46 protein-coding genes, 1 tRNA gene and 2 pseudogenes (2 of these 49 only partly in view) are annotated in these 57671 nt (G+C 68.7%); 25 read left to right on the top strand and 24 right to left on the bottom strand.

The window, feature by feature from the left end:
• The 3 genes in view from menD to AC5Y5B_RS01900 are tightly spaced (at most 51 nt apart) and all read left to right on the top strand, a layout consistent with a single transcriptional unit that may run on beyond the window.
• A protein-coding gene (gene menD / locus AC5Y5B_RS01910) for a 2-succinyl-5-enolpyruvyl-6-hydroxy-3-cyclohexene-1-carboxylic-acid synthase (RefSeq protein WP_112632267.1) crosses the window boundary here: on the top strand, window positions 1–1252 show its 3' portion. It extends 395 nt beyond the left edge of the window; 1252 of the gene's 1647 nt are visible here — the last part of the coding sequence; the start codon falls outside the window, past its left edge; the stop codon is at window positions 1250–1252.
• On the top strand, window positions 1253–1810 hold the full coding sequence (locus AC5Y5B_RS01905) for a DUF3592 domain-containing protein (RefSeq protein WP_240631687.1): 558 nt from the start codon (window positions 1253–1255) through the stop codon (window positions 1808–1810). It abuts the gene before it with no gap.
• A 51-nt stretch (window positions 1811–1861) separates the two neighbouring features.
• Window positions 1862–3016 (top strand): glycosyltransferase family 4 protein, encoded by a 1155-nt coding sequence (locus AC5Y5B_RS01900; RefSeq protein ID WP_500003068.1) that lies wholly within the window; start codon window positions 1862–1864, stop codon window positions 3014–3016.
• Between the two features lie 7 nt (window positions 3017–3023).
• Here AC5Y5B_RS01900 and AC5Y5B_RS01895 read toward each other — a convergent pair whose 3' ends face one another.
• Window positions 3024–3848 carry an SDR family oxidoreductase gene (locus AC5Y5B_RS01895; protein WP_112632347.1) on the bottom strand — a complete coding sequence of 275 codons (825 nt, stop codon included), beginning with the start codon at window positions 3846–3848 and terminating at the stop codon, window positions 3024–3026.
• 58 nt (window positions 3849–3906) lie between these two features.
• Here AC5Y5B_RS01895 and AC5Y5B_RS01890 point away from each other — a divergent pair, with 58 nt between their 5' ends.
• Complete coding sequence (locus AC5Y5B_RS01890) at window positions 3907–4599, top strand: demethylmenaquinone methyltransferase (protein ID WP_500003061.1); 693 nt, start codon at window positions 3907–3909, stop codon at window positions 4597–4599.
• 6 nt (window positions 4600–4605) lie between these two features.
• On the opposite strand, the gene AC5Y5B_RS01885 is transcribed toward AC5Y5B_RS01890, so the two are convergent.
• Complete coding sequence (locus tag AC5Y5B_RS01885) at window positions 4606–5022, bottom strand: DUF732 domain-containing protein (protein ID WP_112632270.1); 417 nt, start codon at window positions 5020–5022, stop codon at window positions 4606–4608.
• Between the two features lie 111 nt (window positions 5023–5133).
• Complete coding sequence (gene menJ / locus AC5Y5B_RS01880; protein WP_500003054.1) at window positions 5134–6381, bottom strand: menaquinone reductase MenJ; 1248 nt, start codon at window positions 6379–6381, stop codon at window positions 5134–5136.
• 22 nt (window positions 6382–6403) lie between these two features.
• On the opposite strand from menJ, the gene grcC1 reads away from it, so the two are divergent.
• The 3 genes from grcC1 (at window position 6404) to AC5Y5B_RS01865 (ending at window position 8686) form a co-directional block, all read left to right on the top strand.
• The gene (grcC1, locus tag AC5Y5B_RS01875) at window positions 6404–7411 is read left to right on the top strand and encodes a nonaprenyl/(2E,6E)-farnesyl/geranylgeranyl diphosphat synthase (protein ID WP_112632272.1); all 1008 of its coding nucleotides are present in this window, start codon (window positions 6404–6406) and stop codon (window positions 7409–7411) included.
• A gap of 127 nt (window positions 7412–7538) precedes the next feature.
• The gene (gene htpX / locus AC5Y5B_RS01870) at window positions 7539–8402 is read left to right on the top strand and encodes a zinc metalloprotease HtpX (RefSeq protein WP_112632273.1); all 864 of its coding nucleotides are present in this window, start codon (window positions 7539–7541) and stop codon (window positions 8400–8402) included.
• 41 nt (window positions 8403–8443) lie between these two features.
• Window positions 8444–8686 (top strand): helix-turn-helix domain-containing protein, encoded by a 243-nt coding sequence (locus AC5Y5B_RS01865; RefSeq protein WP_112632274.1) that lies wholly within the window; start codon window positions 8444–8446, stop codon window positions 8684–8686.
• 20 nt (window positions 8687–8706) lie between these two features.
• Here the strand turns inward: AC5Y5B_RS01865 and AC5Y5B_RS01860 are convergent, their stop codons facing one another.
• The 4 genes from AC5Y5B_RS01860 to AC5Y5B_RS01845 form a co-directional block, all read right to left on the bottom strand.
• Window positions 8707–10212 carry a SulP family inorganic anion transporter gene (locus AC5Y5B_RS01860; protein ID WP_205869059.1) on the bottom strand — a complete coding sequence of 502 codons (1506 nt, stop codon included), beginning with the start codon at window positions 10210–10212 and terminating at the stop codon, window positions 8707–8709.
• 288 nt (window positions 10213–10500) lie between these two features.
• Window positions 10501–11526 (bottom strand): NAD(P)H-dependent glycerol-3-phosphate dehydrogenase, encoded by a 1026-nt coding sequence (locus AC5Y5B_RS01855; protein WP_112632276.1) that lies wholly within the window; start codon window positions 11524–11526, stop codon window positions 10501–10503.
• 70 nt (window positions 11527–11596) lie between these two features.
• Window positions 11597–13108: a flavin-containing monooxygenase gene (locus AC5Y5B_RS01850; protein ID WP_112632277.1), complete on the bottom strand. Its 1512-nt coding sequence runs from the start codon at window positions 13106–13108 to the stop codon at window positions 11597–11599.
• 106 nt (window positions 13109–13214) lie between these two features.
• Window positions 13215–13706 carry a YajQ family cyclic di-GMP-binding protein gene (locus AC5Y5B_RS01845; RefSeq protein ID WP_066866403.1) on the bottom strand — a complete coding sequence of 164 codons (492 nt, stop codon included), beginning with the start codon at window positions 13704–13706 and terminating at the stop codon, window positions 13215–13217.
• A gap of 69 nt (window positions 13707–13775) precedes the next feature.
• Between AC5Y5B_RS01845 and AC5Y5B_RS01840 the strand changes: the two genes are divergently transcribed.
• The 4 genes from AC5Y5B_RS01840 to AC5Y5B_RS01825 all read left to right on the top strand — a co-directional run bounded on the left by AC5Y5B_RS01840 (window position 13776) and on the right by AC5Y5B_RS01825 (window position 16942).
• Window positions 13776–13859: transfer RNA gene (locus tag AC5Y5B_RS01840), tRNA-Tyr, on the top strand.
• 163 nt (window positions 13860–14022) lie between these two features.
• The gene (locus tag AC5Y5B_RS01835) at window positions 14023–14229 is read left to right on the top strand and encodes a hypothetical protein (protein WP_112632296.1); all 207 of its coding nucleotides are present in this window, start codon (window positions 14023–14025) and stop codon (window positions 14227–14229) included.
• A gap of 317 nt (window positions 14230–14546) precedes the next feature.
• Window positions 14547–16388, top strand: a complete 1842-nt coding sequence (locus tag AC5Y5B_RS01830) for a putative alpha/beta hydrolase (RefSeq protein WP_500003035.1) — start codon at window positions 14547–14549, stop codon at window positions 16386–16388.
• 8 nt (window positions 16389–16396) lie between these two features.
• On the top strand, window positions 16397–16942 hold the full coding sequence (locus AC5Y5B_RS01825; RefSeq protein WP_500003033.1) for a lipoprotein LppJ family protein: 546 nt from the start codon (window positions 16397–16399) through the stop codon (window positions 16940–16942).
• On the opposite strand, the gene AC5Y5B_RS01820 is transcribed toward AC5Y5B_RS01825, so the two are convergent.
• Entirely contained in the window at window positions 16930–17895 is a 966-nt protein-coding gene (locus tag AC5Y5B_RS01820; protein ID WP_112632298.1) for a DMT family transporter, read from the bottom strand. The two genes, AC5Y5B_RS01825 and AC5Y5B_RS01820, sit on opposite strands and share 13 nt — an antisense overlap.
• Window positions 17896–18013: 118 nt before the next feature.
• Here AC5Y5B_RS01820 and AC5Y5B_RS01815 point away from each other — a divergent pair, with 118 nt between their 5' ends.
• Both AC5Y5B_RS01815 and AC5Y5B_RS01810 read left to right on the top strand, forming a co-directional pair.
• A complete protein-coding gene (locus AC5Y5B_RS01815; RefSeq protein ID WP_240631690.1) occupies window positions 18014–18514 on the top strand; it encodes a hypothetical protein in 501 nt (166 codons plus the stop codon).
• Window positions 18495–19076, top strand: coding sequence for a hypothetical protein (locus AC5Y5B_RS01810; RefSeq protein WP_165821767.1), 582 nt, complete (start codon window positions 18495–18497; stop codon window positions 19074–19076). The genes AC5Y5B_RS01815 and AC5Y5B_RS01810 overlap by 20 nt, the downstream gene beginning before the upstream one ends.
• A 23-nt stretch (window positions 19077–19099) precedes the next feature.
• On the opposite strand, the gene AC5Y5B_RS01805 is transcribed toward AC5Y5B_RS01810, so the two are convergent.
• Complete coding sequence (locus tag AC5Y5B_RS01805; protein ID WP_500003028.1) at window positions 19100–20122, bottom strand: Lrp/AsnC family transcriptional regulator; 1023 nt, start codon at window positions 20120–20122, stop codon at window positions 19100–19102.
• 95 nt (window positions 20123–20217) lie between these two features.
• Between AC5Y5B_RS01805 and AC5Y5B_RS01800 the strand changes: the two genes are divergently transcribed.
• The gene (locus AC5Y5B_RS01800; protein ID WP_500003802.1) at window positions 20218–21075 is read left to right on the top strand and encodes an LLM class flavin-dependent oxidoreductase; all 858 of its coding nucleotides are present in this window, start codon (window positions 20218–20220) and stop codon (window positions 21073–21075) included.
• Between the two features lie 80 nt (window positions 21076–21155).
• On the opposite strand, the gene AC5Y5B_RS01795 is transcribed toward AC5Y5B_RS01800, so the two are convergent.
• The 5 genes from AC5Y5B_RS01795 to AC5Y5B_RS01775 all read right to left on the bottom strand — a co-directional run bounded on the left by AC5Y5B_RS01795 (window position 21156) and on the right by AC5Y5B_RS01775 (window position 28695).
• Entirely contained in the window at window positions 21156–22535 is a 1380-nt protein-coding gene (locus tag AC5Y5B_RS01795) for a sensor domain-containing phosphodiesterase (RefSeq protein ID WP_500003023.1), read from the bottom strand.
• Between the two features lie 244 nt (window positions 22536–22779).
• Window positions 22780–24765, bottom strand: a complete 1986-nt coding sequence (locus tag AC5Y5B_RS01790; RefSeq protein ID WP_500003021.1) for a molybdopterin-containing oxidoreductase family protein — start codon at window positions 24763–24765, stop codon at window positions 22780–22782.
• 175 nt (window positions 24766–24940) lie between these two features.
• Window positions 24941–26302, bottom strand: a complete 1362-nt coding sequence (locus AC5Y5B_RS01785) for a hypothetical protein (RefSeq protein ID WP_500003019.1) — start codon at window positions 26300–26302, stop codon at window positions 24941–24943.
• A 117-nt stretch (window positions 26303–26419) separates the two neighbouring features.
• Window positions 26420–27649, bottom strand: a complete 1230-nt coding sequence (locus AC5Y5B_RS01780) for a cytochrome P450 (RefSeq protein ID WP_500003016.1) — start codon at window positions 27647–27649, stop codon at window positions 26420–26422.
• 140 nt (window positions 27650–27789) lie between these two features.
• Complete coding sequence (locus AC5Y5B_RS01775; RefSeq protein ID WP_112632304.1) at window positions 27790–28695, bottom strand: NYN domain-containing protein; 906 nt, start codon at window positions 28693–28695, stop codon at window positions 27790–27792.
• A 35-nt stretch (window positions 28696–28730) separates the two neighbouring features.
• On the opposite strand from AC5Y5B_RS01775, the gene AC5Y5B_RS01770 reads away from it, so the two are divergent.
• Window positions 28731–29609: an alpha/beta fold hydrolase gene (locus tag AC5Y5B_RS01770; protein WP_500003012.1), complete on the top strand. Its 879-nt coding sequence runs from the start codon at window positions 28731–28733 to the stop codon at window positions 29607–29609.
• A gap of 14 nt (window positions 29610–29623) precedes the next feature.
• Here the strand turns inward: AC5Y5B_RS01770 and AC5Y5B_RS01765 are convergent, their stop codons facing one another.
• Window positions 29624–31837 carry an FUSC family protein gene (locus AC5Y5B_RS01765; protein ID WP_500003008.1) on the bottom strand — a complete coding sequence of 738 codons (2214 nt, stop codon included), beginning with the start codon at window positions 31835–31837 and terminating at the stop codon, window positions 29624–29626.
• Window positions 31838–31948: 111 nt separating this feature from the next.
• Between AC5Y5B_RS01765 and galT the strand changes: the two genes are divergently transcribed.
• From galT to AC5Y5B_RS01745, 4 genes and pseudogenes are all read left to right on the top strand, one after another.
• Window positions 31949–33046, top strand: a complete 1098-nt coding sequence (gene galT / locus AC5Y5B_RS01760) for a galactose-1-phosphate uridylyltransferase (protein WP_500003006.1) — start codon at window positions 31949–31951, stop codon at window positions 33044–33046.
• The gene (locus AC5Y5B_RS01755) at window positions 33043–34137 is read left to right on the top strand and encodes a galactokinase (RefSeq protein WP_500003004.1); all 1095 of its coding nucleotides are present in this window, start codon (window positions 33043–33045) and stop codon (window positions 34135–34137) included. Before galT ends, AC5Y5B_RS01755 begins: the two co-directional genes overlap by 4 nt.
• Window positions 34134–34274 (top strand): annotated as a pseudogene (locus tag AC5Y5B_RS01750) (ubiquitin family protein); the annotation flags it as partial. The gene AC5Y5B_RS01755 and the pseudogene AC5Y5B_RS01750, both read left to right, overlap by 4 nt.
• A gap of 293 nt (window positions 34275–34567) precedes the next feature.
• Window positions 34568–35254, top strand: coding sequence for a PAS and ANTAR domain-containing protein (locus AC5Y5B_RS01745; RefSeq protein WP_112632310.1), 687 nt, complete (start codon window positions 34568–34570; stop codon window positions 35252–35254).
• Window positions 35255–35266: 12 nt separating this feature from the next.
• Here the strand turns inward: AC5Y5B_RS01745 and AC5Y5B_RS01740 are convergent, their stop codons facing one another.
• Window positions 35267–35752, bottom strand: coding sequence for a hypothetical protein (locus tag AC5Y5B_RS01740; protein WP_112632311.1), 486 nt, complete (start codon window positions 35750–35752; stop codon window positions 35267–35269).
• A gap of 40 nt (window positions 35753–35792) precedes the next feature.
• Window positions 35793–36470 carry an envelope biogenesis lipoprotein LpqN gene (gene lpqN, locus AC5Y5B_RS01735; RefSeq protein WP_500003000.1) on the bottom strand — a complete coding sequence of 226 codons (678 nt, stop codon included), beginning with the start codon at window positions 36468–36470 and terminating at the stop codon, window positions 35793–35795.
• Between the two features lie 202 nt (window positions 36471–36672).
• On the opposite strand from lpqN, the gene AC5Y5B_RS01730 reads away from it, so the two are divergent.
• On the top strand, window positions 36673–39306 hold the full coding sequence (locus AC5Y5B_RS01730; protein WP_500002995.1) for a GH92 family glycosyl hydrolase: 2634 nt from the start codon (window positions 36673–36675) through the stop codon (window positions 39304–39306).
• Window positions 39307–39312: 6 nt separating this feature from the next.
• On the opposite strand, the gene AC5Y5B_RS01725 is transcribed toward AC5Y5B_RS01730, so the two are convergent.
• Window positions 39313–41688, bottom strand: coding sequence for a lysylphosphatidylglycerol synthase transmembrane domain-containing protein (locus AC5Y5B_RS01725; protein ID WP_112632314.1), 2376 nt, complete (start codon window positions 41686–41688; stop codon window positions 39313–39315).
• A gap of 167 nt (window positions 41689–41855) precedes the next feature.
• Between AC5Y5B_RS01725 and AC5Y5B_RS01720 the strand changes: the two are divergent.
• Together AC5Y5B_RS01720 and AC5Y5B_RS01715 are read left to right on the top strand one after the other, a co-directional pair.
• A pseudogene (locus AC5Y5B_RS01720) lies at window positions 41856–42805 on the top strand (class I SAM-dependent methyltransferase).
• Between the two features lie 2 nt (window positions 42806–42807).
• Window positions 42808–43755, top strand: coding sequence for a class I SAM-dependent methyltransferase (locus AC5Y5B_RS01715; protein WP_112632316.1), 948 nt, complete (start codon window positions 42808–42810; stop codon window positions 43753–43755).
• Between the two features lie 110 nt (window positions 43756–43865).
• Here the strand turns inward: AC5Y5B_RS01715 and AC5Y5B_RS01710 are convergent, their stop codons facing one another.
• Together AC5Y5B_RS01710 and AC5Y5B_RS01705 are read right to left on the bottom strand one after the other, a co-directional pair.
• Complete coding sequence (locus tag AC5Y5B_RS01710) at window positions 43866–45116, bottom strand: HNH endonuclease signature motif containing protein (protein ID WP_500002987.1); 1251 nt, start codon at window positions 45114–45116, stop codon at window positions 43866–43868.
• Between the two features lie 56 nt (window positions 45117–45172).
• Window positions 45173–45913: a TVP38/TMEM64 family protein gene (locus AC5Y5B_RS01705; protein ID WP_500002985.1), complete on the bottom strand. Its 741-nt coding sequence runs from the start codon at window positions 45911–45913 to the stop codon at window positions 45173–45175.
• Between the two features lie 125 nt (window positions 45914–46038).
• On the opposite strand from AC5Y5B_RS01705, the gene AC5Y5B_RS01700 reads away from it, so the two are divergent.
• Window positions 46039–47157 carry a T6SS phospholipase effector Tle1-like catalytic domain-containing protein gene (locus AC5Y5B_RS01700; RefSeq protein WP_500002983.1) on the top strand — a complete coding sequence of 373 codons (1119 nt, stop codon included), beginning with the start codon at window positions 46039–46041 and terminating at the stop codon, window positions 47155–47157.
• A 13-nt stretch (window positions 47158–47170) separates the two neighbouring features.
• On the top strand, window positions 47171–47737 hold the full coding sequence (locus AC5Y5B_RS01695; protein WP_500002981.1) for a phospholipase D-like domain-containing protein: 567 nt from the start codon (window positions 47171–47173) through the stop codon (window positions 47735–47737).
• Here AC5Y5B_RS01695 and recD read toward each other — a convergent pair.
• Genes recD through AC5Y5B_RS01675 form a run of 4 tightly spaced genes read right to left on the bottom strand, consistent with a single transcriptional unit; the run spans window position 47730 to window position 56942 of the window.
• The gene (recD, locus tag AC5Y5B_RS01690; protein WP_500003798.1) at window positions 47730–49427 is read right to left on the bottom strand and encodes an exodeoxyribonuclease V subunit alpha; all 1698 of its coding nucleotides are present in this window, start codon (window positions 49425–49427) and stop codon (window positions 47730–47732) included. The two genes, AC5Y5B_RS01695 and recD, sit on opposite strands and share 8 nt — an antisense overlap.
• 11 nt (window positions 49428–49438) lie before the next feature.
• The gene (gene recB, locus AC5Y5B_RS01685) at window positions 49439–52741 is read right to left on the bottom strand and encodes an exodeoxyribonuclease V subunit beta (protein WP_500002979.1); all 3303 of its coding nucleotides are present in this window, start codon (window positions 52739–52741) and stop codon (window positions 49439–49441) included.
• A complete protein-coding gene (gene recC / locus AC5Y5B_RS01680) occupies window positions 52741–56037 on the bottom strand; it encodes an exodeoxyribonuclease V subunit gamma (protein WP_500002978.1) in 3297 nt (1098 codons plus the stop codon). Before recC ends, recB begins: the two co-directional genes overlap by 1 nt.
• A 38-nt stretch (window positions 56038–56075) precedes the next feature.
• Window positions 56076–56942 carry a cyclopropane mycolic acid synthase family methyltransferase gene (locus AC5Y5B_RS01675; RefSeq protein ID WP_500002976.1) on the bottom strand — a complete coding sequence of 289 codons (867 nt, stop codon included), beginning with the start codon at window positions 56940–56942 and terminating at the stop codon, window positions 56076–56078.
• Between the two features lie 295 nt (window positions 56943–57237).
• Between AC5Y5B_RS01675 and AC5Y5B_RS01670 the strand changes: the two genes are divergently transcribed.
• Window positions 57238–57671: the 5' portion of a nitroreductase family protein gene (locus AC5Y5B_RS01670; RefSeq protein WP_112632324.1), read on the top strand. It continues 82 nt past the right edge of the window; the window shows 434 of its 516 coding nt (coding positions 1–434); it begins with the start codon at window positions 57238–57240; the stop codon falls past the right edge of the window.

Raw genomic sequence — 57671 nt, 5'->3', positions numbered from 1 at the left:
CACCATCAGCCTGGGCCTGGCCGAAGACGCCCCCGAGCGGCTGGATTCGCTCAACGCCACCTGGCGATCGGCCACCTGCCGGGTGCTGACGGCCGCCACCGGGTCCCGCACCGCCAACGCCGGGCCCGTGCAGTTCGACATCCCGCTGCGCGAGCCCCTGGTGCCCGACCCCGAACCCCAAGGGACGACACCGCAGGGGCGCCCCGGCGGCCGGCCGTGGACCTACACCCCGCCGGTCACCTTCGACCAGCCGCTGGACATCGACCTGTCGCCCGACACGGTCGTCATCGCGGGGCACGGTGCGGGCGCGCAGCCCAACCTCGCGCAGCTGCCGACGGTCGCCGAGCCGACCGCGCCCGCCCCGGCTAACCCGCTGCACCCCCTGGCGCTGCCGTTGCTGCGGCCCAAGCAGGTGATCATGCTCGGCCGGCCCACCCTGCACCGGCCGGTGTCGGCGTTGCTGGCCGACCCGAAGGTGCCGGTGTTCGCGCTGACCACCGGGCCGCGCTGGCCGGACGTCTCGGGAAATTCGCAGGCCACCGGGACGCGGGCGGTCACCACCGGCGCGCCAAGCCCGGCCTGGCTGGACCGCTGCGCGCAGATCAACCGGCACGCCCTGGCCGCCGTCCGCGGCCAGCTCGCGGCGCACCCGCTGACCACCGGCCTGCACGTCGCCGCGGCCGTGGCCGACGCGTTGGCGCCGGGCGATCAGCTGGTCCTCGGGGCGTCCAACCCGGTCCGCGACGCCGCGCTGGTCGGCCTGGACACCCACGGCATCCGGGTGCGGTCCAACCGCGGCGTCGCCGGCATCGACGGCACGGTCTCCACGGCGATCGGCGCGGCTCTCGCCCACGAGCGGGAGGGTGGGCCGGACGGCCCGGCGCGCACGGTCGCGCTGATCGGCGACCTGACCTTCGTGCACGACAGCTCCGGCCTGCTGATCGGGCCCACCGAGCCCACGCCGCGCCACCTGACGATCGTGGTCTCCAACGACAACGGCGGGGGCATCTTCGAACTGCTCGAGCAGGGTGACCCGCGATTCTCCGACGTGTCCTCACGGGTTTTCGGAACCCCGCACGACGTCGACGTGGGCGCGCTGTGTCGCGCCTATCACGTCGAGAGCCGCCAGATCGAGGTCGGCGACCTGCCGGCGGCCCTCGACGAACCCGGACCGGGGATGCGGGTGCTGGAGGTCAAGGCCGACCGGTCGTCGCTGCGGCAACTGCACGCCGCCATCAAGGCCGCGCTGTAGATGGCGATACCTCCAAAGGTGCTGCTGCGCATACTGATTCATGGGCGCAGTGATGAGCCGCCGAAAACACGCGCCCGGATTGTGTTGCGGTGGGCCCGGATCGCGGTGCTGATCGTCATCGGCCTGGTCACCTTGCAGTCGCTGTTGCTGGTGGCCGGCGCCTGGCGCGACGACCTTGCGATCACCCACAACATGGGCGTCGCGCAGGCCGAGGTGCTCAGCGCCGGGCCGCGGCGCTCCACCATCGAATTCGTCACCCCCGAGCGGGTCACCTATCGACCCGAGCTCGGTGTGCTCTATCCGTCCCATCTGGCCACCGGGATGCGGATTTACGTCGAGTACAACAAGAACGATCCGAACCTGGTGCGCGTGCAACACCGCAATGCCGGACTGGCGATCATCCCGGCCGGCTCCATCGCGGTGGTGGGCTGGCTGGCCGCGGCCGCAATCCTGGTCGCGCTGGCGCTGCTGGACAAGCGGCTCGACCGGCGCGACGCGCCCCGTGATCAACCGCACAGCCCGGTCGCCGACGGTGCCGGACCTGCAAATTTCGCGTGACGTATGCCCCCAGGCAACCTTGTCGACAGTCGATGCTGACACGGTAGTGATGTGCGCGTTGCCATCGTCGCGGAATCCTTCCTCCCCGAGGTCAACGGTGTCAGCAACTCGGTGATCCGGGTGCTCGAGCATCTGCGCCGGACGGGTCACGAAGCCCTCGTCATCGCCCCCGACACGCCCCCGGGCCGGCCCCCGGCCGACCGCATCTACGACGGCATCCGCGTCCACCGCGTGCCGTCGCGGATGTTCCCGAAGGTGACCAGCCTGCCGCTCGGGGTGCCCACCCCACGGCTGGTGAAGGTGTTGCGTGGATTCGATCCGCACGTGGTGCACCTGGCGTCCCCGGCGCTGCTGGGTTACGGCGGGCTGCGCGCGGCGCGGTGGCTCGGGGTGCCGACGGTGGCGGTGTATCAGACCGACGTGCCGGGCTTCGCGGCGAGCTACGGCATCCCGATGACCGCGCGGGCCGCGCGGGCCTGGTTCCGGCACCTGCACGGCCTTGCCGACCGCACCCTGGCGCCGTCCAGTGTGACGATGGAAGCGCTTGTCGCGCATCGCTTTCCACGTGTGCACCGGTGGGCGCGCGGTGTCGACGTGCTGCGGTTCGCGCCGTCCGCGCGCAGCGAGGCGCTCCGCCAGCACTGGTCGCCGCGGGGCAAGCCCATCGTCGGATTCGTGGGCCGGCTCGCGCCGGAGAAACACGTCGAGCGCCTGGCCGGGCTGGCCGCCAACGACGCGGTTCAGCTGGTCATCGTCGGCGATGGTGTCGACCGCGCGAAGCTGCAATCGGCAATGCCGACAGCGGTTTTCACGGGTGCGCTCTACGGCGACGAACTCGCCGCGGCGTACGCCAGCATGGACGTGTTCGTGCATCCCGGTGAGCACGAGACGTTTTGTCAGGTCGTGCAAGAAGCGCTGGCGTCGGGGTTGCCGGTGATCGCCCCCGACGCCGGCGGCCCACGTGACCTCGTCACCCCGTGGCGTACCGGTCTGTTGTTGGCCGTCAACGAGTTCGAGCCCCGGTTGCCCGACGCGGTCGCACACCTGATCGCCGAGCGGCCGCGCTACGCCCGGGCCGCCCGGCGCACCGTGGTCGGCCGGAGCTGGCCGGTCATCTGCGACGAGCTCCTCGGCCACTACGAGGCGGTGCTGTCACCGTTTGCCCGGCGCCAGTTGCTGTCCACCCGTCACGCGCAGGGGGAGTAGCGCGCGGCTAGCCCTGCGCCAGCTCCGCGACGGGCTGCCATTCCTCCCAGTTGCGCAGCCGGCTCTCGTAGTCGGCCTTGGCGGTTTCCAACGGGGAAGCGCCGAAAAAGACTCGCAGCGGCGGCTTTTCGGCGTCGACCACCTTGAGCAGGGCGGCCGCGGACGCCGACGGGTCACCCGGGCTGGCCCACCGGCGGCTGCGCTCGGCCTGCACGGCGGCGCGGACGTCGTCGTAGGCCGCAATCGGATCGGCGTGCTTGGCTGAGTCCCCGGCCCAGTCGGTGTCGAAACCGCCCGGCTCGATCAGCGTGACGTGTACACCGAACGGCGCAACCTCCTGGGCCAGCGCCTGCGAGAAGCCCTCCAGCGCCCACTTCGACGCGTGGTACATGCCGACCAACGGGAAGGCGGTGATGCCCCCGATCGAGGACACCTGGATGATGTGGCCGCTGCGCTGCTCGCGCAGATACGGCAATGCCGCCTGCGTGATCCACAGCGCCCCAAACACATTGGTTTCGATCTGATCGCGGGCGTCCTGCTCGGAAAGCTCCTCGACGAACCCGAATTGGCCGTAGCCGGCATTGTTCACCACGATGTCGAGGCGGCCGAAGTGGTCGTGCGCTCCCTTGACCGCCGCGAAGTCCGCCGCCCGGTCGGTCACGTCCAGCCGGATCGGCAGCAGCGCGTCGCCGTACTTGCGCGCCAGGTCGTCCAGCGCGGCGGTGTTGCGCGCGGTGGCGGCGACCTTGTCGCCGCGCTCGAGCGCCGCGATCGTCCACGCCCGTCCAAAACCCCGCGATGTCCCGGTGATAAACCACACTTTTTCTGTCACGCCCCCCATACAACGCCGGCGGCGTCACCTCATTCCCCGAGCAGGTAGCGTCTCTCTGGTGAGTCGCGCGGAGCTGGACAAGGACCCCCGGGACGTCGCGTCGATGTTCGACGGCGTCGCGCGCCGGTACGACCTGACCAACACCGTGCTGTCGATGGGCCAGGACCGGTACTGGCGCAAGGCCACCCGGACGGCGCTGGCCATCGGCGCCGGCCAGAAGGTGCTGGACCTCGCCGCGGGCACCGCGGTCTCCACCGTGGAGCTTCAGAAGTCCGGGGCGTGGTGTGTGGCCGCCGATTTCTCGGTCGGCATGCTGGCGGCCGGGGCCGCGCGCCACGTGCCGAAGGTCGCCGGCGACGCCACCAGGCTGCCGTTCGGCGACGACGTATTCGACGCCGTGACAATCAGTTTCGGGCTGCGCAACGTCGTCGACACCCAGGCCGCGCTGCGCGAGATGGCCCGCGTCACGCGTCCGGGCGGGCGGTTGGTGGTGTGCGAGTTCTCCACGCCCACCAATGGGCTGTTCGCGACCGTGTACAAGGAGTACCTGATGCGCGCGCTGCCGCGGGTGGCCCGGGCGGTGTCGAGCAATCCCGACGCGTACGTGTATCTCGCGGAGTCGATTCGGGCGTGGCCGGATCAGGCGGGGTTGGCGCAGCAGATCGCCCGGGCCGGCTGGTCGGGGGTGCGCTGGCGCAATCTGACCGGCGGCATCGTCGCGCTACACGCCGGCTACAAGCCGGTGGGCTGAAAAGTCCTAGTGATTGCCGGCGGCCTGCACGAAGCCGACCTGGTCGGGGCAGTAGTGATCGACCGCGGCACCGAGGAACTGGAACGCCTGGCCCTGAGTGGTGCCGCGGGGCAGGTTGCGCTGGATGAACGTGGCCGACTTGTACGCGTCGCCGTCCACGCCCCTGCCGATGCGCTCGCAGGTGATCTTGCCCAGCCACGCCAACTGGTCCTGCGGCTGGTAGATGCCGAAGCCGTTGACGGTGTTCTTGAACGGCGCGTCGTAGTCGCTCGGGGGCGACGGTGTGCGCGGTGTCGGGTATGGCGCCGTCGGCGGCGGGTCGGCCTGCGCGGGCGCGGAAAGCTGCGCCGGCCCGGCCAGCGCGATAGCAGCAGCAGCGGCGGCGGCAGCGGCTCCGATAGTAGCCAGCCTCGTTCCCTTCATTAGCTGGACTATACACGCCTCGCTGCGGGTGCGCGGACGAAAGTCAATCGCCGATCGCCGCCCCGGCGCACCGCGGCCAGGCCGCCGACCAGCGGCGATACGCACCCTCGGTCAGCTGAACGGGGTGCGGCGGTCGAGCAGCCGCGACAGCCGCCCGCCGCCGCGCCAGGCGCGGGCCACCCAGTCCGCGTCGTCGTCGGTGACCAGGTTGGCCATCACCCGCACGGCGATGGTCATCAGCGTCGTCGAGCGCATGGCGATCGGCCCGGTCGACGGCAGAAACCGCCGAAACGTCAGCAGCAGCGCCAGCCGGCGCGCGACGGAGAAGCCGCGACCGTAGTGCTGCTGCAGCAGCGACGGCCACACCTGCGACAGGTCGGCGCACTCCAGCAGCGCCGCCGCCAACCGCCCGGTCTCGAGCCCGTAGTCGATGCCTTCGCCGTTGAGCGGGTTGACGCAGGCCGCGGCGTCACCGATGAGCATCCAGTTGGCACCGGCGACCCCCGACACCGCGCCGCCCATCGGCAGCAGCGCCGAGGCCACCGCGCGGGGCCGGCCGGTGAATCCCCACTCGTCGCGGCGCAGGTCGGTGTAGTAGTCGATCAGCGGACGCAGCGCCAGGTCGGCGGGCCGTTTCGACGTCGACAACGCGCCGACGCCGATGTTCACCTCGCCGTTGCCCAGCGGGAAGATCCAGCCATAGCCCGGCAGCACGGTGTCCTTGGCGCCGTCGGGTCCACGCAGTTCCAGATGCGACGTCAGCCAGGGGTCGTCGGCGCGCGCGGTGGTCAGATACCCCCGGGCGGCGACGCCGTACACCGTGTCCTGGTGCCAGCGTCGGCCGAGCTTGCGGCCCAGCGGCGACCGGGCCCCGTCGGCCACGATCAGCTGCCCGCAGCCCACCTCGGTGCCGTCGGCCAGCGTCACCGACGTCGCGCGGCCTGACGAATCATGTTGTGCGGCAACAACCTTGGTCCCAAGCAGCATCCGCGCCCCGGAGTCTTCGGCGACTTTGCGGATGCGGTCGTCCAGCTCGAAGCGGGCCACCGCGCTGCCGGTCGACGGGAACGACGGACCCGGCCAGTCGACTTCCACCTCGCCGCCGAACCCGCTCATCCGCAGCCCCCGATGCCGGATCCGGGTGTCCAGCCAGTCCCGCAGCCCCAGGCGTTCCAGCTCGGCGACCGCGCGCGGGGTCAGCCCGTCGCCGCAGGCCTTGTCGCGGGGAAAGCTCGCCGCATCGACGACCAGCACCTCATAGCCCGCGCGGGCGGCCCACGCCGCCGCCGCCGACCCGGCGGGCCCTGCGCCCACGACCACCACTTGGGCCTTGAGGCCTCGGGTCGCTCCCGTCTTCATGCACACCAGTATGTTTGGTCCCGTGAGTACTCCGGCGACGGTGGTGGCGGGCGTTGACTTCGGCGACCCGGCTTTCGCGGCGACCGTACGCGACGGCGTGGGGCGGATCGAGCAGCTCATGGAGGCGGAATTTCGCAGCGCCGACGACATCATGACCGAGTCGCTGACCCATCTGTTCAAGGCCGGCGGCAAGCGGTTCCGGCCCCTGTTCACCGTGCTGTCGGCGCAGATCGGGCCCAACCCGGACAGCGCGGACGTGACCATCGCCGGCGCCGTCATCGAACTGGTGCACCTGGCCACGCTGTACCACGACGACGTGATGGACGAGGCGGAGGTGCGCCGCGGCACACCCACCGCGAACGTGCGCTGGGGCAACAACGTCGCCATCCTGGCCGGGGACTATCTGTTCGCCACGGCATCCCGGTTGGTGTCGCGGCTGGGTCCCGAGGCGGTGCGGCTGATCGCCGAGACCTTCGCCCAGCTGGTGACCGGTCAGATGCGCGAGACCCGCGGGTTCGTGGCGGGATCCGACCCGATCGAGCACTACCTGAAGGTGGTGTACGAGAAGACCGCATGCCTGATCGCCGCGGCGGGCCGGTTCGGCGCGATGTTCTCGGGTGCCGACGCCGATCACGTGGAGCGGCTGAGCCGCCTCGGCGGCATCGTGGGCACCGCGTTCCAGATCTCCGACGACATCATCGACATCGACAGCGATTCCCACGAGTCCGGCAAGCTGCCCGGCACCGACGTGCGCGAAGGCGTGCACACCTTGCCGATGGTCTACGCGCTGCGCGAACCCGGGCCCGAGGCGGCGCGGCTGCGCGAACTGCTGGTCGGGCCGATCGACGACGACGACGCGGTGGCCGAGGCGCTGGGTCTCTTGCGGGCGTCGCCCGGCATGACCAAGGCCAAGCAGTCGCTCCAGGAATACGCGGACCAGGCGCGCCGGGAGCTGGCCCTGCTGCCCGACGTCCCGGGCCGGCACGCGTTGCAGACCCTGGTCGACTACACCATCAGCCGGCACGGTTAGAAGCGGGTTGCCACCCTTCGGCTGGCGGCGCCCGCAACCGCGCCGTGGAACCAACGGGGCCGCCTCGGGCGTTCAATGAGCTGTAATCGGCAATAACGCGCACCCGAGTGTTCGCAAGGAGACACCGATGACCTGGCATCCGCATCACAACACGTTCAAGACGTTCGCGTTGTTGGTTGGCATGTCCGCGTTGATCGTGTTCGTCGGCTCGCTGTTCGGCAGGACCGCGATGTTCCTCGCGGTGTTGTTCGCCATCGGGATGAACGTCTACACCTACTACAACAGCGACAAGCTGGCGTTGCGGGCGATGCACGCGCAGCCGGTGTCGGAGGTGCAGGCGCCGGCGATGTACCGGATCGTGCGCGAGCTGGCGACCGCCGCGCACCAGCCGATGCCCCGGTTGTACATCAGCGACACCAACGCGCCCAACGCATTCGCGACCGGACGCAACCCCCGCAACGCGGCGGTCTGCTGCACCACCGGCATTCTGGGCATCCTCACCGAGCGCGAGCTGCGCGCCGTACTGGGACACGAACTTTCGCACGTCTACAACCGCGACATCCTGATCTCGTGCATCGCCGGCGCGCTGGCCTCGGTGATCACCGCGCTGGCCAACATAGCCATGATCGCCGGCATGTTCGGCGGTAACGATCGCGACGGCGAGAATCCCTTTGCGCTGCTGCTGGTTTCGTTGCTCGGACCGATCGCCGCGACGGTGGTGCGGTTGGCGGTGTCGCGATCACGCGAATACCAGGCGGACGAATCGGGCGCGGTGCTGACCGGTGACCCGCTGGCCCTGGCGTCGGCCCTGCGCAAGATTTCCGGCGGGGTGCAGGCGGCCCCGCTGCCGCCGGAGCCCCAGCTGGCCAGCCAGGCCCACCTGATGATCGCCAACCCGTTTCGCGCGGGCGAGCGGATCGGGTCGCTGTTTTCGACGCACCCGCCGATCGAGGACCGCATCCGCCGGCTGGAGCAAATGGCCGGGCGGTAGGCCCAGACCCACGTACCATCGGAATTGGATGGTGATTGGCGATGACTGAACCCAACTCGATAGACATTCACGAAGCCGGCCTGGCGTTAGACCTGCCCGACTTGATCTTCGAAACACGCGCCGGTGCGGGGATGAACCAGGCCCAGCTGGCCGAGGCGCTTGGCATCTCCCACGAGGCTGTCGCCGCGTGGGAGGACGGCACCGAGGTGCCCCGTGTCGACGAGCTGCAACGGTTGGCGCAGGTGTGCGGCAAGCGGCTGCACATCCGCATCGACGTCGACTGACCGGGCCGCGCGGAGGCCAATTACGCTGCGGCGCCGGGCCTTTCGGCTTCGATCAGGGGTTGGTGCGCGTCGCGCCGGCCCGTGTCGGTCACGCCCTCGATGTGCACCGTCCCGCCCGTCGCCTCGTGCTGTTGCTGCCAATCGGTGATCGTTTGGTGGGCGGCGTGATCGAGGTAGTGGACCGCAATGCTCACCGTCGCCGTCGTGCCCTGCGGAATCGACGCCAGCAACCGCGTCAGCCGCGGCAGCGCCAGGAAGGTGCACGCCGCGCCCTCGATGCTCACCCGCCACCCGTCGTCGGACGGCGCGGCTTCGATCTTGGCCCGGATCACCCGCCATCCGGTCAGCGCGATGGCCAGCGCGAGCCCGATCATGACGCCGTGCAGCAGGTTGAGGAAGATGACGCTGACGGCCGTCACGACGTAGACCGCCAGATCGCCGTGCTTCATGGCGGTCTCGATGTGCGCCGGCTTGAGCAATTGGATACCGATGACGATGAGCAGACCGGCCAGCGCGGCGGTGGGGATCTCCTCGACCAGCCCGGCGAACGGGATGGTGAACAGCAGGATCCAGACACCGTGCATGATCGCCGAGGCGCGAGACTTGGCGCCCGCGTTGACATTTGTCGAGCTACGGACGATGACGCCGGTCACCGGGAGCCCACCGATGGTGCCCGACACGATGTTGGCGGCTCCTTGCCCCACCAACTCGCGGTTGAAGTCGGTGCGCGGCCCGTTGTGCATCCGGTCGACCGACACCGCCGACAGCAGGCTCTCGACGCTGGCGATGAGCGCCACCGTGATCACCCCGATCGCGACCGCGCCCCAGTTGCCGTGGGGAAGCTCCGGCAACCGCAGCGCGTCCAGCGGTGACCCCTCGAGGTCGATCCGGCGCACGTGGAATTTGAAGACCACCGAAATCACCGTCACCCCCACGATGGCGACCAGGGGACCCGGAATGCGGCGCAATGTGGCGGGAACCCATCGCCACCCCACCAGGATGGCGATCACCAGCACGCCCAGGATCACCCCCGGACGGTGCGCACCGATGATCTGACCCGGCAGCCCGATGAGGTTGTGCCAGGCGCTGCTCTTGGATTTCCCGCCGAGCAGCACGTGCGCCTGCTGCAGGGCGATCGTGATCCCGATGCCGGCCAGCATGGCGTGCACGACCACCGGTGAGATCGCCAGGGCCGCGCGCGCCACCCGGCTCAGCCCCAGCAGCACCTGCACGACTCCGGCGGCAACGGTGATCAAACACGTTATGCCCCAACCGAAGTCGGACACCAGGTCCGCGACGACGACGGTCAGCCCGGCGGCGGGGCCACTGACCTGCAGCGGGGATCCGCCCAGCGAGCCGACGATGATGCCGCCGACGATCGCGGCGATCAGGCCGGCGAGCACCGGGGCGCCCGAAGCGATCGCGATCCCCAGCGACAGCGGCAGCGCGACCAGGAAAACGACGAGCGATGACGGTAGGTCGTGGCGGATGATGCCGCGCAGCCGATCGACGCGCGATTCTGTCAGCCGACGTTCACGGGTCTTTTCACCCGACTGTTCAACGTTGTGCACCGGTCGCGTCCCTCGGTAGGAGTTAGCGGGGGGTGTTCGGATATCCGCCCCACCTTGCGCTCATTACCTCTTCGTAACGCGCTGGCGTACAAACGATTACGCCGGGCCGACCCGCAGGATCGCGCCCGGATACCGCTGGCCGCCTGGATCGACGGTATTTTGCTGGCAAAGACCGGTCAAGCCGAAGGGCCGCGCCCATAGAGAATGCAAAGATTTGAATTCGGCCAGCCCTGAACGACCAGTTCAGAAGCCGGAACCGTGCACCTCGTGGCCGGGAACCTCGGCGATCAGGCCCCGGTAGGCCTGCTCGACGGACGAGCCGTGGTTGATCACGGCGTCGACCTCGCGGGCGATCGGCATGGTGAGGCCGAATTCGTTGGCAAACTCCATGATCACGCTGGCGGCCTTGACGCCCTCGGCGACCTGGTTCATCGAGGCGATGATCTCGTCGATGGGCTTGCCCGCCCCCAGTTGCTCACCGACGTGCCGGTTACGGCTGCGCTGGCTGGTGCAGGTGACGATGAGGTCGCCGAGGCCGGCCAGGCCCGGGAACGTCTCGGGATTGCCGCCCAGGGCCACCCCCAGCTTGGTCATCTCGCGCAGCGCGCGGGCGATCACCAGCGCGCGGGTGTTCTCCCCGATGCCCAGGGAATAGCCCATCCCGACCGAGATGGCGTAGACGTTCTTCAGCGCCCCGGCCATCTCCACCCCGATGACGTCGTCGGTGGTGTACACGCGGAAGCGGCGGGTGCGGAACAGGCCCGAGAGCCGGGTCGCCAGGTGCTGGTCCGGCATCGCCAGCACCGCCGCGGCGGCGTAGCCCTCGCCCACCTCGCGCGCGATGTTCGGACCGGCCAGGATGCCCGCGGGGTGGCCGGGCAGCGTCTCCTCGATGATCTGCGACATCCGCATGTTGGTGCCCTGCTCGAGCCCCTTGACCAGCGACACCACCGGCACCCACGGCCGCAGTTCTTTGGCCAGCTCGCTCAGCACCCCCCGAAAGCCGTGCGAGGGAACGCCCATGACGACGACGTCGGCGGAGTTCGCCGCCTCGGCGAAGTCGGTGGTGGCGCGCAGGGTGTCACTGAGCACGACGTCGTTGCCGAGGTAGCGGCTGTTGCGGTGGTTGTCGTTGATGTCGGTGGCCGTCTCCTCGGAGCGCACCCACTGCAGCGTCGGCCCGCGACGCGCGCAGATTGATGCCACGGTGGTGCCCCAGGAACCGCCACCGAGGACAACGACTTTGGGTTCGCGCTTCTCAGATGCCATGGCGATCAGCGTATTGCGGACATCTGCGATTTAGTAGCAGTTCACGAACACCCGTCCACGCGCGGCGCCGCTAGCCCGCCAGCGGCGCGCGGTCGTCGACCCGGCCGAACACCATCGCCTCCTCGATGCGGTCGAAGCGGTAGTCGAGGGCGTCGGCCAGGTAGTTCTGCCGCACGTTCCATGGCCGCTTGGTGCCCGACTTCGGCAGCATGTGCACCGAGCGCAGCACGTAGCCGGCGTTGATGTCCCACGAGGGCTTCTCGGTCATCGGCTCGTTACCGCGATGCGGGGCGGCGTGGGTGTAGCCGTGAGAGGCCATGTGCTCCATGAGTTTTGCGGTCGCTCGTGCGGTGATGTCGGCGCGCAGCGTCCACGACGCATTGGTGTAGCCGACACACCAGAACAGGTTGGGCACGTCTTCGAGCATGTGCGCCTTGTAGACGAAGCGGTCGCTGGTCTTGATTTCGTTGCCGTCCAGGCTGATCGCGGTCCCGCCCAGCGCCTGCAGCTGCAGCCCGGTGGCGGTGACGATGATGTCGGCGTCGAGGTGTCCGCCGGACTTGAGCGCGATCCCGGTCGCGTCGAAGTGGTCGATGTGGTCGGTGACCACCTCGGCGGATCCCGCGGCGATGGCGTTGTACAGGTCGGCGTCGGGGATCAGGCACATCCGCTGATCCCACGGGTTGTAGCGCGGCTTGAAGTGGGTGTCGACGTCGTAGCCGGGGGGCAGGCTGCTGATCGCCTTGCGCCGCAGCAGCCAGCGCACGAACCCCGGCGCCTTGCGCGACAACGCGAAGAACACCGCCTCGGTCAGGGCGCTGTACATGCGCACGACGAGATGGGCGGGCTTGCGGGGCAACAGCTTTCGGGAAACGGCGGCGACGGTGCCGTACTTGGACGCCGAAATGAGGTAGGTCGGCGAGCGCTGCAGCATGGTGACTTTGGCGGCGCGGTCCGACAACGAGGGCAGCAGCGTGACGGCGGTCGCCCCGCTGCCGATCACCACCACCTTCTTGCCCGTGTAGTCCAGGTCTTCGGGCCAGTGCTGGGGGTGCACCACGGTGCCCTTGAACTCTTCGATGCCCGGGAAGTCGGGCGTGTAGCCCTCGTCGTAGTTGTAGTAGCCGCTGCCGAAGAACACGAAGCGCCCGCGGTAGAGCTTGCGCGCCCCGTCCTGCTCGACGGTGACGGTCCAAGTGTCGGTGGCGGAGTCCCAGTCGGCCGAGCGGACATAGCTGTTGAACCGGATGTGCCGATCGATGCCGTACTTGCGCGCGGTGGCTTCCAGGTACTGGCGGATGTGCACGCCGTCGGCCACGCCCTCTTTCCGGGTCCACGGTTCGAACGGGAACGACAGGGTGAAGATGCTGCTGTCCGAGCGCACCCCGGGGTAGCGGAACAGGTCCCACGTCCCGCCGATCTGCGCGCGCCGCTCCAGCACGGTGTACGTCAGCTGCGGATTGCGCTCGGTGATCCGGTAGGCCGCGTCGATGCCGGAGATGCCGGCACCGACGATGATCACGTCGGTGTACCCGGCCTCGGTCGCATCACCGTCTGCGGCTTGCTGGGGACTCACGGTCATCGCGAACCTCGCTCACATCGTGGGACTCGTCACTAGCCTAGAGACCCACCGGTTGGTCGGGCTAGGAACCCGCGAAACCGCCTCACACCGGCGCGCGCCCGCCCCGTCAGCGGTAGTTGACGAACTGCAGCGCCACGTCCAGGTCGGCCTGCTTGAGCAGCGCTTGGACGGCCTGCAGGTCGTCACGCTTTTTGCTGGTGACCCGGATTTCCTCACCCTGGATCTGCGTCTTGACGGATTTGGGGCCGTCATCGCGGATCAGCTTGGTGATCTTCTTGGCGTTCTCGCTGCTGATGCCCTGCTTGAGGGAGCCGTTGATCTTGTAGGTCTTGCCCGAGGCCTGCGGTTCGCCGGCGTCAAAGGCCTTCATCGAGATGTCGCGGCGGATCAGCTTCTCTTTGAAGACGTCGACGGCCGCCTTGACGCGTTCCTCGGTGGACGACGTCAGCTCGATAGCCTCGTCGCCCTTCCAGGCGATCGTGGTGTCGGTACCGCGGAAGTCGAAGCGGGTGGCCAGCTCCTTGGCGGCCTGGTTGAGCGCGTTGTCGACCTCCTGGCGATCCACTTTGCTGACGATGTCGAACGATGAGTCCGCCATGCATTCCGTCCCTTCATCCGGTGATAGGCGTTTGTGCTTTGTCTACTCGCTCGTTGTAACCTGTCTGGCGGCAGGTTGCCCGAGCGGCCAATGGGAGCGGACTGTAAATCCGTCGCGAAAGCTTCACAGGTTCGAATCCTGTACCTGCCACCACAGGTTTCCGGGGCGCCGTGGATGGCTCGCGCTCGCTGCCGACGCCCGTTGTGCGACACGTGCGCAATTTATACGAGACAAGTTGTAACAATTCGGTCAAGCCCGTGTCGGCGGGCGTACCGGGGGGAATCCATCCAGCACAGCATCACCCAGGGGGGCGATCATGGCTGGTTCTCCCGACGCTCTCGGCGCGCTGCGCGAATGCCGCACCGCACTCACCACTGCCCGCGAGTGGGCCGAGGCCGCGCGGGTTCGCCTGGCCGGTGTCCGACAGGCTCGCGCCGCCGAGTTGCTCGAAAAGCTCGCCGACGATCTCGCCTTCGTCGATCGGCTCTCATTCGTAGTGGAAGGCGACACCCGCGCCAGGTGAATCACCACCATCGCCAAAAGCAGGCACCCTCTCGGCGCTTCCTCCAACCCCAAGTCCGCCGGGAGGGTGTCCTATGTCGGATTGCGGTGTCGCGCTGACTATTACGAACGTTTCACGGTCGCGTCCCGCAAAGCCGTGGTGAGGTTGACCGTCCATAAAGCCTACCGGCTTCGGGGCGAAATCCCTTGGTACATAGGTCGTGCGGTTGCGGCCAAGACCGTCGATGCGACTCCGGTCGCAGGTGCCGGGCGGCAAAAGTGAATTGATCGACAATCTGGCGGCGGTAATCTTTTTCCCGTGCGCGGTATGGGGACGCGATGCAGCTGAAGCATCTGTCCATCGGGGAGCTGATCGCGGGGGCCGGTGGCGACCCGTGGGCGATCAACCGAACCCTGCAGGCCGGTAGCCCCGCCCAGATCGCGCGTCTGGCGGAGGCCTTCCATGGGGCGGGCCGCCACACGGCCGAGGCCGACCACGCATTCGCGCAGGCGCAGCAACGCTTCAACGCCGCGTGGAATCACCAGGGCGGCGGCAGCCCGATCAACGACTCCGCTGAGGTGCAGCGCACCGTCAAATCGCTTGGCGCGCAGTCTGAACAGCTGCCCAAGATCGGCGCCGACCTGGAAAATATCGCCGCCTCGTTGGCCGACGCGCAACAGGCCGGAGCCCGCGAAATCGCCCAATTGGAAAGCCAATTGGAACAGCTCGACCACCTGATCGATCTGGCGGAGCAGGATCTGCGAGACTACCCCGACGCGCAGAGCCAGCGAGAACTCCATGCGCTCATCGATGCCATCAAGACGGGCGCGGTCAACGACACCAAAGAGGCGCTCAACCAGCTGACCGCGATACGCAACGGCTATTCGGCCACGCTGCAGAACTCGCTGGGAAATCTGCGCGCCGACGGATATGACCCCAAGCCTCTCGAGCCGGTGGACGCGCAGGACAAACCCGAACAGATTCAGATCCCGCCGCCGAACACCAAACCCGAAGACGTCAAGCGGTGGTGGGATTCCCTCAGCCAGCAACAGCGTGATCAATTGCTCGCGCAGCACCCGCCAGAGTTGGGAAACCTCAACGGCATTGAGACCGAAAACCGCGACACGGTCAACCGGGCGGTCATGAACGACGACATCGCGCGCGTGCAAAACGCCGCTGACCGCGCCCACGTCGGCGTCGACCAGGTGACCCAACACCCGGAGTTGTACGGCCTGACGCCGTCTGCCATTACCCGCTACAACAACGCACTCAAGACACAGGACGGCCTCAACACGAACGGTACGAACCCCGATGGCAGCAAGAACCCGGTGTTCCTGCAGACCTACGATCCCGAGGCGTTCGACGGTCGCGGCAGGGAAGCCATCGCCATCGGCAACCCCGACAAGGCCGACAACACCACCGTGCTCGTACCGGGCACGGGCAGCAGCGTGCGTGACGGCTATCTGAGTCACACGGATGGACGAAACATCTACAACGAGGCTCAACGAGCCGATCCCAACAAATCGAATTCGGTTCTGGTGTGGATGGGTTATCACGCCCCCGACAGCGCGCTCGACCCCCAGATCGGGCAGACGACCCTCGCCAGAAACGGGGGCGGCCTGCTGGCGGGGGACGTCAATGCGCTCGGCGTCACGCACCAACCGGGAAACTCACATGTCACCGTCGTGGGTCATTCCTATGGCTCCACGACGGTGGCCGACGCCGCGGCGGGATCCGGGATGCACGCCAATGACATTGTCCTCGTGGGCTGTCCGGGAACGGACCTGGCCCGCAACGCCGGTTTCTTCCACCTCCCCGAAGGCGGACACGTCTATGTGGGCGCCGCGTCCACGGACCCGATCACCCACTTCGGCGGCATCCAGGGGCACCTGCCCGGAACCGGAGTCACCGTGGGCCTCGGTAGCGACCCGGCCGTCGAAGGCTGGGGTTCGACGCGGTTCAAGGCCGAGGCACCGGGACTGACCTTCCCGCTGAAGGATCACAGCTCCTACTTCACCCCCGGCAACGAATCGTTGTTCAGCATCGCCGACATCGCCTCCGGTCACGGTGACGCACTCGAACACGACAACATGACCGCACAGCACCGCGGCAGCTACTGGCTCCCCGATGAATTCGACCCGGAGGCGCTTCGACGCCCGACAGGAGGCCACTACCATTGAGAACAGCCATGAACACCTCAAGGGGAATCAGCAGCGCCACCTGGCGGTCCCTGCTTGCCCTCGTCGCAGCGGGGATGCTTACCCTCGCGCTTCAATCCTGCAGCAGCGTAAGGAATCTGAGTGAAGGAGTGCCCAACCCGATGACTCCTGAACAATCCAGGGCCCAGGTGGTCAGTGCGGCACGCGAGATCGCCACCACGCTGGGACTCAAAGGCGTCTCGGCACATTTCAGCCGCGACTCCTGTAATGACCAGGCCGTCGCGCCGTTCCGGGGAGTCGTCGGCATCGCCTACGACCACGCGCCGACCCTGGAAGCGTCCCGAGCCGAGATCCAGCAGATGATCGCTACTTTGAAACAACACGGCTGGGGCGGGCCGGGAGACTTCCGCACGCATGCCTCCGCGGTGAGCAAGCAGGGCGTCACGGCGGTATTCGATCCTTACTCGCCGGTCCAGAACTCGGGGGGATCGATCACCATCTACGGCGAATGCCGGGACATGACCACGAAGGCGAACACGCTGCCCGAACCGGTACCACAGGATCAGTTGGCGTAACGCCCACCCCGCGGGCCGGCCCCGACCGCCACCAGGCCGGCCTCGTCGCGCTCCGGCGGTGCGGCGGGTTCCTCGCCCGCGGCGTCGCCGTTTTCGACCGCCTGGCTGCGGCCCAGCGCGACGGTGGCCGCCGCCATCGCCACCACCGCGAGGACGAGGACGAGCGACGTCGCGCCGCCCACCGCCAGGTGCTCGCCGAGCACCACCACCCCGAGCACGACGGCGACCACCGGTTCACCGACCAACATGATCGGCACCGACGCCTGCAGTGCGCCGGCATGAAACGCGGAGTTCTGCACCACCGTCACCGTCACCGCGAGCCCGACCAGCACATACGGGGCCGGGACGGTCAACAGCGCATGCCAACCGCCCATCGCGAACCGGTGGGTGCAGACCTTGGTCACCACGGCGATCATGCCGAGCAGGATCGCCACGGCGACCCCCAGCAGCGACGCTCGCACCCGGCCCGCGGCGCGGTGCGCCGCGACGACGCAGGCGATCACCGCGGGGACCGTGACCGCCAGGGCCAGCGTCCACGCCGGTATCGGGGGACGGCTGTGCCCCTCTCGGGGCTCGCCCACCAGCAGAAAAACGGCCAGTGCCGCCGTCAGCAGCATCGCCCAGCCCCACTGCACGCCGCTGATGCGCTGGTGGCACAGGGCCGCGCTCAGCGGCAGTGCGAACAGCAGCGACGACACCAGGAGCGGCTGGACCAACAGCAGCGATCCGTGCGCCAGCGCCACGGCCTGGAACACGTAACCGGCCACCGCGGCAAAGGTCCCCGCCCACCACAGCGGCTGGCGGGCCAGCGTGGTCGCCATCGCCGCGGACATCGCCTCATCACCCGGAACGCGCTGGGTCGCGCGCTGCCGCACCACGATTCCCACCGCAGCCCAGAACGCCGAAAGCAAAGCCGAGAAGATCGCGACCGCGTGCCCGGTTACCCACCCCATGCCCCGTGGGATACCCCTGACCTCCGCGCAGTTAACTCGCCCTTTCCGTGTCGAGGCAGAGCGCCTACCCTGAGTGGCCGGCGCGAACTTCGTCCCGCCCGGCCGATCGAAAGGAAACATGCTGCGTACCAAGGTGATCACCGCGGTGGCCGTCGCGGCGGCCATCGCGTCAGCCGCATTGACACTGCTGCCCTGGGTCGACGTCAGCCGGCTGGGATTACCCATTCGGTGGAATGGGCTGGGCATCTACATCGGCGAGGACCGCGAAACGTATGGCCACCTGCTCGCCGGCATGGTGAACAGCGTGCCGGGATGGATCGTGTTGATCGCCTCGTTAGCGGCCGCCGTTGCGGTCATCGCGTCGGCGCGAGTGCGGGTGCTCGGGTTCGTCGGGTGCGGATGCGCGGTCGTCGCGTTCGTCACCGCCGCCGTGTGTCTGGTGTATCCGGCGGTATTGGGCGGCGACGCCAAGAACGAGATGGGCATTTCACTGGTGCCGGACCGCCAGGTGCTGAACTCCGGCGCGCTGATTGCCGAGGCCGCGGCCACCGCCGTGCTGGTGGCTTGCACCGCGCTCGCCGCCTTCAGGACGAAAAGCGTTGTCGGCGAAGATGGTTGAAGCCGTCACGTGTGGGGCGGCGGCAATGAACGCCGCGATGTCCGCAGGGATTTTCCTGGCGGCCGCGACGGCACTCGCCCCGGCGGCGACAGCAGATCCTCAGCAATTCCCGGATTTGAGTGGCTATCACGCCGTCAACGCCGAGGACTACGAAACGTACGCAACCTACGGGATCGACGGCGTGCAATTCGCCGCCCCTGGCGGCTACCGGTGCCGGATGGACACCAATTTCAAGGCGTCGAGGCAGACGATGAACTGCTGGGGCGCGCTACCCGGCACCGCGCACAATCACGTCGGGTTGATCACCCAGTCGAAGCAGACGACCGCGGCGACGTTCTCCGACGTGGATCTGTCTCACATGGAGCAATACGATTTCGGCCCCGCCGGGGGGCCATCAGGGGTAATCGACCCGAAGAAGTACACGCCGTTAGCGCCCCAGAACAAGGTGAGCTATGCCGGATTCACTTGCGGCGTGGATCCTTCCACGACGGCCTGCGAAGCCGACGATCCCCCCAGCCGACACGGATTCGTCCTGTCTCCGCAAGGCAGCTGGACGTTCTAAGCAGGCCCTCGCCGCACCCGCGGCTAGCGCGCGGGGCCTGAGGGGCGCGGATTGATCAGCCTTCCTTGGGCCACAAGCGACCCGTGTTGCTTGAGGCGCTGAGTGCGGATGCTGACCTCGTAGCTCAGAATTTCCTCGATCTGTCCGAGTTGCTCACTGAGGTACCGGTATAGATCCTCGATGTCTCGGCAGATGGCAATTGCCACAAGGTTTTTGGTGCCACTGATGGCGCCGGCGAAGGCGATGTGGTGATGCGCCGCGATGCGCTCGCCGACGCGTTGGATGTCGCGGGGCGCCAACGTCAGCCACAGCATCGCGCTGAGCTGGTGGCCGAGTCGTTCCGGCAACACGTCGACGTCGTAGAGCAGGGCGCCGCTGGCTTCCAGTCCCGCGATTCGGCGCCCCACGCGGGCCACTGACCAGCCGGCGCGTGCGGCGAGTTTCGGTTGTGACGTCCGGCCGTCCTCGGCCAGCGCCTCGAAGATCGGACGGTCCTCGGCGGTGGGCAGGCACGGTTGAGCCCGGGACACCGGGCCGGTCCGCTCGGCCAGGATCTCCGCAGCTTGCCGGTCGCTGAGCGGGTGGCCGTAGCCGGTCCACGGCGCACTTGCAGGCTGCCCGAAGGAGTGCAGCAGGAGGTCGATGGTGATGTCGGTGACCGAGGTTGTTCGCGGTAGTAGCTTCAGCAGATCCGCACGGGCGTCACCCAGCGGCGCGCGGATGACGCAGACGAGATCCGTCCATCCCGCCAGCACGTTGGCATGCGACACGTCCGGCCGGCGCACCAGCGCGTCGGCCAGCGTCTGGATGCGCTCGGGCGCGGCGCGCATGCGGCACACCCAACTCCCTTCGCCATCGATCCATCGGTTCTCCAGCCCGACAACACGCAGCACGCCGTCGCGGCGCAGCCGGTGGTAGCGTCGCGCGACCGTTTGCTCGGTGGCCCCGAGGACGGTGGCGATCCGGCGAAACGACACCCGCGGGGCCAGCTGCAGGGCATGCAGAATCTGTGCGTCTAGATCGTCGAGCACGAAGAAAGTATGCATCGACCGCGGTCCGGGTGAGGCTTTCACGCCAATCTTGCGGCAACGATCGCAAGTTTGGAGGCGTCGCTGCGAGCCTGGGGTTCATGAGGCTGACCATGCGCATCGGAATCGGACTGCCCGGCCACATCGCCCACGCGCCTGGGCCGTTGACCGTCGATTGGGCGCGTCGAGCCGAGCAGCGGGGTTTCGCAGAACTGGCCGCGATAGACCGGCTGGTCTACGAAAGCCTCGACTCGGTCGTCGCTATGTCTGTGGCCGCGGGCGCGACCACCGGCATCGGCTTGACGACCAACGTGCTGCTGGCTCCGCTACACCCCGCGACGCTGTTGGCCAAGCAAGTCACCACCCTGTCCGCCGCATCCGGTGGGCGGCTCACCCTCGGCCTCGGCATCGGCAGCCGACCCGACGACTACATCGCCGTCGGCGTCGACTATCGGCGGCGCGGGCGCATCCTCGACGAGAGCGTGGCCGTGCTGCGCGAGACGTGTGACGCCCAAATCGTCACGGGCGACAGGCCTTTGACGCCCGCGCCGGTGCGGATTCCGATCCTGTTCGGCGGACGAGCGGACGCGACAATCCGCCGCGCGGCCGCGATCGGTGACGGCTGGAGCGCCGGAGCGTTGCGTGATTACTCCAACCAGTCCGCGCTCGCCGACCGGATGCGCATGGCATGGGCAGAGGCTGGTCGTGTGGGGCGTCCCCGGCTTCGGGCCAGTGTCAACTTCACATTCGGTGATGCCGATACCATCGCTGCGGGTCGTGCCCACCTGCAGCGCTACTACGGTTTCAAGCCTGATTACGCCGCCCTCAACGTCGCCGACATGCTCAGCTCGCCCGACGAGGCGGCCGAGACCGTGCGCGCCTACCGCGACCTGGGTTTCAACGAACTCATCTTCCACCCCTGTGTCGCCGAGCTCGACCAGATCGACCGCCTGGCCGACGCGGTTCTCTGAGGAAGTTCCATGGGACAAAGCGCATTTCGTGGCGAGCATCGTCGAACGATCAAGTCCGCCGGCGTCGGCCCTGAACTCCATCAACGATGCCGTGGAGCACTATTTGACCGGGTCCACAACATTTGATTGCCGTTGCAGTTCGGGTGTTTTCGCAATCTTTGGCGTATGCCCCGGCTTCGGCGCCGCGCTAGTGGCTGAGGTTTCCCCAGGTAAAAGCCTTGGCCGTATTCGATGCCGAGGCGAATCAGCGTCTGGAGCTGGCCGGGTGTCTCCACGGCTTCGGCCACCAATTTCGCATGCAGCTCGGATGCCAGCGAGTTCAGTGCAGTCGCCAACGCGCGTTTGGCCGGATCGCCGTCGATGCCGGCGACCAGCTCCCCGTCGATCTTGATGATGTCTGGATGTATCCGCAGCAGTTGAGTGAAGCTGGCATATCCGGCGCCCGCATCGTCGATTGCCACCCGTATGCCGCTGTTACGCAGACGTCTCAGACCCGGGCCGAGGTCATCGGGAAACGGTTCGTGCTCGGTGATTTCCACCGCCAACTCCCGGTCCTGGGCTGCCAGCACGTCTTGTATCTCCGGCTCCAGCGCTGCGCTCGGGCTCAGGTTGGCGGTGACTGGATACTCGTCGGGGATGCGGCGCGCAGCATTCAGGACGGTGCACAACGCGGCATGTTCTAAGTCCAGACCTCGTCCCATACGCCGGGCGGCGCTGAACCATTGCGTGGGGGTCAACCCCGATGATGCGGGAAAGCGTGTCAACCCTTCGTAGGCACACGTCATGCCGCTTGCCAGGTGGACGATGGGTTGAAAGGTCGCGCTCAGAGCGTCCGGTTGCGTGAGAAGTGCGTCCAATCGATGCTGCAGCCCCTCGGTCTCCACTACGTCGGGCAACATGACCGACGCGATGAATCGCTCCGTGAGGGCGCGCTGACCCCGGTCGTCGCTGTCGGTCATTACATGGCTTAGCAGCGTTTTGAGTTGTGACTCGGTGAAGATCAACGCGGAGATAAATTTACTGATGGCGAGCATCGCGTCGACATCTGCGTCAGTGAACGCACCGGGGGCGGTCGCAGCCAGCAGCAATGAACCGATGGCGTCGCCGTTGTACATCAGGGGAATCGCCGCCCACGACCGAGTGCCCCACTGCTTGTTCATCGCACGAACGCGTGGCGACAGTCGTCGGTCTGTACGGGCATCGTGTATCAGTTTCGGGCGTTTCTCCCGCGCCGCGAGCCCCTGAAAACTGCTCTGGTTGGGCACCACGAAACCCTCTGCAGTCGCGAGCACGCCGTGCCCAGAAATGGTCACGTATGCGTTATCGGAGGCGCGAAGCAGCGTGACGGCCGCCCCATTGGCCTTCGGCATAAACACGCAGGCCTGCTCGGCAACGCGCGCGATCAAAGCCGCCGGATCCATCGACGCCGCCAGTGCCCGAACCAGGTTCTCCACATCCACCCCGTTCCCAGCGACGTGAGAGAGTTGCGGGGCTTAGGATACCGATCCTGCACCCCCATAGGGGCGAAATTCCCACGTCGGACCAGATGCGTGAAAAGTGGCAGCGCCGCGCCCGTTTCATCGGGATGCCGACCGTGCGGAGCGTAATGACGGTCCCGGTACGACTCGCCGCCAAAGCATGGGGCCTGGCGATACCCGATTCCCCACCGAACGGCAAGCGCGGGTTGGCAATCGATCTGACGCTCTAGGCCGGGTGCAGGCTCACGGGAATGCCGGAGTAGCGCACCATGCCGGTCACCACGTCGATGTCGTCCTTGTTGGTCAGGCGGTTGACGTTGGCGACGTGGTGGCCGTGCGGGATCGACACCGCTCCGCGCCGGATCGAGTCGTCGACCTTCGCGATGCCGGTCAGTTCTCCGCTCGCGCTGCGCACCGTCACCTTCTGTCCACTGATGACCCCCGCCGCCGCGCCGTCATCGGGGTGGATGAGGATTTCGGGCGCCTCGCCGAGAAAGTCCAGCTGTCCGTTGAGCTTTCGACGCTGCCGGCGCGGCACCATCACCAGCGGTGCGGGTGGTTCCAGCGCCGTGAGCTGGTCGACCAGCAGCGGCGGCGCCAGCCGCCAGCCCCCCATCCGCTCAACATGTTCGTCGACCCAGGCCGCCGGGAGCTCGCGCGGGGCCTCGGCCCAACCCACGGCCGCCACCTCGTCGAAACCCGTTCGGGCACCGGCCAACAGGACGGACAGCACGTCGTCGTCGGTGCTGGTGTCGGGGTCCCCGAGGGTGCCGAGGTCGTAGCCGAGCCGGCGGCCGAGTTCGGCGAACACCCACCACATCGAGCGCCGTTCGCCGACCGGGGCCACGACGGCCGGGCTGTATTGCACCGACACATGCGAACTGAGGATGTCGTGGATGGTGATGTCGGGCCGCTCCAGCGGGTCCTTGGTGGGCAGGACGTGGGTGGCCAGCTCGGTGGTCTCGTTGTTGATGATCTCGGTGGTGGCGAACACCTCGAGGTTTTGCAGCGCCGGAATCAGCTTGCCGGTCTCAGGGAACGAGGTGACGAGGCTGCCGCCGACGTTGATCAGGGCGCGGATGTTGCCGGCGGCGATCTCGTCGGGCAGCACGGCGCACGGCCACTCGTTGATGAAGGCCTGCGCTTCGGGGCGGCTGCGCGGGCCGGGACCGAAGGCGCCCTCGATCGGCGTGACGGGCAGGAATTCGCCGAAAGTTTCTAGCTGGTAAGCGAATCCGGGATGAAACCAGGTTCCGCCGGGCCGGTTCATCGCACCGGTGAGGATCATCAGCACCCACGCGAGCCACTGTGTGACGTTGGCGCGCTCGGCCGTCATCGTGACCCCGGTGCCGGTTTCCACCGCGACGCACTTGGCGGCGCGCACCGCCTCGCACAGCCGGGCCAGATCGGCCTCGGCGACGTCGGCGAGCCGTGCGGTGTGCTCGAGCGTGAACGGCTGCACCGCGGCGGACAGCGCGTCGATTCCCTGCACCGGCACATCGGACTTCACTCCGTCGCGCAGGATTTCGCGAACCAGGTAGGCGAGCACCGCGTGGTCGGTGCTGGGCCGCGCTGCCAGATGCGCGGTGGCCAGCCGCGCGGTCTCGGTGCGGCGTGGGTCGATCACCCACACCTGACCGCGCCGGGCGATGTCGCGCACCGTGCCGGTCGGATTGGGCATCGAGATCGCATGGCCATGCGACACAACGGGATTGACGCCGACGAGCAAGAGGAAGTCGACGTTGTCCAGGTCGGTTCGGCCGGACAGCCCCATGAATCCGCCGACCAGATCCGAGACCAGGGGTTTGGCGGTGCCGTCGATGGTCAGCGGGCTGAACTTGGCCGGTGTGCCGATAGCGGCATGCAGGGCCTCGGCCATCCGGAAGCCGGCGCTTTCCATGGTGGAGAAGTAGAACGCGACCGACGCCGGTCCGTGCCGGTCGATGATCTCCTTCAACCGGGTGCCCAGGTCGTCCAAACAGGCGTCCCAGGAGGCGTCCTGCAGGCGCCCGGCCACCCGCATCCGCGGACGCTCCAGCCGATCCGGGTGGTGATGCAGCTGTGGCAGGGCGCGACCCTTCGGGCAGGTATAGCCGTGCGAGAAGGGATGGTCCTGATCGCCGCGGACGCGGACCACTTCGTCGCCGTCGACGTCGACGAGGATGCCGCAGACCGAGGTGCAGACGCGGCAGAAGCTACGCACCGTTTGCATAGTTCGATAACGTACTCTCGCAATCCGAGAAGGCCTATCGCATTTTCGAGAATGGTTGTGCATTTTTGGCCAATGGCGCTCTCGGGGAAGCGCCCGCGGTTAGGTTTCGTGACCATCGGCTTCGGCCTGTACATGGTGCCGCAGGCCCTCGGCTTGTTCTAAGCGCGACCGAACGTCAGAACCAGGGCCCGGGGTAGTGGCCGTCCTGGTCTTGCACCATGACGATCTCCTTGCACTCGCCATTGGCGCCCGCCGCCGTCTCGCCGCGGCACACCAGCGTCCATCCCGAGATCCGCTCGAACGGCCGCAGCGTCCAGTTGGGTGCGACGGGATCGGTGGCGGGCAAGGCGATTACGGAGTGGGTCCCGTCGGCCCCGGTGAGGTAGAGGTGGTCTTCGAAGAACGCCAGTTTGGCGATCGACAGCTTCTTGGCGTCGTCTCGGCTCTTCTGGAAGTCCCACTGCTGGCTGCGTAGGTTCCAGACGCCGAAGCCGAATTGAGAGGTGTCCGAACCGTGGCCGTCGACGAACAGCTTCCCGTCGGACAGCGCGGCGGTCAGCCCACCGCCGGAAATCCGGTCGGAATCGCCGATCTTGATGATGGACTTGGAGTTGAGGTCATAGAACATCGTGGAGAGCCCCGGGGGGTTGGACCCATCCCAGTGCGTGAGCTTCACCAGTTTGTTTGGGCCGTCGGTCAATTCGGTGTCGACGGACTGGACGTCGTTGTCCTGAAAGATCGCTTCTCCGCTCGGCCGGCGCAGCTCGGCGCCAGACGGCTTGCCGGGTTCGGTGTTGCGCGCAAAGGCGAGCACGTCCTGCCAGACCCGGCCGGGCTGCGGATCGCTCCACAGCGTGGACAGGTCGCCGCCGGACAGCACGACGGTGCGGGGCGGCGACGCGGCGCCGTGACCGTCGGTGAAGGCGTTCAGCCAGGCCACGCCCGAGGAGGTCGAGGCCAGTCCCCAGTCCTTGGGCGCGGTGGGTTTCAGGTCGGGGGCGGGCGGCTGCAGTTCCTTGGTGGCGACCTGCCGGCCCGATGTGGAGTCGTAGACGTACGCGGTGATTTTGGTGGCTTCGGGCGCGGGCGGCTGCGCCGGCCCGGTGGTCGCGACGAGGTAGACGACGTTCATGGCGTCGGCGGCGCCGGTCAGCGCGCACATGGCCCCGGTGAGGTGTTCCCCGGCCGGGAGCGTGGGGATCGCGGGCGCGACGTATTGCCCGGTCTTCGGGTCGAAGATCTTCGGCCGGATGTCCTCGAGCGCCGATGTGGCGGCCGAGAATTTCTCCGGGCAGCCGAAATAGGCCGTTCCGCCGTAGCTTTTCCAATCCTTTTCCAGCGGCCCGGTGATCGGGGCGGGCGGGGCCGCCGCGCGGGTGCTGGTTTTCGAGACGGACGTCGAGGTGGTGGCGGTGAGCGGGGGCGGCGCCGCGGTTTCCGAACAGGAGGCCAAGGCCAGGCACGCGGCCGACGCGATCGCGGCGCCCCCGCGACGCGCCCGGCGACGCCGCGCCGCGCGCCCCCAGGCTGCACGCATCGAAAACCCCCATTACGTTCGTGTAACCAAGCAGCGTAAGGCCGCCCCGAGGCGACCGCGACTTGTGCGCGGGGCGGGCTTGGTCACAGCGGGCGCCCGGCGATAGGGCCCGGACGGCTATCGGTCGAACTCGATGGGCAGGCTCGTCGGCCCGCTCAGGCTCACCATCGGCTTCCATGGCGCCGGTCCCGCGGCACGCGGGTTGCGCAGCCGGTTCGTCAGGACGTTCAGCGCTTCGGCGATCTCCCGCCTGGCCAGGTTCGCGCCCAGGCAGTAGTGCACGCCGCCGCCGAAGGTCAGGATGGGCGGCGGGGCCTCGCGGGTGATGTCGACCCGGTCGGGATCGTCGTACACCACCGGATCACGGTTGGCCGCAAAGGTATTCACCAACACCGCCGTGCCGGCGGGGAACGAATAGCCGTCGAGCTCGGCGTCCTCGACCACCAGGCGCAGGGTGCCGCAGGCGATCGGCGAGTGCCGCATGGTCTCCTCGACGGCACGCATCGCCAGCTCCGGGCGCTGCCGCAGCAGCTCCCACTGCTCGGGGTGTTCGCACAGCACCTGCACGGAGGCGGCCACCTGGTTGCGGGTGGTGTCCGTCCCCGCCAGCAGCAGGCCGCCCGCCAGCATGCGCAGCTCGGCGGCGTCCAGGCGCTCGCCCTCGTCCTCGGCGCGAATCAGGTCGGAAAGCAGGTCATCGGTCAAGCTGTGTCGCCGCCGGGCGACCATCTCGTCGACGTAGTCGGCGAGCTGGCGCCAGGCGCGCATCACGACCGGCTCGACCTCGCGCAGATCGACGGTGAAGCTGAAGGCCTTGAACACGTCGTCGGCCCACAACGAAAACTGTTGCCAATCCTCGCGGGGCGCGCCCAGCAGCGCGCAGATGATCGGAACGGGGTAGGGGCGTGCGATGTCGGTGACGACGTCACAGCGGCCCGCGTCCGCCACCCGATCGACCAGCTCGTCGAGCACCCCGACCATGGTGTCGTGCAGGCGCGCGACCGTTCGCGGGGTGAAGGCCTTGGAGCACAGGCTGCGCAGCCGACGGTGCGCGTCGCCCTCCAGGCACAGCAGGCTGTTGGCCACCTTGTCCCACAACGGGCCCGACGCGATGCCCTGGGCGAGCAGGTTGATGCCGGGCGGAATCTGGAACCGGGAATCCCGAAGGACGGAACGGACCAGGTGATAGGAGAGCACCTCGGGCCCGTGCGGTCCCAGCGCGACGGGGGCTTGCCGCTGCGCCTCCCGCAGCCGCGGGTAGACCTGCGCGGGCGTTTCTTCGGGGTCGTAGCAGAGCGTCGGCACGTCGGCGTCGAAAACGCTTGGGGGAGCGGCACCGACGGTCATGACGGTCTCCTTGGTTCCGCAGCACGTTGCGGACGAGTGTGACGCTAATGTATGGCCACCGCGCGGGGGTGTCAACGATATCGCGGGCTATCCGGCTCCAGCGCCATACATCAGAGGCAAAATGCATGGCGGCGGAGCGCTCAGTCGTGCGCGCGCAGCCGCACCATCCGCGTCGTCGAGGTCTCGTCCAGCTCGACGAGGTCGGACCGGGAACGCAGGAAGTCACTGAACGAGCGGAATCCCAGGGACCTTTCGCTGAACGACGGGTCCATCCGCTTCATCTGGGCCTTCACCGCGGAGTTGTGCAGCCAGTCGACGTCGTCCTTCTCCAAGCCGATCCGCAGGGCCCGCGTGAGCAGCGCGGTGGCGGCGGCCTGCGGATCGGGCTGCTCCTCGGGCTCGTCGGGCTCCTCGCGTCTGGCCGCCTTGCCGCGGCCGGCCGCTTTCTTCGGCTTGGCCGCCTCCGCGTCGGCGGGCGCGGGCACCGGCACACCGGGCAGCGCGTCGTAGATGACGAACTCGTCGCAGGCCGCCGCCAGGGCCCGGCTCGACGCGCCGGCCACCCCGATGCCCACCACGTACCGGCCGAGCCTCTTGCAGCGCTGGGCCAACGGGATGTAGTCGGAGTCCCCGGCCACGATCACCACGTGGGTCAGGTCGGGCAGCCGGAACATGTCCTCGACGGCGTCGACCGCCAAGCGGATGTCCGCGCCGTTCTTGCCGTACGCCGCCGCCGGGAACAACTGCACCAGGTCGACGGCGCGGCCCACCAACTGTCCGCGATACCCGGCGTTGATATCGGCCGACCAGTCCGCGTAGGCCCGCGTGAGCACCAGGGTGCCGAAGGACGACGCGAAGTCGAGGATCGCGCCGACGTCGACCGTCGCCCGGTCCAGCCGCTCGGGCTGCTGCTCGAGGCCCTTGGCCTTGTCCCGCTGGAACGAATTCCGCCCGTGAATCTGGTCATATCGGGAGATCACGACGTTGTCGAAGTCGAGGTAGACGGCGACGCGGGTCGCAACCGGTTCGGTCATGCCCTCGATCATTGCCGAGCAGGGCCAAAGCGGGTACCCAGACCCACATGACTGAGGTGAAGGTTCTCGAACTACACGGCGATCGCATCGCGTACCGCGACGAGGGGGAGGGCGAGGCGCTGCTGCTCATCCACGGCATGGCGGGCAGCGCGGAAACCTGGCGGTCGGTGATACCGCCGCTGTCGAAGAAGTTCCGGGTCATCGCCCCGGACCTGCTCGGCCACGGCGAGTCGGCGAAGCCCCGCACGGACTATTCGCTGGGCGCATTCGCGGTCTGGCTGCGTGACTTCCTCGACGAGCTCGGCGTCAGCCAGGCGACCATCGTCGGTCACTCGCTCGGCGGTGGGGTGGCAATGCAGTTCGTGTATCAGCATCCCGACTACGCCAAACGGTTGATCCTGATCAGCAGCGGCGGGCTGGGCCCGGACGTCGGATGGGTGCTGCGGCTGCTCTCGGCACCCGGCGCGGAGCTGGTCTTGCCGATCATCGCGCCGCCACCCGTCCTGTCCGTCGGCAACACGCTGCGGTCCTGGCTCCGCAGCGCCGGCATCCAGTCGCCGCGCGGCGCCGAGCTGTGGAGCGCCTACTCGTCGCTGTCGGATGGCGAGACACGCCAGTCGTTCCTGAAGACGCTGCGATCGGTCGTCGATTACCGGGGACAGGCCGTCAGCGCGCTCAACCGGTTGCGGCTGCGCGAGGAGTTGCCGGTGATGGCGATCTGGGGCGAGCGCGACGGCATCATTCCCGTCGCCCACGCGTACGCCGCGCACGAGGCGCGCGCGGACGCCAGGCTCGAGGTGTTGCCCGATGTCGGCCACTTCGCGCAGGTGGAGGCGCCCAATCGGGTGGTTGAGCTGATCGAGGACTTCATCGCCACCGGGGAGCGCCGGGATAGCGAAACGGAGCAGCCTTTCCAGCCGAGCTAGCCGCCCGTCCCGGATCAGCGTGACGCGGGGCTGGCGGTCTTGACGCTTTCGCGCCCACCGAGATTGGTGGCTGCGGTGATAATGGCGCGCTCGATCTGGCGGAGGGCGTGCACGGCGGTGAGGAATCGCCGGGTGTCGGGGTCCATGGCGGTGCGGCCGTCGCCGTCCTGTTGCCGGGCCACCGTCTCGGCGGCGTCGAGTTCGTCGGCGGCCGAGACCAGCGTCGGGGCGTGGCCCCCGTCGATGGCTTCCTGCAACGCTTCGATGTTGCGCCGCGTCTGGTCGGCGGCCGCCGAAAAGAGTTGCGCCAGTTCCGAGGCGAGCGCGGGTGACCCGAGCGGACCCTGATACTGCTCGGCGCTGCGCGCCAGGCTTCGGCCGTAGCGGTCGCAGGCGGTGAAGATCCGCAGCGCGCGGCGGATGCTGCGCCGGCCGGCCAGCCCGGCGACGCCGGCCAGCAACGGCTTGGCGGTCACCCGGAACTGCTGCAGGTCCCGGCCGACCTGACGCGCCTGCTCCGAAGGGCCGGCGCTTCCCGCCTCGCCGAACATCGTCGCGGCCGAGACCTCGATCAGGGCCGCTAGGCTCGTCAAGAAGGCCCGGGTGTCGACCCGTATCGCCGTTCTGGTGTTGGTCGGCAGCACCACGACGGCCACGGTCGCCCCGATGACGGCACCGATCGCGGTTTCTTCGATGCGCAGCATCAGCACGCCGAACGAGAATTGACCGAGCAGGCCGTACAGCAGCGCGAGCATCGTGGTGATCCAGAACGTCATCAAGCTGTACGTGACCGTCATGAAGTAGAAGGCGCAGAACAAGCACACGAAGATGCCGGCCAGCGCGGCGGTCTTGTGCCCGGTCAGCAACGTGGCCACCAGCACGCCGCAGGGCACGCCGAGCAGCGTCCCGATCAGGCGTTGCCAGCCCTTGGTCAAGGTTTCGCCCCAGGAGTTGGTGCCGGCGAAGATGACGAACGCGGCGATCACCGCCCAATACCAGCGCGCGGGCGACACCAGCTCGCCGACGACGATGGCCAGCGACGCGGCGATACAGACCTGGATGGCTTGCCGGGTGGTCGGCGGCAGCCCGGTGGGCTGTTCTTCCTCGCCGGCGTCATCGGCGGCGTCGCTCTCCGCCGCGGGGGAGGCGTCGGCGTCATCGAGGGGGCGCCCGGTGGTCGCGCGGTCGACGATCGCCCGCACGTCGGAAGTCGCTGTGGCGGCGTTGATTATCGCCAGGGCCAGGCGCCGCACGGCCGTGTTGCCCGCGTCGTCCGGGTCCGAGGCGGGGTCGCACTGCTCGTCCAGCAGCCGCTGCGCCTGGTCGGCGGCGCGGCGCAACCCGTCGGGTTCGGGAAGCCGGATCGCTCGCGCCAGTTGGGCCAGCGCGTCGACCAGCGCGGCCCGGGTGGGGGCGGGGATCGAGTCCGGGGCCTCGCAGACAAGCACGGCGGCCCGCCGACCGGCGGTGGCGACCCACTCGATGGCCAGCTCGGCATCGAGCAGCCAGGGGGCCAGTTGCTCGGCGGTGACGCCGGGCCACAGCGTGGCGGGGTCGGCCTTGTCCTCGATCTGGCTCTGCACCAACAGGGCGGTCTCGTTGAGCCGGATGGTGCGGGCCCGCATGCGGCGGCGCCGCCGTTCGTCGAGGCGGCCGGTCCGCACCGCTTCGGCCGTGGTGTCGATGACGATCGCCATCCGGGCGCGCAGGGCCCGCACGGTGTCGCGCAGCACCCGCTCGGGTCGATCGGGCATCACATAGGCGCTCATCACGAACGTGCACACCGTGCCCACCGCGACCGCCCCGATCATCCAGGGCAGCTCGGCGAGGCGCGCCCGCAGATACAGCGTGAAGAAGTAGGACATGAACGCGACCATGCCCAGCGCCCTGCCCCGCGCCCCGAAGCGCCGGATGTATGCCGCGGTGAAGACCACGATCACGAAGACGACGTCACTGGCCACCACGTGCGGTGCCAGCACCGCGGCGGCGGTGATGGACACCGCGGCCGGCAAGGGCAACAGCGCCATGGTGATTCGCTGCTGGCGCGGGTCGGGTTCGTTGACGGAGCGCGACGCGACCATGGTGATGACGACGCCCAGCAGGGCGACGGTCAGGGGTTGTCCCGTCGCCCTGGTCAGAATGAAGAGCGCCAGCAACGACAGGCCGAGCGCGGCCGTCGTCCGAGTCGCCATGCGTAACCGAAGCAGGCCAGGGTCGGAGCCGATCACCCAATTGCGGGCGCGTTCGTACAGAACAGTTATTCCGCTGACCCCTCTCGTGCGCTTACCCCCCATGGTTACCCGAACCGCGCCGCGGCGACCAAAGTAGTCTTCGACATCGTGACCGAGCCGACGCGCGCGAAGCTGGCCGACGGTCGTGAGCTGCTGTTCTTCGCGTTGCCGGGGCACCGGCCGGCGCCGGTCGAAGACCGCAGGCCGCTGCCGGCGCGCGCCCCTGAGCAGTCGCAGTTGCGGTTCGACCGGACCACCGGGCAGTGGGTGATCATCGCGGCGTTGCGCCAGGACCGCACCTACAAGCCGCCGCGACAGGCGTGCCCGTTGTGCCCGGGCCCGACCGGGCTGACCAGTGAGGTGCCCGCACCCGACTACGACGTCGTCGTCTTCGAGAACCGATTCCCCAGCCTGTCCGGAGCGCTGCCGTCGTCGCCGGCCTCACCGCCCGTGCCCGGCGATGACGGGTTTGCGGCCGCGCCCGGGCACGGCCGCTGCGAAGTGATCTGTTTTTCCGCCGATCACACCGGATCCGTCGCCCAGCTCGAGCCGGCGCACGCGCGGCTGGTCGTCGAGGCGTGGCGGCATCGCACCGCCGACCTGATGGCCAGGCCGGGCATCGAGCAGGTGTTCTGCTTCGAGAACCGCGGCGAGGAGATCGGGGTGACGTTGACCCACCCGCACGGTCAGATCTACGGCTACCCCTATCTGACGCCGCGCACCGCCGCCATGCTGGAGCAGGCGCGTGCGTATCGAAAGCGGCACGGCGGCAACCTGTTCGGTGACCTGCTGGCCCGTGAGGTCGCCGACGGCAGCCGCGTCGTCGCGGGCAACGAGCTGTTCACCGCGTTCGTGCCGTTCGCGGCGCGCTGGCCGGTGGAGGTGCACATCTACCCGAACCGGTTCGTGCGCAACCTGACCGAACTCGGCGAGCACGAATCCGACGCGTTCGTCGAGGTGTACCTCGACGTGCTCAAGCGTTTCGACCGGCTGTATTCCGCGCCGCTACCCTACATTTCGGCGCTGCACCAATACGCCGACACCGCGGCCCAGGCCGAGGGCTATTTCCACGTCGAGCTGATGTCCATCCGGCGCAGCGCCACCAAGCTCAAGTACCTGGCGGCCTCCGAATCGGCGATGGACGCCTTCATCGGTGACGTCACGCCGGAAGGCGTGGCCGGGCTGTTGCGGGACCTCGCGCAATGACCGCGCCGATCCGCTACGCCGCCCCGGGGCGGATCAACCTGATCGGCGAACACACCGACTACAACCTGGGTTTCGCGTTGCCCATCGCGCTACCGCAGCGCACCGTGGCGACGTTCGCGCCCGCCGACGACGACGGGATCACCGTTGTCAGCGACCGCGCCGATGCTCCGGTGCGCGTTCGGATCGGCACCGTTCCCGGCGAGGTGGCCGGTTGGGCGGCCTACGTGGCCGGGGTGATCTGGGCGCTGCGCCAGGGCGGCCACCCGGTGCCCGGCGGCACCATGTCGATCACCAGCGACGTGCAGATGGGCTCCGGCCTGTCGTCGTCGGCGGCGCTGGAATGCGCGGCGCTGGGTGCGATCGCGTCGGCCGCGGATGTTCGCATCGACGCCAAGGATCAGGCGCGGCTGGCCCAGCGCGCCGAAAACGAATACGTCGGCGCGCCAACGGGTTTGCTCGACCAGCTTGCCACCCTGTTCGGCCGCGAGGCCACCGCGGTGCTGATCGACTTCGCCGACCTCGCGATCACGCCCGTCGTTTTCGACCCGGCCGCCGCGGGTGTTGCGTTGTTGCTGATCGATTCCCGGGAACGTCACAGCCACGCCGGCGGCGACTACGCGGCGCGGCGCGCGTCGTGCGAGCGGGCTTCGGCCGACCTGTCGGCGTCGTCGCTGCGCGAGGTCGCCGATCGTGGGCCCGCCGACCTGACGGCGGTGCGCGACCCGGTCGACGCCCGCCGCGCCCGCCACGTGCTCACCGAAAACCAGAGGGTGATCGATTGCGTTGCGGCGCTGCGCAATTCGGACTACCCCGCGGCGGGGCGGATCTTCACCGCCTCGCACGCCTCCATGCGCGACGACTTCGGGATCACCACCGAGCGCATCGACCTGATCGCCGACACCGCGGTGCGCGCGGGCGCGCTGGGGGCGCGGATGACCGGCGGCGGCTTCGGCGGCTGTGTGATCGCGCTGGTGCCAGTGGACCGTGCGGATGCGGTCGGCGCGGCGGTGCAGCGGGCCGCGGTCGACGCCGGATTCGAGCGGCCCGTCGTCACCCGAACCCGCGCGGCCGCGGGCGCGGGACCTGCGTGAGCGAGCCGACCGGCTACGTCGAAGTTCGGGCATACGCCGAACTCAACGACTTTGTCGCGGCGCCGTTGCGCGGGCACACCGTGCGCCGCCCCTTCAAACCCCACCAGAGCGTCAAAGACGTGTTGGAGGCGATGGGCGCACTACGACGACTTCAGTCGGTGCGCGCAATGCGGCCGGATCTACTGGCCCGGGTCGCACCACGCGAAGCTGGTCGACCTCGTCGAACGACTGCGGCGGCGGATCTGAACGCCAAACTTACTCGCCCGGCAATTTTTACATTCCGGGCATGACCACTGGTCAGAAAATGTAACCTAACCGCCATGTGGGTATCCCACTCCTGCATGTCCAGTACCGGTTTTCCCGCCCGGGCGGTAGCGATCCAGCAGCGATCGCTACCGAATTTTGGCGCCCACCACGCGAAACGCCAGCCATGGCTTGGAAACTAGACAGCCACGCCGCCGCGATCGAGCGCGGCCTGGCCGGTGCGACCCCGCAATGCGCGGGCTGGTTCCGCTTCTACTTCGAAGGCCACCGCTGGGAGTGGTCCGACCAGGTCCAGCGCATGCACGGGTACCAACCCGGCACCGTGACACCCACCACGGAACTGGTGCTGTCGCACAAGCATCCGGCCGACCGTCCCCAGGTGACCGACTGCATCAACGCGATGATCAGGCGCCGTCAGGCATTCAGCACGCGGCATCGCATCGTGGACACCGCCGGCATGATCCACCACGTCCTGGTGGCGGGCGACCCATTCTGCGATGACGACGGCACCGTCGTCGGAACGCACGGCTTCTATATCGAAATCACGCCGACACCCGCCCGCGGCCGCGAGGAATCCATCAGCGCGAAGGTCGCCGAAATCGTCGGGCGCCGCGGTGTGATCGAGCGGACCAAGGGCATGCTGATGCTGGTCTACGGCATCGACGAAGACGCCGCGTTCAACATGCTCAAAACGCTGTCCCAGTCGGGAAACACGAAGCTCGGACTGCTCGCCCAACGGATCGCCGAGGACTTCTCGGCGCTGGGCAAAGAGGTCATCACCGCGCGCTCGCGATTCGACCAGCGCCTGCGAGGCGCGCACCTGCATGAGCCCGAGGGCGGCGACACCATCTGAGCGGGTGCGGTGCTATGGCGCCGGACTCAGCCGAACCGCACCCAGATGCAGCCGGTCGACCGCCTCGGCGAACTCGTCCCGGCTCGGTATGCGCTGGTCGCGGAACTTCAATCCGATCATGCGTTGTGCGCGCTGGACGCCGTAGGACTCGGCGCAGCGCACCAACAGGTCGGACACGACGGCCCGGTCTCGGATGAGCTCGCCGCGCATCGCCGTCATCTTGCCGGCGTACACGACCTGGACGGGTCCACCGTCGCGGAAGTTCTGTTTCCACGGGTTGCCGGTCAGCGCGTAAAGCTCACCGTCAATCACATGGGCGCTCAACGGGATTGAATAGGCGCGTCCCGTCTTGCGTCCGGTGAAGCTCAGCACCATGAACTGGTTGCGGACCAGGCTGGCCAGCGGACTGCGCAGCAAGAACCCCATCATCGGATTGACCAGACGCATCAGCGCCGACGGCGGGTGCCCGGCATCCACCGCATATGACTGCTCTGTCATGCGTTCACCGTAGGGCCAACCCGGCCCCGCGGCGCCCGTTTCAGCCGGTGATGGTGGTCTGGTCGTCGATGATGCTGGTGGCGTCCATCAGCGGGCCCTGATCGCTTTCCAGCCCGTCGGCGTTGAGCTGCAGCACATAGACCGCGCCCTGACTGGGGATCACGACCGTTTTCTGCGCGATGACCCGGGTCTGGCCGCCCCGCTGGTAGGTGCCGCCCACCTGCCAGGCCTGGAAACCGCCGAGCGTGGACGCGGAGCCGTTGCCGCCGCCGTGGTATCCGGGCAGGTTCTGCACCTCGCCCGGGGCGTATTGGATGAGCTTCGCCGGATCGACATTGCCGCTCAGCTTGGAGAACAGCGCCGAAACCGTGGGCGGGTCGGCGGGATTGGCGGGCTGGCTCTGCACGATGCCGCCATAGGAGGTGCCGGAATTCTGGTTGAGTTGCCAGCCGGCGGGCACCGGGAGGTCGACGTTCGGGCCGGGATCGCCGTGGTGCACGGGCGTCTCGGCGATGTTGTTGTCCTTGACGTAGTCGGCGATGGTGTACTTGGCCTTCGCCGCCGGCGCCGCGCCGCTTTGCGACGACGTGGAGGTGGCCGACGACGTCGTCGTCGACGTGGACGTCGACGTTTTATCGCCGGATTTGTGGTCCTGGCCGCAACCGACGAGCGCCAAAGCCAGCGCCACGGAAATGGTTGCTAGTGGCAAATGTTTCATCGATCCGATCTCCCAAGAATTGGGCCGGTACCAGCGCCAGCCGTGCTGGGCATGACACTAACGGAAAAACACAGTCGCTTTGCCGGTATCTTTTGGACTTTCTCGTGGCGCCGCCACGCGGCGCCAATAGTTATCCAATTCGCCGGCCGAAACGCCACACGAATACGGCATTTTCCGGTCCGGTTCGGAGTATTAGACAGGTATGCGGTCGCGGCGGGCCCTCATTGCGGTCATCGCGGCGTCGGCTGTGTTCATGGTCTTCATCGCCGCGGCCCCACCCAGGGGGTACGACGGCCCGCCGCTGTTCGTGGCGAATCCGGTCGACCACGTTGCGACGCTCATCGGCACCGGGACGGGCGGCGAGACCGTGGGGGAGATCAACAATTTCCCGGGCGCCACCGTCCCCTTCGGGATGGTGCAGTACTCGCCGGACACCGTCGGCAACTACGCCGGCTACAACTACGACAACCCGCGCGCGAGCGGGTTCAGCATGACCCACGCCTCGGTGGGATGCGCTGCGTTCGGCGACATCTCGATGCTGCCGGTCACCGGCGGTGTCAGCGCCCAACCCTGGAACACCGCCGAAAGCATCGCCCATGACGACAGCGAGCAGGGTGTGCCCGGCTATTACACGGTGCGGTTCCCCGGGACCGGGGTCAAAGCGGAACTCACCGCCACCGCGCACACGGGCGTCGGCCGGTTCAGCTATCCGCGCAACGGCCGGCCCGCGGTGCTCCAGGTGCGCTCCGGCTCGTCGCTGGCGGGCAACTCGCGCGCGACCATCCAGATCGGGGAGGACAACACCACGATCACCGGGTGGGCCACCAGCGGGGGATTCTGCGACAAACCGAACGCCTACACGGTGTATTTCGCGATGAAGTTCAACCGGCCCTTCACCGCATACGGATCCTGGGATGGCGCTGCCGTCTATCCCGGCGCCCGCAGCGCCAACGCGCCGTACAGCGGCGGCTACGTCGAATTCCCGGCCGGCTCGACGCTCGAGGTGCGCACCGCGATCTCCTACGTCGGCATCGAGGGGGCCCGGGCGAACCTGGCGGCCGAGGGTGCGGCGGGCTTCGACGACGTTCGCGGCGCCGCGTCCCGCGAATGGAACGCCGTGCTGTCCCGCGTGTCGGTGGCCGGCCGCAACGCCGACGATCTGACCACCTTCTACACCTCGCTGTATCGATCGTTGTTGCACCCCAACATGTTCAACGACGCCGACGGGCGCTACGTCGGGTTCGACGGCGCCATCCACACGGTCGCCGCGGGCCACACGCAGTACGCCAACTTCTCCGATTGGGACACCTACCGCTGCCTGGCGGCGCTGCAGGCGTTGCTGTTTCCGGAGCGGGCCAGCGACATGGCCCAATCGCTGGTGAACGACGCCGAGCAGAGCGGCGCCCTGCCGCGCTGGGCGTTCGCCAACGCCGCGACCGGCGAGATGAGCGGGGACAGCGTGACCCCGCTGATCGTGAACCTGAACGCGTTCGGGGCCAAAGACTTTGACGTCAAAACGGCGCTGCGCTACATGGTGGACGGGGCGACGAGAGGCGGCGTAGGCCTGGCCGGCTACATCGAGCGCCGTGGCATCGGCACCTACCTGCGGCTCGGCTATGCGCCGTTCACCTTGGAGTTCGGCCGCAACGGCTGGATCGCCGACGCGTCGATCACCCTCGAGTGGTCGGTCGACGACTTCACCATTTCCCGATTCGCCGACTCGCTGGGTGACGCCGCGACCGCCACCGAATTCGCGAACCGGGCGCAGTATTGGCAGAACCTGTTCAATCCCACCACGCGATACGTCTTGCCCCGCAGCTGGACCGGGTTCTTCCGTCCCGGTCCCGGGTTCGTGGTGGCCCCGGAGAACTTCGGCCAGGTCGGGTACGACGAGGGCAACGCCGAACAGTATGTCTGGTCGGTGCCACACAACGTGGCGGGACTGGTGACCGCGCTCGGGGGCCGCGCGGCCGTGGCCGACCGGCTCGACCGGTTCACCGAGAAGCTCAACGTCGGCCCCAACCAGCCCTACCTGTGGGCCGGCAACGAACCGAGTTTCGGTGTGCCGTGGCTGTATAACTACATCGGTCAACCGTGGAAGACTCAGCGCACCGTCGACCGGGTGCGCGGGCTCTTCGCCCCGACCGCCGACGGTGAACCGGGCAACGACGACCTGGGGGCCCTGGCCAGCTGGTACGTGTGGGCGGCGCTGGGGCTGTACCCGGCCACTCCGGGGACGCCGATCCTCACCGTCGGCGCACCGCTGTTCGACCGTGTCGAAATCGCGCTGCCGGCAAACAAATCCCTGCGGATCGTCGCCCCGGGCGCGTCCGGACCGCACCACCTCAAATACATCAGCGGCCTGAAGGTCGACGGCCAGGCCACCGAGCACACGTCGCTGCCCGAGTCGATCATCCGCACCGGCGGCACGCTGGCATACTCGCTTGCCTCCTATCCCGATAAGCGCTGGGGCACAGCGCAATCCGACGCGCCGCCGTCGTATGGGGCGGGCAGCTCGGCAGTGGCGGTCAACGTCGCCCAACCCGTCGTGACGATCGCGCCGGGGCACACGGGCACCGTCACCCTCGATGCGCAACGCATGACCGACACCGCCGACGGTTACACCGTCGCGGGCACCTCCTCGGACGTCGGGATCAGCGTGCAGCCGACATCGGGCCGGTTCGGGGCCGACGGCTCGGCCAGCGTCACCGTTCCCATCACGGTCGCGCGGTCGATGCCCGAGGACTATTACCTGGCGTCGGTGACCACCACCGTTGGCCACAGCGTGCGCACCGCAACGGTTCTCGTGGTCGCGCAGGCCGAGTCCGAAAGCTAGGCCCCCTCAGACCATCTCGTTGGCGGTCAGCCACCGCATCACGGGCCAGCCGACGAATACGGGCAGCCAGCAGGTCAGCATGCGGTACAGCAGGACCGATGGCACGCCGACGGCCGCCGGCACGCCGAAGGCGGCCAGCCCACCGATCAACGCCGCCTCGACCGCCCCGACACCGCCGGGCGTGGGGGCCGCGGAGGCCAGCGTGCCGCCGACCATGGTGACCACCGTGACGGCGACGAAAGTCGTTCCGCCGCCGAAGGCTTCGATGCTGGCCCACAGCGCCAGCGCCGCGCCGAGGGTGGTGCCCGCACAACCCAGCAGGATCAGCGCCAACCGCTTCGGTTCCCGGGCTAGCTTGACCAGATCGGTCACCACCTCGTTCAGCTTGGGGCGCACCTCGGTCGCCAGCCACTTGCGCAGCGTGGGCACGAACAGGAACGCACCGATTATGCCCAGCGCGATCCCGGCGATCAGGTACAGCAGCGTCGCGCTCGGCACGAAATGCCGCAGGTTCATCGACGCCCCGGCGGCGGCGCTGAACAACACCAGCAGCGCGAGGTGGGCGATCACCTGTACCGACTGCTGCAGGGCCACCGCCGCGGTGGCCCGCATCGCCGACAGGCCGCTCTTCTGCAAGAACCGCGTGCTCAGCGCCAGCCCGCCGACACCCGCCGGGGTGGTGGTTGCGGCAAAGGTGTTGGCCACCTGCGCGATTGACAGCGTCCAGAAGTTCACCATGCCGTCGGCGCAGGCCCACAGCGCGGCGGCCGCCCCGACGTACGTCAGCGCCGACACCAGCAGGCCAAGCAGCGCCCACCACCAATTCGCGGTCCGCAGCTGGGAGAAGAATGTCGGCGCCGTGCTGATGAAGGGGTACGCGACATAGACCAGCGCGCCGAAGAGCACCAGTTGCACGATCTGGCTGCGGGTGAACCTGGTGATGGTCTGGGGCTTGATCTGATCGGCGCCGGTTTGGCGCTTGACCTCGGCCCGCGCGCCGGAGATGACGGTTCCGGCGTCCGGTATGGATCTCCGAATAAACCGCGGCACAGCGACTTTAGTGAGCCGGCGGGACGCGGAAAGGATGGTGTCCTTGCCGAACACCTCGATCGCCGCGCGCACCGCGGACTTCGGCTCGTACAGCGCGGACGTCGTCACCAGCAGCTGCGCGATGTCGGATTGCAGTTGGGCGTCGGTGGCCCCGTATTCGGCGCTGCCGAAACCGCCGAACATCACGGTGTCGTCCTCCACGGTGATGTGGTGGCTGCGCAGATCGCCGTGGGCGATCTGGTGGTCGTTGAGGACGCGCAGCGATTCCCACAGCCGGGCAACGGGAGTCGCCGTCGCGCATTCGTCGATGGGGGTGCCGCGAGGGGGCCGGTGCGAATACAGCATCCAGCCCCGGTCCAGCGGCGCGACCGCGACCGTCGCCGTGTTGGCCAGGCCCGCGTCACCGATGGCGATCGCCATCAGCGCGCGGTGCTCCACGGCACGGCGCATGGAGGTCACCAGGGGCGCGGTTTCGGCGTCGCGCAGCTTGAGCTTTCCCCAGAGCTGGCGCAGCGCCCCGCCGCTGCGCTGATGCGGGCCGTACAACTCGATCAGCGCCGTGTCACCGAGATGTTCGCCGTCGGCCGTGAGGATCAGCGGGCCACGGCCGGCCGGCCGGACCACGGTGAGCCGCGAGACCGCGAAGCCGGCCTTGGCCAGGGCGCGCACCGCGGCGTCCAACGGCACCTCGAGCGCCGGCGTGCCGACGACGAGCACCACCAGCGCGCCCACCACCCACCCGACCGCCAGGCCCACCAACGAGCGCGCCGGGACGATGGCGCTGATCACCAAGTGGATGGGCACGAAGGCCAGCAGCAGGGCCCACCACCAGTGCCGCCAGCGCGCCGGCAGCCAGGGGCCCGAAACCGTCAGCACCGCCGCCAGCATCCCGATCCAGCGAGGGTCGTCGAGGAATTGCGCCGGAACCGTGCTGAGCCGATCGTGAACGTCGAAGTGCCACCGTGGTGAGGCGATGCCGCTGGCCCTGATCGACAACAACACGTTCGCGCTCAGCCCCGCGGTGGCGTAGGCGCCCAGCAGTTTCCACTGCCCGGCGACGATCAGCCCGATGAGGATCATGAACGGCAATGCCACGATCGCCAATCCGTAGATCAGGTACACCACGTCGGATTGGGTCGGCGACAAGACGCCGACGATCTGCGAGACGGATTTCTCCAGCGCGATCCACTGCGGTCGGGTCACCACCGAACCCGTGATCACCAGCGCCAGGAAAAGCACGGCCAGGATCAGGCGCAGGATGTCGTTGGTCCGCCGGGTCAATGGCTGCAGCAAGTCGCCGGAAACGATGATGTCGCGCCCGTCGACTCGCATGTATTGAGGATCCTTCGGCTTCGCTCGGCACCGCTGACGCCGTGCTGTCGGCCTGCGCAGTGGCCCGCCGACAAGTTAACGCAATACCCGGTTCGTTGACAGCTCCCACTCATCCGGCGCGCGTAGGGTCGGGTAGGTAGGTGTGCTAGCGAATTGGGGGCAGCGGCGTGGCCAGGACGGACGACGACAGCTGGGAGATCACCGAGAGCGTGGGCGCGACGGCGCTCGGCGTGGCGGCGGCCCGGGCCGCGGAAACCGAGAGCGAGAACCCGCTGATCAGCGACCCGTTCGCGCGGGTGTTCCTGCAGGCCGCCGGGCCGGGCATGTGGGACTGGTTCGCGGCCCCCGATCTGCCCGCCCAGATCGCCGAGATCGACCCGGACCTGAAGCCGCGGATGCAGGGGATGGTCGACTACATGGCCGCGCGGACGGCGTTCTTCGACCGGTTCTTCCTCGATGCGACCGGCGCGGGCGTGCGGCAGGTGGTGATCCTGGCGGCGGGGCTGGACTCGCGGGCGTGGCGGCTGCCCTGGCCGGACGGCACCACGGTGTACGAGCTGGATCAGCCGCGGGTGCTCGATTTCAAGGCCTCGACGCTGCGAGACGAGGGGGCCGAGCCGACCTGCGAGCTGGTCAGCGTTCCCGTCGACCTGCGTCACGACTGGCCGTCGGCCTTGCAGCGGGCGGGATTGACGCCGACGCGCCCAGCGTGTGGTCGGCCGAGGGACTGTTGCCGTTTCTGCCGGCGGCCGCCCAGGAGCGGTTGTTCGAGCGGGTACAGGCGCTCGGAGCACACGGCAGCCGGATCGCCGTGGAGGCGCCCGGTCCCGACTTCCTCGACGAGGACGCCCGCGACAGGCAACGCCAGACCATGGCGCGGGTGCGCGACCTGATGGCCGAACTGGATCCCGATCGCGACATTCCCGACGTGCAAGACCTGTGGTACTTCGAGGAACGCGAAGACGTGGCCGACTGGCTGGGCCGGCACGGCTGGGACGTGACCGTCACCGCGGCGCCGGAGTTGATGGCCGGCTACGACCGCAGACCACCACAAGACATCGACGACGCCACACCGCAGACGCTGTTCGTGTCTGCGCAGCGGACGGAAGGAAACTGACTGTGCCCAGAACCGACAACGACACCTGGGAGATCACCGAAAGCGTGGGGGCGACCGCGCTGGGGGTGGCCTCGGCCCGCGCGGCGGAGACCCGTAACGAAAACCCGTTGATCTCTGACCCATTCGCGCAGGTGTTCCTCGACGCCGCCGGGGATGGCGTGTGGAACTGGCATTCCGCGGCGCAGTTGCCGGCCGAGATCATCGAGGCCGAGCCCACGTTGCCGTTGCAGATGCAGTCAATGGTCGGCTACATGGCTTCGCGCACAGCGTTTTTCGACAAGTTTTTCCTCGACGCCACCGGCGCAGGCATTCGCCAGGCGGTGATCCTGGCGGCCGGCCTGGACGCGCGGTCCTGGCGGTTGCCGTGGCCGGCGGGCACGACGGTCTACGAACTCGACCAGACCAAGGTGCTGGGCTTCAAGGCGGCCACGCTGGCCGAGCACGGGGCGCGGCCCACCTGCGACCGCGTCGCGGTGCCGGTGGACCTGCGCCACGATTGGCCGGCGGCGTTGCGGGAGGCGGGGTTTGACGCCGACGCGCCCAGCGTCTGGTCGGCCGAGGGATTGATGCCGTATCTGCCGGCGGCCGCCCAAGACCTTTTGTTCGAGCGCATCCAGGGGCTGACCGCGCCCGGCAGCCGGGTCGCCGTGGAGGCGTTGGGCCCGAAGTTCCTCGACCCGCAGGCCCGCGCCAAGCGTCGCGAGCGGATGGACCGGATCCGCGCACTCATGGCAGGCGTGGACCCGGACCGGGAGATACCCCGCACCGACGAGCTCTGGTATTTCGAGGAACGCGAGGACGTGGGCGAATGGTTCGGCCGCCACGGCTGGCAGGTGACCGTCACACCGGCCGACGAGTTGATGGCCGGCTACGGGCGTGCGGCGCCCGAGGAAGTGCGGGACTACGTGCCCGGCAATCTGTTCGTGGCGGCGCAGCGCGCGGCGAACTAGCGCAGTTGATCCTTGCGTCGCCTGATCTTCGTCGTCACAGTTTGAATTGTTCGGTGCTACAAGGCGTTTGAGCGCGATCGGGCGCTGGCGTTGCGTGGCCGCCAACCCGGCTAGTTGGGTGTCGGTGGTGGTTGGGGTTGGAAGGGTGTGTACCACCACCATTGGGCGCGTTCTCCGGTCGGTCCCGGGCACGGCGCGACGGTGGGTGGGGGTGTGGTGGGTGGGCGGGCCAGCGATCCCGGGCTTAGCACGCGCCCGGCGTCGTCGGTGATCACCAGTGCGTGTGCGGGTCCGGTGATCTCGAGGCTCCCGCGATGGTGTAGCCGGTGATGATACGGGCAGAGCAGCACCAGGTTGGTCAGCTCGGTGGGGCCGCCGTCTTCCCAGTGCCGGATGTGGTGGGCGTGCAGGCCGCGGGTGGCGCCACAGCCGGGGACCGCGCAGGCGCGGTCGCGGTGCTCGAGTGCGCGGCGTAGCCGCCGGTTGATCAGCCGCGTGGTTCGCCCGGCGCCGATGACCTCGCCGTGGCGTTCGAACCAGATTTCGGCGGTGGCGTCACAGGTCAGGTATCGGCGTTCGGCGTCGGTGAGCAGCGGACCTAGATGCAGTGCTGCGGCGGGCTTGTCGACATCGACGTGCACCACCACGGTGGTCTGCTGTCCGTGCGGGCGGCGCGCCGCCTCGGCGTCCCAGCCGGCCTCGACCAGGCGCAGGAACGCCTCCACCGTGTTAGGCATCGGGGGCCGCTGATCCAAGGCGCCCGCGCCCGCGCCGCCGTCGCGTTGCCATTCGGCGATCAGCGCCTCGCGGTGGGCGGCCACCGCGGCGTCGAACTTCGCGGCATCTAGCTGGCTCAGGGTGATCCGATAACAGCTGCCCGCCTCGGTGGCGGTCGTGGTGAACGAGCCCTGGGGTTCGGGTCCGGGTGGGGGGTCGGGGCGGGGTTCGAGCTTGATCGCGGTGCGCAGCTGAGTCACCGTGGCCACGTTGGCCAGCTGCTCGTAATGGGCATCAGATCCCGCGCCGGCGCGTGCGGCGATGACCCCGACCTGATCGACCGACAGCCGGCCCTCCCGCAGGCCTTGAGCGCAGCGCGGGAACTCTTGGAGCCGGCTCGCGATGGTGGTGATCGTGTGCGCGTTAGCCGGCGAGCAGCCCGTCTTCCAGGCCACCAACGCCGACACCGACCGCGCCCCGGTCACCCCGCACAATTCATCGCGATCGATCTCGGCCACGATCTCCACGATGCGCCCGTCGATCGCATTGCGCTGACCGCTCAACTCCGCCAACTCCTCGAACAACACCTCAAGACGCTCACCAGGACTCACCCCCACAGCGTCGACAGATGCGATCGAAGACATAACGACATCATCGCAGCCACCACCGACAAATCGGGGCCACCCGCGACCGAGATTGGCTAGCGGCCTTGAGGATCGAGCTCCCGGGTTTCGTCGCCCTCGTCGCCCGGGCGTCCGCGCCACTTTCGGTAGCCGCGGTGCGCCGCGAACGCGCCGACGATCGCGCTCACGCACCACACCGCTATCGCCGCGTAGGCCAGCGGCGACGACCGATTCCCGATCGAGGCGCCCAGCGCGGTGTAGGCGAAAGCCCGCGGAGCCGAACCGATGAACGCGCCAACGGCCATCTGCCACACCGGAACTCCGAACGCCCCGAACGCGTACGAGGCGAGCGCGTCGGAGATGCCGGGGACGAAGCGCTGGCCGACGACCGCCCACAGTCCGCCACGCCCGATCAGTGCGTCGATGCGATCGGCCCGGGCGCCGCCCAGCAGTGCGCGTGCGCTGTCGCGACCGGCGCGGCGGCCGACGAAACTCGCGACGATCGCGGTGCCCACGGTCGCGCCCAGCGTCACGAAGACACCCAGTAGCGGACCGAACAGCAACCCACTGCCCGCGGCCAGTATCGAGCCCGGAACGAACAACGCGCCCACCACCGCCGAGACCACCACGTAGGTCAGCGGCGCCGCCGGGCCCGTGGCCGACACCACGCCCCGGATCTCGTCGATGTCGATCACCCGCGCCACGGCCACCAGATAGAAGACCACGGCCAGAAACCCGGCGAACACGGCCAGCCGCACGACGTGGGCCCGTCGCGAACCGGGCCGCGATGCCGATTGGGGAGCGTCGTGGTCGTCCATGTCGACCGCGATTCTTCCGCACCGCCGCGCGCGCACCCCACCCGGCCATTTCGAACACGCCGCGGGGCCGATCGCCGTAGAGTTCGGCATATCGCCGGAGTTGCACCCCGTGAGAGGCGTTCCCGATGACCGAGCGGCCCGAGCCACCGCAAGGCAAGCGGATCGTCGTCTGCCTGGACGGCACCGCCAACCAGATCGGGGCCGGCAATCTCACCAACGTCGCCAAGCTTTTCGAGCTGCTCGACAAGAACGACCCCAGCACGCAGCTGGTCTACTACGACCCCGGAGTGGGCACGCTGGCGCCGGCGGCCGCGCACTCGGCGGTGCGTCGTTCCGTGTCGCTGCTGATCGAGAAGGCGTTCGGCGCGGGCCTGAAAGACAATGTCGCACAGGCGTACCGGTACGTGATGGAGCATTGGCGCCCCGGCGATGCGGTGTACATCTTCGGTTTCAGCCGCGGCGCGTACACGGCGCGCGCCCTGGCGGGCATGCTGCTGCGGCCGGGGCTGATGCGGCCGGGTTCGGAGAACCTGCTGCCGTACGCGATCGAAAAGTACGCCATCAACCGGGATTTCACGCAAGACGAGTTCGACCGGTGGGCCGAGTTCGCCCGCGCGTTCTGCTGGCGCACCGACGGCGAGCCGCTGTTTTCGACCGTGCGCCAGAACAGTCCGAATCAGGTGTGGCGCTACGCGGTGCCGGTGGCCTACCTGGGCCTGTGGGACACCGTCAAGGCGGCCGGCTTCCTGCGGTTCGGCACCCTGAGATGGCCCTATACGCGGTCGCTGCCCAACGCGGCGCGCATCCGCCACGCCGTCTCGATCGACGAGCGGCGCCGGCCCTACCGTGAATATCTCGTCCAACGGCATCCGCAAGGGCTGGAAGAGCGCTGGTTCGCCGGCGTGCACGCCGACGTCGGCGGCACGTTCATGCCGGACCACCGGCTCGCCACGATCGCCCTGAAGTGGATCGTCGACGGGGTCGTCGGCGACCTGGCGATCGACGCGGACGCCTATCGGGCCCAGTGCGCGATGACCGAAGACTTCGCGGGCGCGCCGATCCACAGCAACGGGAAGCTGTGGTACCTGGTCGGTCGCCGGCGCCGGCCGATGGGTCCCGACGCGCTGGTGCAACCGAGCGTGCTGGTGCGCCGACGTGACGATCCGGGCTACCTGCCGGACCTGACCGCCGAGCAGCAACAGCTCAGCGCAGACCCGAAAGACTGGATGTCGCCCGCGTTGTAGAGGAGCAACCGCCATGGCACTGAGTTCGCTGACCGAGCTGGACCAATACAAAGCCGCGCCCTTCCCGCCGGGCTATCCCGACACCACGCGGACGTTCTACAGTCCGGTCGACCGGGTGCACGAAGCGCTCAAGTCCCTGTTGACGTCGGCCAACAAGACCATCGTCGTGGCGATGTACGGATATGACGACGTCGAACTCAACTCGGTGCTCCAGTCGGCGCTGAACGACGAAAAGATCTACGTGCAAATGAGTCTCGATTCCACCCAGGCCGCCGGCAAGGCCGAGCGCGCCCTGCTGGCCCCGTGGCTCAACGACAAGGTCGGCAACAGCATCGCGATCGGTCACAGCGAGAAGTCGGCGATCATGCATTTGAAGATGGTGATCATCGACGGCGTCGACGTCATCACCGGCTCCACGAACTGGTCCACCGGCGGGGAATCCAAGCAGGATAACCAGCTCACCGTGATCCGCGACCCGTATGTGTGCGCCGAGGCCCGCTCGCGGATCGACATCATTCACGACGGCATGCTCAAACAGATGGCCGCGCAGGCCCGATCCGCCGGCCCCGCGCCTAGCTGACCGACCGCAGTCGCTGCCGCAATACGGTGGCCCGCAGCGCCCGGCGCTGGATCGCCGCGCGGACCGATGCCTCGGGGCCCACCACCCGCACCCGGGTCTTCGCGCGGGTCACCGCCGTGTAGAACAGTTCGCGCGTCAGCAGCCGCGAATCCTCCGGCGGTATCAGCACCGTCACCTCCTCGGCCTGGCTGCCCTGGCTCTTGTGGATGGTCATGGCGTGCATGGTCTCCACCTCGCCGAGCCTGCTGGTCGCGAAATCCAGCGGGCCGGTCGCGCCGGCGATGACGGCCCGCAGGCCGTCCGGACCGGCCACCGTCACGCCCGTGTCGCCGTTGTAGAGGCGCAGCCCGTAATCGTTCGCGGTCACCAGCAGGGGACGCCCGGCATACCACTGCGACCACGCGGGCTGGCCGGTCGCTTCGCCAATCCACTTCTGCACCTGGGCATTCCAGTGCGTCGCCCCGTAGGGTCCCTCGCGGTGCGCGCACAACAACCGGTGTTCGTCGAGCGTGGCCAGGGCCTGGGGCACCGCGCCCAGCAACGCGGCCGAGCGCAGCCGCAACGCGTGCGCAACCAGCACCTCACGCAGCCGGTCGGCCGGGCGCTCGGAGTCCACCCACTCGACGTGCTCACCGCCGGCCGCCAACAACTCCAGGACGCGGTCCGCGTCACCGGCCCGGATCACCTCGGCCAGGGCGCCGATCGACGTGCCGTATCGGTGCGGGGTGCGCAGGGCTGCCACCCGGACATCGTCGCGACCGGCCAGCCCGTCCACCAGGTCGGCCAGCACCGCGCCCGCTTCCACCGAGGCCAACTGGTCGGGGTCACCCACCAGGATCAGCCGGGTGTCCGGCCGGACGGCTTCGACCAGCCGGGCCATCATGGTCAACGACACCATCGAGGTTTCGTCGACGACGATGACGTCGTGCGGCAGCCGATTGCCGCGATTGTGCTTGAACCGCACCGACGTATCCGGCCGGGGTCCCAGGAGCCGATGCAGCGTGGTTCCCGCAAGACCCGTCAGCCGCACCCTGTCCGCGGCGGGCAGCTCCTCGATTCCCGTGGCCACCGCCTCGGCGAGCCGGGCCGCCGCCTTGCCGGTCGGTGCGGCCAGCGCGATCCGGGGACGCGGCCGGCCGGCGCGCTCGGCCTGTTCGACCAGCAGGGCGAGCAGGCGGGCGATCGTGGTGGTCTTGCCGGTGCCGGGCCCGCCGGTCAACACGGTCAGCGCCTGCGACACCGCGATCTCGGCGGCGGCCCGCTGCTCGTCGTAGCCCGCCGGGAAAAGCCTGTCGTAGGTGGACGATTCGACGGCGGCCGGCGCCACCGAAAGCGCCAGCAGGTCGGTGCAGACCTGCTCCTCCTCGAGCCAGTACCTGTCGAAGTACAGCAGGTCCCCCAGCAGCCGCAGCACCGGCGGCGTCTGCAGCAGCGCGCTGCCCCGCACCGCCGCCATCCAGTCGTCGGCGTCCGGCCAGGGCAGGTCGGACACGCTCACCTGGGCGGGCACCGCGCGCAGATCGACACACACCGAGCCGCCCCGCAGCGCGCGCACCACCAGGGCGACCGCGAGCGCCACCCGCTCGTCGGGCTCACGGGTGAGTGCGGTAAGCCGTTGCGCCACATGGATATCGGCCGGCTCGAAAACACCGGCATCGCTGAACGTGCGCAGCAGCCCGGTCGCAAACATGGCTTCGATCGTCACGCGGCCGCCCCCCGCGCATCGAGCAGGTCCGACAGCGCCGCGACCAGCGGCCAGGGCGGCCGCCAATCGAAGACGCCCGCCGGATGGCCGTCGAGCACCGGCGTATCGGCACCACACATGCCCCGCAGGAACAGGTACAGGACGCCGCCCAGATGCCGGCCCGGGTCGTAGTCCGCCAACCGCCATCGCAAAAATCGGTGCAGCACAGCGCAATACAACAGCGCCTGCAGCGGATAATCCGAGTGCAACATCGCCTCGGCCATCCGTGACCGGTCGTAGTCGGCGGCGGTCAGCGGCCGCTCCGGGTCCCCGAGCCGGTTGGTCTTGTAATCCACCACCACGAAGCGGTGCCCGGCGCCGTCGGGGACGCGCAGCACGGCGTCGATGGAACCGGTGAGGTATCCGCGCAGCGACTGATCGCCCAGGCCCGGTTCGGCCAGCCGGTCGGCATACGATGCCAGCACGTCACCGGCCGGCAGGTGCTCGCGCAACAGCGGCGCCAGATCCGCCAGCCGCACCTCCGCCGCCGTGGAACGACGATCACCGCCGGCCAGCGGCAACTCAAAGTCCAGCTCGCGCAACCGGTCTGACAATCCGATCTGGCGCAGCGTCATGCCGCCGGTCAGCGCGCCCAGCGGGGTGTCGTGCATCGGCACCATCGCCGCGGCCAGGTCCTCGGGGGCCACGGCGACCGGCCACCACGTCGAATGCGCCCGGATCTGTGACTCCAGCTCGGCGGCCAGATCCGCGGCGAACGGGTCGGCCGTCTCGAGCACGGCGTGCACCAGGGTGCCGAACGTGGCGCCCGCGGGAAGGTCGGCCATCGGCGAGGGTACGTCCGGCCCGGCCACCGCGGACACCAACGGGATCTCGCCGACCTCGTCGTCGAGTTCGCCGATTTCGGGTTCGCTGCTCACCCCGCCGGCTTGCGCCGCCCGGATCAGGCCGGAATAGGAGGTGCGCCGCCACCCGGTGTCGATCCCGCGGTGGAAGTGGCGATTCTCCAGGCGCCCGGGCACCGGCGCGGCGGGCAGCGGCGGGGCCGCCGCCACCACCGACTCCTCGATGACCGGCCCGCCGGCCGCCTCCCACTCGCGCAGCCGGGCCAGGGCGTCGTCGTCGGAGACCTTCGCGGGTTCGCACCGGTCCGGCACCACCGGTTCGCCGGGCCGCCGGCCGCGCAGCAGCCGCGACAGGCCGCCGTTGGGCTCGTAGTACGCCGGTGACCACCACGCCACCACCTGGGACTGCGCCCGGGTGAGTGCGACGTAGGTCAGGCGACTGTCGTCGCTGGCGTCCTCCTTGCGGCCCAGCCGCTCAACGGCTTTGAAGTCGGGGCTGTCCTTGCCCCCGACGTGCAGGCAGCGGGTGCCGTCCTCGTCGTGGAAGAGGACCACGTCGCTGTCCTGGGTGTTGCGGTTGAACGCGAACGGCAGGTACACGATCGGGTACTGCAGGCCCTTGCTGACGAAGACGGTCATGATCTGGACGGCCGCGGCGTCGCTGTCGAGGCGGCGGTTGCGCTCCGGGGCGCCGCTGCGCTCGTCACGCTGCCGGCGCAGCCAATCGCGCAGCGCGGGCAGGCTGTAGTGCTCGCGGTGCGCGACGTCCTGCAGCAGCTGGGTGACGTGCGCCAGGTCGGTCATGTGCCGCTCGCCGCCCCGCCAGGCGAGCACGCGGTTGCCCATGCCCAGCAATTGCGCGGCCTCGAAGATCGCCGCGACGCCGCGTTCACGGGCGTGACCGGCCCACTCCCGCAAGGTTTTCGCGATCCGATCCGTGACCGCGTCCCCGCCGGCGGCCAGCGACTCGGCCGTCTCGCCGAAGAACATCGTCGCCGCGGCCGCGCGCACCATGCCGGGCCGGTGTGGTTGATCGAAGGCCTCCAGCAGGCACAGCCAATCCTCGGCGGCCTCGGAGGTGAACACGTCGGAATTGCCGGTGTAGACCGCGGGAACGCCCGCATCGCAGAGCGCGGTGAAGCAGGCGTGCGCGTCCCGGTGCTTCTCCACGATCACGGCGATGTCGCGGGCCTGCAGCGGTCTCCCCTCGAAGGTGGCACCGCTGGCCAGCAGCGCGCGGATGTCCGATGCCAGGTCCGCGCCGATGTGGTCGCGCACCTGGTCGATCGGCAGGTTCTGCACACCGCGGCGCCCCAACGTCTTTCGCGCCACCACGCGCAGCCGGAACGGCTCGTTGCGCGGCGCACCGGCGAGCCGGTGACCGTGGTGATGCGCGTCCACGTCGTTCACCACGATCGCGGGGTCGCCGAGCTGGGCGCCGCGCAGCACCACCTGCAGGCGCTGCAGCAGCGCGGAATCGCTGCGCCAGTTGGTGTCCAGCGTCTTGCGTTCACCCGCCGTCTCGGCCGCCCGAAGATACGTCACGATGTCACCGCCGCGAAACGCGTAGATCGCCTGCTTCGGATCGCCGATGAGGATCACGGTGGAGCGCCCGCTGAACGCCCGGTCGATGACCTGCCATTGCACCGGGTCGGTGTCCTGGAACTCGTCGACCATCACGATCGGCCAGCGCTGGTGCATGCGCAGCCGGGCGGGGGAGCCGTCGGTGGCCAGCGCGTCCGCCAGCCGGATCAGTAGGTCGTCATAGCCCAGGACGCCCAGCCGGCGCTTGCGCGTATCCAGTTCGGCCAGAACGTCATTGGCGAACCTGAGGCTGACGGCGGCCCGCGAGTCCGGATCCGGGTCGAGCGGGCGCAGCTGGGTCGACGGGTTCTTCACCACCTCGCGTGCCAGCCGCAGCGCCTCGCGGTAGTGCAGCACCGGGTCGTCGCGCTCCTGGCCGAAGTGGGCCAGATACACATCGTCGACGATCTCGGTCACCAGGTCATCGAGGCTGTCGAGCAGCGTCACGCTCGCCGCGGTGTCGCCGGCCACGCCGAGCGAGCGCAACACCAGCTGGCAGAACTGGTGGGTGGTGGCGATCGTCGCCGCGTCGAAACCGGCCAGTGCGTCGCGAAGACGCTGGTGGCGCGCCGCACGCTGCTCGTCGGTGCCGGTGAGCAGGTGCGCGACCACCTGATTGTCGCCGGCGACCGCGGGATCGGCGAAAGCCCTAACGGCGTCCACGATTTGACAGCGGACGCGTTCGCGCAGCTCCTGACTGGCGGCCCGCCCGAAGGTGATGAGCAGCATCTGGTCCAGCGTCGCCGCGCCGTCGGCGATGTACCGCGTGACGAGCCCGGCCAACGCGAAGGTCTTGCCGGTTCCCGCGCTGGCCTCCAGCACGGTGGTGGAGCGCTCGGCCGGCAGCGCACCCAGCAGGTCGAAGCGTTCCATCAGACCGGCCTCCGCTCGGCGCGCAGCATCGGCAGCCAGACCCGGGCCGCGTAGGCGCCGAGCCGGTTGGCCTCGCCGTCGCATTCCTCGCCCGGTCGCACGGGCTGCATCAGCTCGTCGAGCGGCACGCCCCTTCCCCACGCCCGCACGTGGGCCGGGGCCTGGTCCTCACCGGGGAAGCGGTCGCTGGACCTCCATCGGTATCGCGCCTCGGTCACCGGATCCTCGCCGCCGTGCCGGGCGGCCGCCCAGGCGTAAGACGTCTTGATGGGCAAGGGAATCGGTTCACGCCGCCCGGCGTCGTAGATCGCCACCAGCTCGCGCAGTATCTCGGTGGCATCCTCACCCTCGCGCGGCGGCCCCAGGCCCTCCACCCGCGTGGTAGTGCCCCTGCGCATCCGCCCGATGCACACCGCCGCCCAATCGCGCCCGGGATCATGAGCGACCAACGCCAGCAAGGGAATCCACGATTCGAGCAGGTGCTTGCCGTCCAGCCGCGAATACGTCACCGACACCAACCGGTCACCGTACACGGGTGACACCGTGCCGGTGAGGCGCCGCCCGCCGCCGAGATCGACGTCGACGTCGTAGGCGGCGGCGGGGCCGTGGCTTTCCATGTGTCCCAGCGCCTCGAGCGCCAACAGGGCGGCCTGGTCGCGAATCTCCGTGACCTTGCGCCAGCCCAGCTGGCCCGGGGGCAGCGTGCCGCGGCGCCACTCGGCTTGCCGCGCATCGTCGGGCGTCATGCCGCGCAGGATGTCGCCCAGCATCCGGTCGCCGACCGTCCACTCCTCGAGGCCGTCGATGTCGACCGGCATCGTGTCCTGCACGCCGTCGACGTCGTAGGGCAGCGTGAATTCCAACGCGCGAAAGAAGCCCTTGACCGGATCCTTGAAGAAGCCGACCAGGTCGGCGAGGATGACGTCGCCGGCCCGCGGTGCGGGCAGCGGCCCCGAGATGAAGTGCGGTCGTGCGCAGTGGTCGCCGGTGGTCGCGCGCGCCGCGCGCAACACCGTGGGGTCGAAACTGAACGGCACGTCCGGCACCAGCCGGCCGGGGATCACGTTGCGAATGTCGAAGGGCTGCAACGGATGTTCGACGACGATGCGGCCGCGCACCTTGGTCGAGGTGGTCACGTCGAGGGTGTCCAGCAGCTCGGCCAGCGGCACCGCCGGGGGGCGCGGCTGCCCCGAATACTCGTTGGCGCCGGTGTAGGTGATGACCAGTTTCTCGGTGGCCGCGCCGATCGCGTCGAGCAGCAATTGCCGGTCCTCGGAACGGATGTCGCGTTCGCCCGTCATCGGGCAGCGGGCCAGCGCGTCGTCACCGTCGGCGATGCCGAGCCGCGGGAACAGCCCGTCGTCCAGGCCCACCAGGCACACCACCCGGTGTGGCACCGAGCGCATCGGCACCATGGTGCACACCGTCAGGGTGCCGGTGCGGAAGTTGGCCCGCGTCGGGCGACCGGAGAGCCGGCGGGCCAGTAGCGCGCGAACGTCGGCCAGCCGCAGCGGCGTGTCCCCCCGGGATCCGGCGTGCGCGGTGGTCTGGGCGAACTCGCGTTGCAGCTGACCGGTCTGCCAGGCGTCGGCATCGCGGACCCGGGTCAGCATCGTGACACCGTCGGCGAGGGTGGCCAGCCATTCGGTCAGCGGCCGGGCGCCGGCGAGCGAGTCCAGAACGTGCTGCAGCCGCGCGACGAATTCGGCGAACTGGCCGGCCAATTGGACTCGATTGCTGCTGACGTCGTCGAGGGGCAGCGTCGCGTCGATCCACGCGTTCGAATCGTCGGACATCGCGACGCCGGCCAGTATCCGGTCGATGCCGAAACGCCATGTGTTGTGGACGAAATCGACGTGATAGGGCCGGCGATGCTCCTGATCCAACCCCCACCGGATGTTGGCCTGCCGCACCCAGCGGGTGATGGCCTCCAGATCGTCGTCGGTGAACCCGAACAGGGCGCGCACGGGCGGGGCCTGGGCCAGGTTGAGCACCTCACTGGCCGTCACGCGGCCGGCCGCCAGCGCGAGCAGCTGGGCGGCCACCCCGAGCAGCGGATTGGTCTGAATCGGCGAGCGGTCCGCCAGGCGCACGCGCAGCTGGTGGGCGGGATGCGCGCCGTGCACCACGTCGCCCAGGCCGAAGTCGGCCACGATCAGCGGCGCGTAGGTTTCGATGTCCGGGCACATCACCAGGATGTCGCGCGGCTCGAGCGTCGGGTCGTCCTGTAGCAGGCCCAGCAGCACTTCGCGCAGCACGTCGACCTGGCGGGCGGGGCCGTGGCAGTTGTGGATCTGCACCGATCGGTCGTCGGCCGCCAGCGTGCGGCCAACCGGCCGAACGGCGTTGGCGGCGATGTCGGATTGCAGCCAGCCCAGCAGCGTGTCCGGGCGGACGTGCCCAACCAGATAATCGTCGGTCGCGGCGTCGGCCGGCAGACTGCGTTGCAGCTCACGCAGGTCTCGTCCCAGCGTGGCGAGCAGCGGATGGGACACCGCGCGATGGCTGACGTCGTCGCGCCGCGGAATGGCGCCGTGTGCGCCGGCCAGCGCGCGCCACAGCGCGTCACTGGGGTGCGGTAGCCACAGATGCAGCTCGTGGTGGGCGGCCACCGCCTCCAGCAGCTCGACATCGGTGCGGGTCAATCGGGTGTGCCCGAACAGCGACAGCCGCGGCGGCAGCTCGCTGGGCCCTGCTCGCAGCCGCGCGATTGTCGTGGCGTGGCGGATGTGCGGCGGGTCGGCGGCGACCCGCGCGACCAGCGCCCGCCACAACTCGGGCTGCCAGCGCAGGTCCTCGTCGAGATCGCCGAGGTTCCCGTCGGCCCAGTCGACGAGGAGTTGCGGGCGTTGGCGGGCGTAGGAGTCGAACAGGCCGGCGAGCCGGCGCGCGACCTCGTATCGCCTGCCCCGGCGCAGCTCGGCCTCCGCGCCGGTGTGGAAGTGACCGACATGGGATGCCAGCGTGCGGCACCACGGTTCGTCCAGCGAGCAGTCGATGGCCTCCAGCAGGGGCCAGACCATGGCGTCCGGCGACCACGGATCGTTCTCGGCCGTGCCGGTCAGCTCGGCGATCAACGAGCCAGGGCTGCGGAACGCGACTCCGGCGCACACCCCGTCGCCGCCGCGCGCCCCCAGCACGTGGGACAGCCGCTGGCTCAGCCAGCGCTCCACGCCGCGCGCCGGCACCACGACGAGTTCGGTGGCGAACGGGTCGGGCAGCGGGTCGGCCAGCACGGCGCCGAGACCGTCGGCCAACAGATCGGTGCGCTCGGCGCGGTGCAGATGAAGCGGCATTGCGGTGTCACGATAAACCCCGACACCGACGCGGAGCTCTACTTCGCCAGCGTGAACTGGTTGACGTCGATGTATCCGGCCCGGAACGCGTCGGCGCAGCCCGTCAGGTACCGCATGTAGCGCTGGTAGACCTCTTCGGACTGGATCTCGACGGCCTCGCGATGGTGCGCCTGCAACGCCTCGGCCCAGCAGTCGAGCGTGCGGGCGTAGTGCAGCCGCAACGACTGCCTGCGTTTGAGGTTGAAGCCCATCTTCGAGGCGTGGAACTCCACGATCTCGATGGCCGGCAACTGGCCGCCCGGGAAGATCTCGGTGGCGATGAACTCGTTGAAGCTCGTCTGCTCCTCGGTCATCGGCAGGTCACGCTCGACGATCTGCTGCGGGGTCAGCATGGTGATGGTGTGCAACAGCATCACCCCGTCCTCGGGCAGGGTGCGGTGGGCCATTGCGAAGAAGTCGTCGTAGCGGTCGTACCCGAAATGCTCGAACGCGCCGATGGAGACGATCCGGTCGGCGGGCTCGTCGAACTCTTCCCAGCCGTGCAGCAGCACCCGCTTGCTGCGTTGGGTGTCCAGCGAATCGAAGAGCTTCTGTACGTGCGCGGCCTGGTGCTCGGACAGGGTGAGGCCGATGACGTTGACGTCGTAGTTTTCCACCGCGCGGCGCATCGTGCCGCCCCAGCCGCACCCGATGTCCAGCAGCGTCATGCCCGGCCGCAGGCCCAACTTGCCCAGCGAGAGGTCCATCTTGCGCAGTTGCGCCTCTTCCAGCGATATGTCCCGGTTGCGATCCCAGTACGCGCAGCTGTAGGTCATGGTGGGGTCGAGGAACAACCGGAAGAAGTCGTCGGACAGGTCGTAATGGGCCTGTACCTCTTCGAAGTGCGGCGTCAGGTGCTCTGCCACGGCGGCTACCCGCCTTTCTGAATTGGGGCCATTCGGTTGTTCACGAGCGGGCCGCGCATTTGGTTCACCCCGGCTTCCCGCAAACGCGGTAGTCAAACCGGCCGGCCGGCCACCCCGGCGGTGACCGGCTCGCCGGAAGACCGTGTTGAGCTGTGGCCCAAGGTGTTTGGCTGCGTTGGCACCCGCGCACTCACATCTACGGGGCTAGACTGCGGGCGAACGCGCAATCGCGACCTGGGAATTCAGCAGATCCTACGCCGGTTGATGCGCGAAAACAGTTACTGGAGGGAACCAGATGCAAGCGTGGGAGGCGATCTGCGCACGGCGCAATGTCCGCGAGTATCAGCCGAAGCCGATACCGGCCGAGGACCTGGACCGCATCGCCGAAGCCGGCTGGCGCGCGCCCTCGGCGAAGAACCGGCAGCCGTGGGACTTCGTCATCGTCACCGACCGCAACCAGCTGGCCGAGCTGTCCACGGTCTGGCGGGGCGCCGGTCACATCGCCGGGGCGGCGGCCGCGATCGCCATCGTGGTCCCGGTGCCGCCCGACGAGCGCCGGGTGGTCACGGACAACTACGACGTCGGCCAGGCCACCATGGCGATGATGATCGCTGCCACCGACCTGGGGATCGGGACCGGTCATTCGTCGGTGGGCGACCAGGACAAGGCGCGCGCGATCCTGGGCGTGCCCGACGAGTACCTGGTGGCTTTCCTGCTCGGGGTGGGCTA

This window comes from Mycobacterium sp. NGS33, from assembly GCF_059812885.1.
The sequence above is the reverse complement of the archived record's forward strand: the minus strand, read 5'-3'. Positions and strand labels throughout refer to the sequence as shown.

What these genes read in the sequence shown, in the direction of transcription:
- AC5Y5B_RS01815 (WP_240631690.1), top strand. Translation starts at nt 18,014, where the DNA reads ATGCTGCGTACCAAGGTGATCACCGCGGTGGCCGTCGCGGCGGCCATC.
- AC5Y5B_RS01865 (WP_112632274.1), top strand. Translation starts at nt 8,444, where the DNA reads ATGACTGAACCCAACTCGATAGACATTCACGAAGCCGGCCTGGCGTTA.
- AC5Y5B_RS01730 (WP_500002995.1), top strand. Translation starts at nt 36,673, where the DNA reads ATGCGGTCGCGGCGGGCCCTCATTGCGGTCATCGCGGCGTCGGCTGTG.
- lpqN (WP_500003000.1), bottom strand. Translation starts at nt 36,470, where the DNA reads ATGAAACATTTGCCACTAGCAACCATTTCCGTGGCGCTGGCTTTGGCG.
- AC5Y5B_RS01825 (WP_500003033.1), top strand. Translation starts at nt 16,397, where the DNA reads ATGAACACCTCAAGGGGAATCAGCAGCGCCACCTGGCGGTCCCTGCTT.
- AC5Y5B_RS01700 (WP_500002983.1), top strand. Translation starts at nt 46,039, where the DNA reads ATGACCGAGCGGCCCGAGCCACCGCAAGGCAAGCGGATCGTCGTCTGC.
- AC5Y5B_RS01775 (WP_112632304.1), bottom strand. Translation starts at nt 28,695, where the DNA reads ATGATCGAGGGCATGACCGAACCGGTTGCGACCCGCGTCGCCGTCTAC.
- AC5Y5B_RS01755 (WP_500003004.1), top strand. Translation starts at nt 33,043, where the DNA reads ATGACCGCGCCGATCCGCTACGCCGCCCCGGGGCGGATCAACCTGATC.
- AC5Y5B_RS01855 (WP_112632276.1), bottom strand. Translation starts at nt 11,526, where the DNA reads ATGGCATCTGAGAAGCGCGAACCCAAAGTCGTTGTCCTCGGTGGCGGT.
- htpX (WP_112632273.1), top strand. Translation starts at nt 7,539, where the DNA reads ATGACCTGGCATCCGCATCACAACACGTTCAAGACGTTCGCGTTGTTG.
- AC5Y5B_RS01725 (WP_112632314.1), bottom strand. Translation starts at nt 41,688, where the DNA reads ATGCGAGTCGACGGGCGCGACATCATCGTTTCCGGCGACTTGCTGCAG.
- AC5Y5B_RS01805 (WP_500003028.1), bottom strand. Translation starts at nt 20,122, where the DNA reads ATGCATACTTTCTTCGTGCTCGACGATCTAGACGCACAGATTCTGCAT.
- AC5Y5B_RS01850 (WP_112632277.1), bottom strand. Translation starts at nt 13,108, where the DNA reads ATGACCGTGAGTCCCCAGCAAGCCGCAGACGGTGATGCGACCGAGGCC.
- AC5Y5B_RS01905 (WP_240631687.1), top strand. Translation starts at nt 1,253, where the DNA reads ATGGCGATACCTCCAAAGGTGCTGCTGCGCATACTGATTCATGGGCGC.
- menJ (WP_500003054.1), bottom strand. Translation starts at nt 6,381, where the DNA reads ATGAAGACGGGAGCGACCCGAGGCCTCAAGGCCCAAGTGGTGGTCGTG.
- AC5Y5B_RS01785 (WP_500003019.1), bottom strand. Translation starts at nt 26,302, where the DNA reads ATGCGTGCAGCCTGGGGGCGCGCGGCGCGGCGTCGCCGGGCGCGTCGC.
- AC5Y5B_RS01780 (WP_500003016.1), bottom strand. Translation starts at nt 27,649, where the DNA reads ATGACCGTCGGTGCCGCTCCCCCAAGCGTTTTCGACGCCGACGTGCCG.
- AC5Y5B_RS01710 (WP_500002987.1), bottom strand. Translation starts at nt 45,116, where the DNA reads ATGTCTTCGATCGCATCTGTCGACGCTGTGGGGGTGAGTCCTGGTGAG.
- AC5Y5B_RS01705 (WP_500002985.1), bottom strand. Translation starts at nt 45,913, where the DNA reads ATGGACGACCACGACGCTCCCCAATCGGCATCGCGGCCCGGTTCGCGA.
- AC5Y5B_RS01790 (WP_500003021.1), bottom strand. Translation starts at nt 24,765, where the DNA reads ATGCAAACGGTGCGTAGCTTCTGCCGCGTCTGCACCTCGGTCTGCGGC.
- AC5Y5B_RS01885 (WP_112632270.1), bottom strand. Translation starts at nt 5,022, where the DNA reads ATGAAGGGAACGAGGCTGGCTACTATCGGAGCCGCTGCCGCCGCCGCT.
- AC5Y5B_RS01740 (WP_112632311.1), bottom strand. Translation starts at nt 35,752, where the DNA reads ATGACAGAGCAGTCATATGCGGTGGATGCCGGGCACCCGCCGTCGGCG.
- AC5Y5B_RS01830 (WP_500003035.1), top strand. Translation starts at nt 14,547, where the DNA reads ATGCAGCTGAAGCATCTGTCCATCGGGGAGCTGATCGCGGGGGCCGGT.
- recB (WP_500002979.1), bottom strand. Translation starts at nt 52,741, where the DNA reads ATGGAACGCTTCGACCTGCTGGGTGCGCTGCCGGCCGAGCGCTCCACC.
- AC5Y5B_RS01845 (WP_066866403.1), bottom strand. Translation starts at nt 13,706, where the DNA reads ATGGCGGACTCATCGTTCGACATCGTCAGCAAAGTGGATCGCCAGGAG.
- recC (WP_500002978.1), bottom strand. Translation starts at nt 56,037, where the DNA reads ATGCCGCTTCATCTGCACCGCGCCGAGCGCACCGATCTGTTGGCCGAC.
- AC5Y5B_RS01835 (WP_112632296.1), top strand. Translation starts at nt 14,023, where the DNA reads ATGGCTGGTTCTCCCGACGCTCTCGGCGCGCTGCGCGAATGCCGCACC.
- AC5Y5B_RS01820 (WP_112632298.1), bottom strand. Translation starts at nt 17,895, where the DNA reads ATGGGGTGGGTAACCGGGCACGCGGTCGCGATCTTCTCGGCTTTGCTT.
- recD (WP_500003798.1), bottom strand. Translation starts at nt 49,427, where the DNA reads ATGTTTGCGACCGGGCTGCTGCGCACGTTCAGCGATGCCGGTGTTTTC.
- AC5Y5B_RS01800 (WP_500003802.1), top strand. Translation starts at nt 20,218, where the DNA reads ATGCGCATCGGAATCGGACTGCCCGGCCACATCGCCCACGCGCCTGGG.
- AC5Y5B_RS01745 (WP_112632310.1), top strand. Translation starts at nt 34,568, where the DNA reads ATGGCTTGGAAACTAGACAGCCACGCCGCCGCGATCGAGCGCGGCCTG.
- AC5Y5B_RS01770 (WP_500003012.1), top strand. Translation starts at nt 28,731, where the DNA reads ATGACTGAGGTGAAGGTTCTCGAACTACACGGCGATCGCATCGCGTAC.
- AC5Y5B_RS01695 (WP_500002981.1), top strand. Translation starts at nt 47,171, where the DNA reads ATGGCACTGAGTTCGCTGACCGAGCTGGACCAATACAAAGCCGCGCCC.